50 protein-coding genes (2 of these 50 running past the window's edge) are annotated in these 57671 nt (G+C 69.3%); 27 read left to right on the top strand and 23 right to left on the bottom strand.

Going from position 1 to position 57671, the window contains the following annotated elements:
* From mftM to LY40_RS09375, 6 genes are all read right to left on the bottom strand, one after another.
* Positions 1-234, bottom strand: the 5' portion of a protein-coding gene (gene mftM, locus LY40_RS09400) for a mycofactocin oligosaccharide methyltransferase MftM (RefSeq protein ID WP_258936570.1). It extends 828 nt beyond the left edge of the window; 234 of the gene's 1062 nt are visible here — the first part of the coding sequence; the start codon lies at positions 232-234; its stop codon lies beyond the left edge, outside the window.
* Entirely contained in the window at positions 231-1727 is a 1497-nt protein-coding gene (locus LY40_RS09395; RefSeq protein WP_258936569.1) for a VWA domain-containing protein, read from the bottom strand. Before LY40_RS09395 ends, mftM begins: the two co-directional genes overlap by 4 nt.
* A 9-nt stretch (positions 1728-1736) precedes the next feature.
* Positions 1737-2930, bottom strand: a complete 1194-nt coding sequence (locus LY40_RS09390; protein ID WP_258936568.1) for an AAA family ATPase — start codon at positions 2928-2930, stop codon at positions 1737-1739.
* 87 nt (positions 2931-3017) lie between these two features.
* Positions 3018-4310, bottom strand: a complete 1293-nt coding sequence (gene mdo / locus LY40_RS09385; protein WP_183783537.1) for an NDMA-dependent methanol dehydrogenase — start codon at positions 4308-4310, stop codon at positions 3018-3020.
* Positions 4311-4558: 248 nt separating this feature from the next.
* Complete coding sequence (locus LY40_RS09380) at positions 4559-6061, bottom strand: FAD-dependent oxidoreductase (protein WP_258936567.1); 1503 nt, start codon at positions 6059-6061, stop codon at positions 4559-4561.
* Positions 6062-6077: 16 nt separating this feature from the next.
* Positions 6078-6992 (bottom strand): AurF N-oxygenase family protein, encoded by a 915-nt coding sequence (locus LY40_RS09375; RefSeq protein WP_183783533.1) that lies wholly within the window; start codon positions 6990-6992, stop codon positions 6078-6080.
* A 215-nt stretch (positions 6993-7207) separates the two neighbouring features.
* Here LY40_RS09375 and LY40_RS09370 point away from each other — a divergent pair, with 215 nt between their 5' ends.
* The 14 genes from LY40_RS09370 to LY40_RS09305 all read left to right on the top strand — a co-directional run bounded on the left by LY40_RS09370 (position 7208) and on the right by LY40_RS09305 (position 21050).
* Positions 7208-7882, top strand: coding sequence for a class I SAM-dependent methyltransferase (locus tag LY40_RS09370; RefSeq protein WP_258936566.1), 675 nt, complete (start codon positions 7208-7210; stop codon positions 7880-7882).
* Between the two features lie 291 nt (positions 7883-8173).
* Positions 8174-8662 (top strand): NUDIX domain-containing protein, encoded by a 489-nt coding sequence (locus tag LY40_RS09365; RefSeq protein WP_183783529.1) that lies wholly within the window; start codon positions 8174-8176, stop codon positions 8660-8662.
* 117 nt (positions 8663-8779) lie between these two features.
* Entirely contained in the window at positions 8780-10015 is a 1236-nt protein-coding gene (locus LY40_RS09360; RefSeq protein WP_258936565.1) for a Tm-1-like ATP-binding domain-containing protein, read from the top strand.
* Between the two features lies 1 nt (position 10016).
* Positions 10017-10865 (top strand): phosphoenolpyruvate hydrolase family protein, encoded by an 849-nt coding sequence (locus LY40_RS09355; RefSeq protein WP_258936564.1) that lies wholly within the window; start codon positions 10017-10019, stop codon positions 10863-10865.
* Positions 10866-11294 carry an SRPBCC family protein gene (locus LY40_RS09350; RefSeq protein WP_258936563.1) on the top strand — a complete coding sequence of 143 codons (429 nt, stop codon included), beginning with the start codon at positions 10866-10868 and terminating at the stop codon, positions 11292-11294.
* 405 nt (positions 11295-11699) lie between these two features.
* Positions 11700-12686 carry an LLM class flavin-dependent oxidoreductase gene (locus LY40_RS09345; protein WP_183783522.1) on the top strand — a complete coding sequence of 329 codons (987 nt, stop codon included), beginning with the start codon at positions 11700-11702 and terminating at the stop codon, positions 12684-12686.
* 172 nt (positions 12687-12858) lie between these two features.
* Positions 12859-13428, top strand: coding sequence for a DUF421 domain-containing protein (locus LY40_RS09340; protein WP_183783520.1), 570 nt, complete (start codon positions 12859-12861; stop codon positions 13426-13428).
* Between the two features lie 178 nt (positions 13429-13606).
* Entirely contained in the window at positions 13607-14518 is a 912-nt protein-coding gene (locus LY40_RS09335) for a bile acid:sodium symporter family protein (protein WP_258936562.1), read from the top strand.
* A 497-nt stretch (positions 14519-15015) separates the two neighbouring features.
* Positions 15016-16248: a YncE family protein gene (locus tag LY40_RS09330; RefSeq protein ID WP_183783518.1), complete on the top strand. Its 1233-nt coding sequence runs from the start codon at positions 15016-15018 to the stop codon at positions 16246-16248.
* A 279-nt stretch (positions 16249-16527) separates the two neighbouring features.
* Positions 16528-17121, top strand: a complete 594-nt coding sequence (locus LY40_RS09325) for a DUF998 domain-containing protein (RefSeq protein WP_258936561.1) — start codon at positions 16528-16530, stop codon at positions 17119-17121.
* Positions 17122-17445: 324 nt separating this feature from the next.
* Positions 17446-19533 (top strand): acyltransferase family protein, encoded by a 2088-nt coding sequence (locus LY40_RS09320; protein WP_258936560.1) that lies wholly within the window; start codon positions 17446-17448, stop codon positions 19531-19533.
* A gap of 100 nt (positions 19534-19633) precedes the next feature.
* A complete protein-coding gene (locus LY40_RS09315; protein WP_183783514.1) occupies positions 19634-19996 on the top strand; it encodes an ArsR/SmtB family transcription factor in 363 nt (120 codons plus the stop codon).
* Positions 19993-20481, top strand: coding sequence for an SRPBCC family protein (locus LY40_RS09310; protein ID WP_183783512.1), 489 nt, complete (start codon positions 19993-19995; stop codon positions 20479-20481). Before LY40_RS09315 ends, LY40_RS09310 begins: the two co-directional genes overlap by 4 nt.
* A 2-nt stretch (positions 20482-20483) precedes the next feature.
* The gene (locus LY40_RS09305) at positions 20484-21050 is read left to right on the top strand and encodes a TIGR03086 family metal-binding protein (RefSeq protein ID WP_258936757.1); all 567 of its coding nucleotides are present in this window, start codon (positions 20484-20486) and stop codon (positions 21048-21050) included.
* Between the two features lie 174 nt (positions 21051-21224).
* On the opposite strand, the gene LY40_RS09300 is transcribed toward LY40_RS09305, so the two are convergent.
* Positions 21225-23318 (bottom strand): BCCT family transporter, encoded by a 2094-nt coding sequence (locus tag LY40_RS09300; protein ID WP_258936559.1) that lies wholly within the window; start codon positions 23316-23318, stop codon positions 21225-21227.
* A 219-nt stretch (positions 23319-23537) separates the two neighbouring features.
* Between LY40_RS09300 and LY40_RS09295 the strand changes: the two genes are divergently transcribed.
* Positions 23538-24107 carry a TetR/AcrR family transcriptional regulator gene (locus LY40_RS09295; RefSeq protein ID WP_183783509.1) on the top strand — a complete coding sequence of 190 codons (570 nt, stop codon included), beginning with the start codon at positions 23538-23540 and terminating at the stop codon, positions 24105-24107.
* 3 nt (positions 24108-24110) lie between these two features.
* Here the strand turns inward: LY40_RS09295 and LY40_RS09290 are convergent, their stop codons facing one another.
* Positions 24111-25310 (bottom strand): acyl-CoA dehydrogenase family protein, encoded by a 1200-nt coding sequence (locus LY40_RS09290; RefSeq protein WP_372497750.1) that lies wholly within the window; start codon positions 25308-25310, stop codon positions 24111-24113.
* Positions 25311-25330: 20 nt separating this feature from the next.
* Positions 25331-26539 (bottom strand): CaiB/BaiF CoA transferase family protein, encoded by a 1209-nt coding sequence (locus tag LY40_RS09285; protein WP_183783507.1) that lies wholly within the window; start codon positions 26537-26539, stop codon positions 25331-25333.
* Positions 26540-26681: 142 nt separating this feature from the next.
* On the opposite strand from LY40_RS09285, the gene LY40_RS09280 reads away from it, so the two are divergent.
* Positions 26682-27590 (top strand): LysR family transcriptional regulator, encoded by a 909-nt coding sequence (locus tag LY40_RS09280; protein ID WP_183783506.1) that lies wholly within the window; start codon positions 26682-26684, stop codon positions 27588-27590.
* Positions 27591-27636: 46 nt separating this feature from the next.
* Here LY40_RS09280 and LY40_RS09275 read toward each other — a convergent pair whose 3' ends face one another.
* The 7 genes from LY40_RS09275 to LY40_RS09245 form a co-directional block, all read right to left on the bottom strand.
* Complete coding sequence (locus tag LY40_RS09275) at positions 27637-28488, bottom strand: CoA-transferase subunit beta (protein ID WP_183783505.1); 852 nt, start codon at positions 28486-28488, stop codon at positions 27637-27639.
* Positions 28485-29408 (bottom strand): CoA transferase subunit A, encoded by a 924-nt coding sequence (locus LY40_RS09270; protein WP_183783504.1) that lies wholly within the window; start codon positions 29406-29408, stop codon positions 28485-28487. Before LY40_RS09270 ends, LY40_RS09275 begins: the two co-directional genes overlap by 4 nt.
* Positions 29405-31558 carry a TRAP transporter permease gene (locus LY40_RS09265; RefSeq protein WP_258936558.1) on the bottom strand — a complete coding sequence of 718 codons (2154 nt, stop codon included), beginning with the start codon at positions 31556-31558 and terminating at the stop codon, positions 29405-29407. The genes LY40_RS09270 and LY40_RS09265 overlap by 4 nt, the downstream gene beginning before the upstream one ends.
* Entirely contained in the window at positions 31551-32681 is a 1131-nt protein-coding gene (locus LY40_RS09260; RefSeq protein WP_183783501.1) for a TAXI family TRAP transporter solute-binding subunit, read from the bottom strand. Before LY40_RS09260 ends, LY40_RS09265 begins: the two co-directional genes overlap by 8 nt.
* 467 nt (positions 32682-33148) lie before the next feature.
* Entirely contained in the window at positions 33149-34177 is a 1029-nt protein-coding gene (locus LY40_RS26375; RefSeq protein WP_258936557.1) for a Gfo/Idh/MocA family protein, read from the bottom strand.
* The gene (locus tag LY40_RS09250) at positions 34174-35805 is read right to left on the bottom strand and encodes a hydantoinase B/oxoprolinase family protein (protein WP_258936556.1); all 1632 of its coding nucleotides are present in this window, start codon (positions 35803-35805) and stop codon (positions 34174-34176) included. Before LY40_RS09250 ends, LY40_RS26375 begins: the two co-directional genes overlap by 4 nt.
* Entirely contained in the window at positions 35802-37868 is a 2067-nt protein-coding gene (locus LY40_RS09245; protein WP_258936555.1) for a hydantoinase/oxoprolinase family protein, read from the bottom strand. Before LY40_RS09245 ends, LY40_RS09250 begins: the two co-directional genes overlap by 4 nt.
* A gap of 132 nt (positions 37869-38000) precedes the next feature.
* On the opposite strand from LY40_RS09245, the gene LY40_RS09240 reads away from it, so the two are divergent.
* On the top strand, positions 38001-39062 hold the full coding sequence (locus LY40_RS09240) for a LacI family DNA-binding transcriptional regulator (RefSeq protein WP_258936554.1): 1062 nt from the start codon (positions 38001-38003) through the stop codon (positions 39060-39062).
* A 127-nt stretch (positions 39063-39189) separates the two neighbouring features.
* On the opposite strand, the gene LY40_RS09235 is transcribed toward LY40_RS09240, so the two are convergent.
* Positions 39190-39342, bottom strand: a complete 153-nt coding sequence (locus tag LY40_RS09235; protein WP_183780239.1) for a V-type proton ATPase subunit F family protein — start codon at positions 39340-39342, stop codon at positions 39190-39192.
* 289 nt (positions 39343-39631) lie between these two features.
* Between LY40_RS09235 and LY40_RS09230 the strand changes: the two genes are divergently transcribed.
* The 7 genes from LY40_RS09230 (at position 39632) to LY40_RS09200 (ending at position 46050) form a co-directional block, all read left to right on the top strand.
* A complete protein-coding gene (locus LY40_RS09230) occupies positions 39632-40615 on the top strand; it encodes an AraC family transcriptional regulator (protein WP_258936553.1) in 984 nt (327 codons plus the stop codon).
* A 106-nt stretch (positions 40616-40721) separates the two neighbouring features.
* Complete coding sequence (locus LY40_RS09225) at positions 40722-41531, top strand: nitrilase-related carbon-nitrogen hydrolase (protein WP_258936552.1); 810 nt, start codon at positions 40722-40724, stop codon at positions 41529-41531.
* Positions 41532-41588: 57 nt separating this feature from the next.
* Complete coding sequence (locus tag LY40_RS09220) at positions 41589-42266, top strand: DUF2848 family protein (RefSeq protein WP_258936551.1); 678 nt, start codon at positions 41589-41591, stop codon at positions 42264-42266.
* Positions 42266-43738, top strand: coding sequence for a 4-hydroxyphenylacetate 3-hydroxylase family protein (locus LY40_RS09215; protein WP_258936550.1), 1473 nt, complete (start codon positions 42266-42268; stop codon positions 43736-43738). The genes LY40_RS09220 and LY40_RS09215 overlap by 1 nt, the downstream gene beginning before the upstream one ends.
* The gene (locus tag LY40_RS09210) at positions 43735-44091 is read left to right on the top strand and encodes a cupin domain-containing protein (RefSeq protein ID WP_258936549.1); all 357 of its coding nucleotides are present in this window, start codon (positions 43735-43737) and stop codon (positions 44089-44091) included. Before LY40_RS09215 ends, LY40_RS09210 begins: the two co-directional genes overlap by 4 nt.
* A gap of 10 nt (positions 44092-44101) precedes the next feature.
* On the top strand, positions 44102-44614 hold the full coding sequence (locus LY40_RS09205) for a flavin reductase family protein (RefSeq protein ID WP_258936548.1): 513 nt from the start codon (positions 44102-44104) through the stop codon (positions 44612-44614).
* 161 nt (positions 44615-44775) lie between these two features.
* Positions 44776-46050, top strand: coding sequence for a benzoate/H(+) symporter BenE family transporter (locus LY40_RS09200; RefSeq protein ID WP_258936547.1), 1275 nt, complete (start codon positions 44776-44778; stop codon positions 46048-46050).
* A 201-nt stretch (positions 46051-46251) separates the two neighbouring features.
* Here the strand turns inward: LY40_RS09200 and LY40_RS09195 are convergent, their stop codons facing one another.
* The 5 genes from LY40_RS09195 to LY40_RS09175 all read right to left on the bottom strand — a co-directional run bounded on the left by LY40_RS09195 (position 46252) and on the right by LY40_RS09175 (position 52220).
* Entirely contained in the window at positions 46252-47775 is a 1524-nt protein-coding gene (locus tag LY40_RS09195) for a class I adenylate-forming enzyme family protein (protein ID WP_258936546.1), read from the bottom strand.
* Positions 47776-47914: 139 nt separating this feature from the next.
* Positions 47915-49138 carry an acyl-CoA dehydrogenase family protein gene (locus LY40_RS09190; protein WP_183780266.1) on the bottom strand — a complete coding sequence of 408 codons (1224 nt, stop codon included), beginning with the start codon at positions 49136-49138 and terminating at the stop codon, positions 47915-47917.
* A 165-nt stretch (positions 49139-49303) separates the two neighbouring features.
* Positions 49304-49933, bottom strand: a complete 630-nt coding sequence (locus tag LY40_RS09185) for an HAD family hydrolase (protein WP_258936545.1) — start codon at positions 49931-49933, stop codon at positions 49304-49306.
* A 534-nt stretch (positions 49934-50467) separates the two neighbouring features.
* Complete coding sequence (locus LY40_RS09180) at positions 50468-51139, bottom strand: TetR/AcrR family transcriptional regulator (RefSeq protein WP_183780272.1); 672 nt, start codon at positions 51137-51139, stop codon at positions 50468-50470.
* A gap of 130 nt (positions 51140-51269) precedes the next feature.
* Positions 51270-52220 carry an NADPH:quinone oxidoreductase family protein gene (locus LY40_RS09175; RefSeq protein ID WP_258936544.1) on the bottom strand — a complete coding sequence of 317 codons (951 nt, stop codon included), beginning with the start codon at positions 52218-52220 and terminating at the stop codon, positions 51270-51272.
* A 371-nt stretch (positions 52221-52591) separates the two neighbouring features.
* On the opposite strand from LY40_RS09175, the gene LY40_RS09170 reads away from it, so the two are divergent.
* Entirely contained in the window at positions 52592-52735 is a 144-nt protein-coding gene (locus LY40_RS09170) for a hypothetical protein (RefSeq protein WP_258936543.1), read from the top strand.
* 106 nt (positions 52736-52841) lie between these two features.
* Here LY40_RS09170 and LY40_RS09165 read toward each other — a convergent pair whose 3' ends face one another.
* The gene (locus tag LY40_RS09165; RefSeq protein WP_258936542.1) at positions 52842-55268 is read right to left on the bottom strand and encodes an FdhF/YdeP family oxidoreductase; all 2427 of its coding nucleotides are present in this window, start codon (positions 55266-55268) and stop codon (positions 52842-52844) included.
* Positions 55269-55516: 248 nt separating this feature from the next.
* On the opposite strand from LY40_RS09165, the gene LY40_RS09160 reads away from it, so the two are divergent.
* On the top strand, positions 55517-56746 hold the full coding sequence (locus LY40_RS09160) for a PucR family transcriptional regulator (protein WP_258936541.1): 1230 nt from the start codon (positions 55517-55519) through the stop codon (positions 56744-56746).
* 543 nt (positions 56747-57289) lie between these two features.
* A protein-coding gene (locus LY40_RS09155; protein WP_228725973.1) for a GntR family transcriptional regulator crosses the window boundary here: on the top strand, positions 57290-57671 show its 5' portion. Its footprint extends 242 nt past the window's final position; 382 of the gene's 624 nt are visible here — the first part of the coding sequence; its start codon is at positions 57290-57292; the stop codon falls past the right edge of the window.

Here is a 57671-nt window from a genome sequence, read left to right as displayed (position 1 = left end):
CCGCTCGTCGCGATACTCCCCCGGCCGGCACGGCGCCATCGCGTCGACCGGAGCGGCGTTGCCCGGCGGGGCGGAGTTGTCGACCGGGGCGGAGTTGCCCGGCGGGGCGGAGTTGTCGACAGGGGCGGAGTTGTCAACCAAAGCAGCGCGGTCCAGCGGAGCCGCGTTGTCGAGCGCCAGAGCGGCGTTGTCGAGCGGGGCGGCGTGGGCCCGGTCCCGCAACGGACTGGTCATCGGACGGCCACCGGCAGGTCGCGCGCGGCGTTCTCCAACCCGGCGACGTCACGCACGACGCGCACCCGGCTGCAGTGCTCGGCGTAGTCCGGCAGGTCGCACGCACCCAGGCCCCACGAATGGCGCGGCTCAGGAGTCAGCCACAGCACGTCCCTGGCCTTGCGCGCGATCTCCTCGAACGCGCCGAGGTTCGGATCGTTGCCGTTGCCCCGCCCGTCCCCCAGCACCAGCACGGTGGTCCTGCGGCTCACCGCAGTGCCGTGCTCGTCGAGGAACGCGCCGAACACCGAGCCGTAGTCGGAGTTGGCGTCGACGTCGATGACATCGCCCCGGAACAGCGTCTGGAGTGCCTGGTCGATCCGCTGCTCGGCGAACAGGCCGCTGATCTCCGCGATCTCGGCGACGAACGCGTAGGAGCGTACCGAGGAGAACAGGTCGTGCAGCCCGTACAGCAGGTGCAGCGTGAAGCCGGCGGTGGCGCGCACGGACAGGCTCACGTCGGCGAGTACGACGAGCCGCGGCTTGTCGTCCCGCTGGTCAACGGTGACCGGCCGGAACGGCACGCCGTCGTAGCGCAGGTTCCGGCGCATCGTGCGAGCCGGATCGACCCGGCCACGCGACGCGGGTCGTTTGCGGTGCGTCACGGCGCCGCGCAGCGAGGCCACGATCGTGCGCAGCGCGTCCTCCAACTCGTCGTGGCCCCGATCGGATCCTCGACCGGACCGGGAATCCTCCGCGACCGACTGTTCGAGCCGCATCAGATGTTCGAGGTGACGGCGCAGCGCCTCCGGCAGCCGGGCGAGGGCCTGCTCACCCATGTCCGACCGCAGGGCCACCGCATCGGTCTCGTCACCCTCGTCGTCCTCGCCGGACCCGCTGCCCTCCAACCAGTTGAGCAGGGCGTCCTGTTCGGCGAGGCTGAGCGTGGCCTCCACCGGCGTTCCCTGGGCCTTGCCGAGTTCGCCGGGTGCGACGCCGTGGCTTCGGTCGATCTCCAGCAGCACCTCGTTCGAACCGTCCATGGTGGACACGTCCTGCTGCGAGAACACGAGCTCGTCGTCGGTCTCGTTGTCGAGCACGATCGGGTTGAGCTCGGGGTGCGGGCTGTAACGCTCGATGAGGTCGTCCTCGTCGAACAGGTCGCCGAGGTCGGCGTCGGGGCTTTCCATGTCGGCCCGCGGCGGCCGCTGCCCCGCCTCCTCGGCGATCGTGAAGTCCTCGAGCAGTGAGACCGTGCCGGTGTCGTTTCGGCCGTCGCCGGGTTCGTCGCCGAAGCGGACGCAGGCGAAGAAGGCGTCGAAGAGCTCGTCGAACGTCGCGTTGTCACGGTGATCCTTGATCAGCGCGCAGCGCAGTCCCTCTCGGAACAGTTCGCGGTCTCCGAGCATCGCCGGGTCGGCCACGCAGCGGGCGGCATCGACGACCTCGATCGACGAGATCCGCAGGCAAGCACTGCGCAGCAGCCGCACGAACCGATGCAGTCCGGTCAGCATGTCCGCGGCCTACCGCTTGCCGCGGCCGTGGTTGGCCGCGAACGAGCGTTCACCCTGGCTGCTGCTCACCGGCCGCCGCGGCGCGGGGCCGTCGGCGTTCTCGCCGTGGTAACCGGCCCCGTGCCTGCCGGGGGTGTCCCGTGCGGCGCGCAACGCGGCACCCGTCCCCTCCTCGTCGGGATCGACACCCGGGACGGGCGCGCGCCGCTCCCCCTCGACCGGCGCCCCCCGGTCGTTGCCGGTCCGGCCCGGACCACCCTGCTCCCGCAGTTCAGCCGAATCACGCAGTACCCGCATGGCCCGTTCGACGTCACGGTCGTACTTGGCCACCACCGAGATCGTGTCCGTCAGCAGCTCGGTGTCCGGTTCGGACGCCCCGAGCACCGCGAGCGTCCGTGCCCAGTCGAGCGCCTCGGAGATGCCGGGCGGCTTTCGCATCCCCTGCTGCCGCAGCTCCCGCACCACATCGACCAGATGGGTCGCGACCGCATCCGGCAGTCCGGTGCCCTTCGACCGGATGATGTCCAGCTCCCGCTCGGCCGACGGGTAGTCCAGCGACAGGTGCAGGCAGCGCCGTTTCAGCGCCGCCGACAGATCGCGCGTGTTGTTGGACGTCAACACGACGTATGGCAGGTGCTCCGCGGTGAACGTTCCGAGTTCGGGAACCGACACCTGGTACTCGGCCAGCAGCTCGAGCAGCACCGCTTCGAGTGCCTCGTCGGCGCGGTCCACCTCGTCGATCAGCAGCACGACGGGTTCGGGGGAACGGACGGCGCGCAGCAACGGGCGCTCCGCGAGGAACCGCTCGGAGAAGAACACGTTGTCGTGCTGCCCGATCGCCGCGACGGCCGTCGGCAGATCGTCGGCGTCGGCGACCACCTGCCCGATCTTCTCCCGCAGGATCTGCGTGTACAGCATCTGCTTGCCGTAGTCCCACTCGTAGAGGGCCTTCGTCTCGTCCTGGCCCTCGTAGCACTGCAGCCGCAGCAGCCGTCTGCCCGTCGCGGCGGCGAGCGCCTTGGCGAGCTCGGTCTTGCCGACCCCGGCGGGACCTTCCAGCAGCAGCGGTTTGCCCAGCTGGTCCTGCAGGTAGACGGTGGTCGCGAGTGGACGGTCGGCGAGGTAACCGACGTCGGAGAGAAGCGAAGTGACCTCGCCGACGGACGAGAAGGAATGGGGGTGGTGACCGTTTCGTGAGCTCACGCGGACAAACACCTTTCGGCCGGGGCCATGGGTGTTCCGCGACGCGGCGGGCCACCGCGGAACACCCATGGCTGAACGACAAGCGGCTCAGGAGATCAGGTCGTCGAGGTCACCGTTGAAGCAGTGCTCGACCACCGGTCGCACGGTCTCGAACGTCGTCTCCTTCGGATTGCCCGGCGTACAGGCGTCGCCGAGGATGTGGTTGGACACTCGGTCCACATCGGCCGCGTCGCCTTTGATCGTCGAGGCCTTCTTGTAGAACTCGGTCGGACCGGCGCCGAGGCGGTTCTTCGGGTGCGTGTCCTGGGTGATGTCGGTGAACCGCTCCGTGATGCCCACGTCGCGCAGCAGCCGGATCGCCGCCGCCACGGCCGCGTCGGCCGCCTTCACGTCGTTCATGCCCGTGGTGTCCACACCCAGCGCCTCGGCCAGCCGGGCGTAGCGCTTGTAGGCCACCGGCAGGTTCCACGCCCACACGCGCGGCAGCGCGATGGCGTTGTTGAGGCCGTGGTGGGTGTCGTAGAACGCGCTCACCGCGTGGGAGATCGAGTGGATGACGCCGAGACCACCGGAGTTGAAGGCCTGTGCCGCGGTGTACTGGGCGTACATCATGCCTTCGCGAGCGGGCAGGTTGTCAGCGTGCCACGTCGCCGTGCGCAGGTGCTCACCGACCAGCTCGGCCGAGAACAGCGCGCTGCCGAGCGACGGTGTGAAGTCCAACCTGGACACATACGGCTCGGAAGCGTGCGCCAGCACGTCGAAGCCGCACTGCGCGGTGAAATGCGAAGGGCACTCGTAGTACAGCACCGGGTCGTCGACCGCGAGCGTGACGACCGAGTGGTCGTCGAACGCGACGTACTTGTGCGGGTTGGCCGGGTCCGTCGTGGTGTCGGTGATGACGTACGCCCACGACGTCTCCGAGCCCGTGCCCGCCGTGGTCGATACGGCGATGTGCGGCGGGTTCTTCGGGTTCTCCGACTTGTTGAAGCCCTCGAACTCGTTGACATTGCGCCCGTCGTGCGCCACCGAGATCCGCGCGCCCTTGCAGGCGTCGTGGGAGGAACCGCCGCCGATCGAGATGAAGCCGTCGCAACCGTCCTGCTGGTACATCGCGACGGAGTCCATCACGTTGTAGTCCTTGGGGTTGGACTCCACCTTGTCGTACACGGACGGTTCGAGCCCGTGGTACTTCAGCGACTCGACAAGCTTGTTCACGATCTCGGTGCCGCGCAGTCCGGAGGTCATCACCAGCGGCCTGCGCATCCCGATCTTCAGAGCTTCGGGGCCGATCATCTCGTGCGAGCCGGGGCCCAGCAGCGCTCGCGGAATCGGGTGGAATTCCTTGAGGGGAAACGGCTTGAGAAGTTCGTCGACCTGCATTGGCTGACCCTTTCCGTCGTGACACGTACCACGCCGAAGCTATGGCCCTGGTCACTCCGGCCCAAGGGGTCCGAGGCCGAAACCGCTCACCGGCGGAGGCAGAACGCACCCGTGGGAGAGGAGACCGCCCCGTCCGTTCGGTCAGGTTCCTGCACGGGGAGCGTGCGGCGACGCCGATACGATAACCGCACCGCCGCGGTCGTGCGGCGGTGCGGTTGGTCGTGCGACGGTGCGGTCGGCAGCGCGAGTCAGGACCGGCGGAGCAGCCCCGCGAGTTTCCGCGGCTGCCGCGGTTGCACCCGGTTGTTGCGGACGTCGTCCAGCAGGGCGGCGACGGTCTCCTGCGCACAGGTCTTGTTCGCACCGATTCCGCCGGACGGGCCGCGTTTGATCCACCCCACGACGTACGTGCCGTCCCGGCCCTGCACCCGGCCGGCCGTGTTCGGGATCGTGCCCGCCGCCTCGTCGTACGGCAGGCCCGGCACCCCGACGCCGCGATACCCGACGGCCCGCACCACCGAGCCGGCAGCGATGTCCACATCGGACTCAGATCCGCTCGTGCGCAGTCCGGTCACCCGGTCGCCGCCCAGCACTTCCAGCGGCGAGGAGTGGAACCGCAGCACGATCCGGCGCCGACCCCCCACGGGCGGCGCCGACCAGTCGATGTGTTCCTGGACGAGGCTCCGCAGCAGCTGTGCCTTCTCCCCGGGCTCAGCGGCGTCGATCGCCTTCGCCACGCGGTCGTCGTGGTTGTCGACGACGACGTCGAAGTCCGGATGCCGGGTCAGCGCCAGCAGTTCCGGCTCGGTGTAGGCGGCGTGTTCCGGCCCGCGACGTGCCAGCAGCACGACCTCCTGCACCGAACTCGACCGAAGCCGTGCCAACGCACTCTGCGAGATCGACGTGCTCGCCAACGTGCCCGGATCGCTGGACAGGATGCGCGCGACGTCGAGCGCCACGTTGCCGTTGCCGATCAGCACGGCCCGCTGCGACGACAGGTCGACCACATCGTCACTCGCGTCCGGGTGGCCGTTGTACCAGGACACGACGTCGGTCGCGGCCACGCTGCCGGGCAGCTGCTCCCCTTCGATGCCCAGCGACCGTGCCGACGACGCGCCCACGGCGTAGATGACGGCATCGTGCCGGGCGGCCAGTTCGTCGACCGTGACGTCCTTGCCGACCTCGACCCCGAGCCGCAGTGTCAGCCGCGGATGCTCGCGGTAGCGCGCGAACGTCTCGTCGATCCGCTTGGTCGACGGATGGTCCGGCGCGACACCGAAGCGGATCAGCCCACCCGCGACGTCGAGCCGGTCGATCAGCGTGACCCGTGCGCTCGTGTGCAGCAGCAGATCCTCGACGGCGTACATCCCCGCGGGCCCGCTTCCGACGACGGCGACGTCCAGCGCGGGGAAGTCACTGGAGATCGTCCGGTCGAAGGTGGGCGCGCCCCAGTTGTGGAATACCGGCGAGGACCCGAGCACGTCGGCCGAAACCGGCTTGCCGTCGTAGAACCGTGCGTTCACGTCGGCGTACGGCTTGAGGGACTCGCTCAGCATGTCCACCGGGAAGATGGCGTCCACCGGGCACGCATCGGCGCACGCGCCGCAGTCGATACAGCTGCGCGGGTCGATGTAGAGCATGTCGGTGGTGCCGAAGTCCGGTTCGTCCGGCGTCGGGTGGATGCAGTTGACCGGGCACACCGCGACGCACGAGGCGTCGTTGCAGCAGGTCTGCGTGATCGCGTAGGCCATGGTTACCGAGCCGGGTTCAGAGCAGGTTGGCGCGCTTGTAGATGCGCTTCGACGCCGGGGTCAGCAGTCCCGCCGAGTTGAGGAACTCCATCAGGCCCGAGCAGCTGGAACGCAGCATCGCCTTGTGGTTCTCGTTGTTCTTGGCCTCCCGGAGAGCACGCTTCGGGTCGAGTCCGGCGTTGGCGTACACCTTCGGGTTCCACATGGCGTCGACGATGAAGTAGGCGACGATCGCGATGTTGACGGCGTTGATGTGGCGGCGCAGCTTGCCCGCGCTCTTCATCCGCTCCTTGGTCTCCTCGCGGGCGAACTTCATGTGCCGCGATTCCTCGACCACGTGGATGTTATTGATGGTGCGCACGAAGGGCACGACGCGCTCGTCGCGCATCCAGTCGCGCTGCATCACGTCGAGGACCTCTTCGGCCACGAGGATCGCCGCGTAGGCGGCCTCACCGCGCGCGGTGGCCGCGTAGACCCGGCCGCCGTGCACCGCGTACCACTTCGGGCGGTAGGCGGGCGCGTTCAGCTTCTCCGCACCGCGGGCGAACATGATCGAGTGGCGGCACTCGTCGGCGATCTCCGTCAGGGCCCACTGGAACTCGGGCGAGGTCGGGTCCTTGGCGTAGAAGTCGCGCAGCACCATCTGCTGCAGGATCATCTCGAACCAGATGCCGGTGCTGGCCACCGACGCGGCTTCCTGCCGCGTCAGCTCGCGCCGCTGGTCCTCGGTCATCTCGTCCCAGTAGGGCGTGCCGTAGAGCGTGCTCCACTCGGGGCTCGTCCCCCAGTACGAGGTGTCGAGCGGGGTTTCCCAGTCGACTTCGGTCGCGGGGTCGTACGACAACATTTCCGACGAGTCCAGCAGCCGCTGCGCGACCGAGTCGTGGCCGTGCTGCGCGTCCGCGTCACTGCGGTTGTCGACGCTGGTCATAGGAAGCTCCCTGACGACGAGAATGCCTGTTACCGAGATTTACTGTTACTCAAGGTAACACGACCTCCGGGCCAGGGCCAGCCTGGTACGTTTTCCCAGCTCAGAAGGCGAATTGAGGGTTTCGGACGGCCAAGATCGTGCGGATCCGGCATGCTGTTCGGGCACCGGACCTGCCCGTCCGCACCGCCGGGACGGGATCGACGTCTCGAGGGACCATGGCCGACCGACACCGCGACGACGCCGACCGGCGGCCTCCGGGTAGCGCACGGGGTTCCACCGCTCGCATGCGGCAGGACTACGACGCCTACGCCGCACGGTACGACCAGGAGACGAGCATCTACGAACAGGTGATGCTCGGAGACGGCCGCGCCTGGGCCTGCTCACAGGCTCGCGCCGAGGTGCTGGAAGTCGCGATCGGCACGGGCCGCAACCTGCCCTTCTACCCGCGGGACTCGCGGCTGTCCGGGGTCGAGCTCAGTCCGGCCATGCTCGCGCGGGCCCGTGCGCGCGCCGGCGAACTCGGCCGTGACGTTCAGCTGGTCGAAGGGGACGCTCAAGCGCTGCCGTTCCGCGACGCCGCGTTCGACACCGTGGTGTGCACTCTGGGGCTGAGCAGCATTCCCGACGACCGGGTCGCTGTCGCGGAGATGCATCGGGTCCTGCGCCCGGGCGGACACGTCGTGCTGCTCGGACATGTCGCGAGCCCCCACCGGCCGCTGCGGGGGTTGCAACGTCTCCTGGAACGGTTCCCTGCCGTCGTCGGTGCGCGGCGACCCGCTGACCGGCAGACCCGGCAGGTCGTTCCGCTCCTGTGCGCGGCGGGCTTCACCGTCCTGTACCGCGGTCGCACCCGCGGCGGGATCATCGAACGCGTGACGGCGACCAAGTAGGCACGGACACGGCCTCCCAACCGGCACAGCGGCGCGCTCGTCGGCGACCAGCGCGCAACCCTGTCGACGAGAACGGCGCACCACGCTCCGTTGCTACACAGGCGCGCGATGGTCGTCTCTGACGCGCTTGAAGGAGATCAGTGTCGCGTCGACAAGGAGCGTGTCACGCAACGCACTCCCACGCCCGAGCGTCCGAGCTGGACGGACACACCACACCGGCCCGCGTCGTCATCGACGCCCACTCCGAACAGCCGACAACAGCCCACACCGCACGCGCGTAGCCTGCGGGGTGTGGAGCTGCTGCCGTTCGACGAGTACGTGCGTTCGCTGCCCCGGCGGCGCATGGCCGCAGGAGTACTGTTCCGCGACGCCACCGGCAGGGTGCTGCTCGTCGAGCCGAGTTACAAGCGGTTCTGGGACATCCCCGGTGGCGTGGTGGAGGCGGGCGAACCTCCGTGGGAGGCGGCCGCCCGTGAGGTGCGCGAGGAGGTCGGCCTCGACCGGCGCCTCGGGCGACTCCTGGTGATCGACAACCTCTCCGCGTCCGGCCGCATGCCCGAGGGCCTCATGTTCGTCTGGGACGGCGGGCCGATCACCGAGACCGAGGTCGACACCCTCACACTCACCGACCCGGAGATCGTCTCTGCCTCGCTCCACACGCCGGAACAAGCCTCGGCGAAGGTGCCGCCCTCACTGGCCGCCCGCCTCGACTCCGCGGCCCACGCCGCCGACACCGGCACCCTCGCGTTGTGCCAGGACGGCCACCGCACCGCGGCCTGACCCCACAGCCCGGCCCCTCAGCCTGCCCCCTGGCATCGAACCGGCGGTCGTGGTCAGATGGACGGTGATCACCGGTACCACCGCACGGAAAACGACCATGCGCCAAAGGAGGCGTCCGTGGGCAGTGCGTACGTTGTCGGCACGTTCGACACCAAGGGCGACGAGTTGCGCTACGTCGCCGGGCTGATCCGCGAGGCCGGCGTGCCCGTGCGCACCGTCGACCTGGCCACCGGCGGGCAGCACAGCGACACCGGCAGCAGCACCGGGAGCGGCAGCACCGGCCCTTCCGACGCCGACGTTCCCGCGCGCGAGGTCGCCGCCTGGCACCCCGACGGGGCCGACGCGGTGTTCACCGGCGACCGCGGCAGCGCCGTCGCCGCCATGACCGAGGCGTTCGCCCGGTTCCTGCCCGCCCAGCGCGACCTCGACGGCATCGTGGGGCTTGGCGGCTCCGGCGGCACGGCGCTGATCACGCCCGCCCTGCAGGCACTGCCCGTCGGCGTCCCGAAGATCATGGTCTCGACCATGGCCGCGGGCGACGTCGGCGCGTACGTCGGTGCGAGCGACATCGCCATGCTGCATTCGGTCACCGACGTCGCCGGGCTCAACCGCATCTCCCGGCAGGTGCTCGGCAACGCCGCCCACGCTCTGGCCGGCGCCTGTGCGCACCCCATCCCCGCGGGCGACACCCGTCCGGCCGTCGGCCTCACCATGTTCGGCGTCACCACCCCGTGCGTCGACGCCGTCGCCCACCGGCTCGGCGACACCTACGACTGCCTCGTCTTCCACGCCACCGGCACCGGCGGCGCCGCGATGGAGAAACTGGCCGGCGACGGTCACCTCGCAGGCGTGCTCGACATCTCCACCACCGAGATCTGCGACCTCGTCGCGGGAGGCATCCTCGCCGCCGGCGAGCACCGGCTCGACGCGATCGCCCGCACCGGAATCCCCTACGTCGGCTCGTGCGGCGCCCTCGACATGGTCAACTTCGGCGCGCCCGACACCGTGCCCGACCGTTACGCCGGCCGCCTGTTCTACCCGCACAATCCGCAGATCACACTGATGCGCACCACCGCGGAGGAGGTCCGCGCGATCGGCGAGTTCCTGGCGCGCAAACTCAACGCCTGCGACGGCCCCGTCCGCTTCCTGCTGCCCGAGGGCGGCGTGTCCGCATTGGACGCACCCGGCCAGGCGTTCCACGACCCGGAGGTGGACGCCGTGCTGTTCGAGACCCTCGAACGCGAGGTCCACCAGACCGGCAACCGGCAACTGATCCGCTCGCCACGGCACCTGAACGACCCGGAGTTCGCCGAGGAGCTCGTGGCCGCATTCACCGACGCAGCAAGGAGTTAGCGTGCCCCGGATCGACAGGCAGGAACTGCTCGCGAAGTTCACGGCGATGGCCGCACGCGGCGAGCCCATCGTCGGAGGCGGCGCGGGAACGGGCCTGTCCGCCAAGTGCGAAGAGGCGGGCGGGATCGACCTCATCGTCATCTACAACTCCGGCCGCTTCCGCATGGCAGGCCGCGGTTCGCTCGCCGGCCTGCTCGCCTACGGCAACGCCAACGACATCGTCGTCGACATGGCCGACGAGGTGCTGCCCGTCGTCCGCCACACCCCCGTGCTCGCCGGGGTCAACGCCACCGACCCGTTCCTCGACACCGATCGGTTCCTGCGCCGCCTGAGCGACCTCGGTTTCTCCGGCGTGCAGAACTTCCCCACCGTCGGCCTCATCGACGGCACGTTCCGCGCCAACCTCGAAGAGACCGGCATGGGATACGCCCACGAAGTGGACCTGGTCGCCGCCGCCCGTCGCGCCGACCTGCTGACGACGCCGTATGTGTTCTCCTCCGACGACGCGCGGGCGATGACAGAGGCCGGCGCCGACATCCTCGTCTGCCACATGGGACTGACCACCAGCGGATCGATCGGCGCGGTCACCGCGAAGACCCGCGACGACTGCGTCACCGCGATCGACGAGTGGTCGGCCGCAGCCCGGGAAATCCGCGAGGACGTACTCGTGCTGTGCCACGGCGGCCCCATCGCCGCTCCCGAAGACGCGGCCTACGTCCTGTCGCGGACCGAACGCTGCCACGGGTTCTACGGCGCCAGCAGCATGGAACGGCTGCCCGTCGAAGAGGCGCTCACCGCGCGCACCCGCGAGTTCAAGGCACTGCACACGCCGACCACGGAGGAGAAGTAGATGCCACGGCCCTACGCGAGCGGAATCGTGCCAGGCGACGTCGACGAGGTGTGGCGGCGCGTCCGCGACTTCAACGGCCTGCCCGCCTTCCACCCCGGCATCGCCAGCAGCGAGATCGAACCCGGCCACAGCGCCACCGAGGTCGGTGCCGTGCGCAAGCTGACCCTCGCCGACGGCGGCGTCGTGCGGGAACAGCTGCTGTGCCTCGACGACCCCGGCCGCAGCTACACCTACAACATTCTCGACGGCCCGTTCCCCATCCGCCGCTACATCAGCACCATCCGCCTCGCCCCGGTCACCGCCACCGGCGACACGTTCGTCGAATGGTGGACCGAGTACGACGCCGATGCCGCCGACGAGCCCACCCTCAACAAGACGTTCAGCCAAGGCGTCTTCGCGGCAGGTATCGCCGGCCTCGCAGGCGGCTGAACACCGGCCCCACAGGCACCCTGCGTACCGGTGCACGAATTTCGCGCGCACCGGTACGCGGCGGCGGCGACACCGACGTCGTCAACGCCCGATGCGTCGCCGGCGACCTCGTACTTCGCGCCGGGGGGCATCTGCGGCGATTGGTTAACGGACAGTCCTCGGTACTTCCTGTCGCCGGTGTGAACTGTGCCCGCCCCCCGTTTGAGTGAGTCGCGTTGCTACGCGGTCGCCGTATGGAGCCGTTGTGGTGGAAGCGTGGTACCTGGGTTGTCCGATCGAGGGAGAAGATCACCTGGGTCACAACTGTGAGCTGCGCCCGACGTCGAAATATCGGATCCACCGCCGTGGTTGTTCCTGACGAGACACTCCGTCTCCCCGTGGACCACCGACGAAAGGCGCACGACCATGACTCTGCCGCTGTCCATCCTCGATCTCGCCACGATCGGCAGCGGAGAGTCCGTGGGCGACGGCCTCCGCAACAGCGTCGCCCTGGCACAGCACGCCGAGAAGCTCGGTTACCGGCGGATCTGGTATGCCGAGCACCACAACATGCCGACGATCGCATCGTCGGCCACCAGCGTGCTCATCGCGCACGTGGCCGCGCAGACCGAGTCGATCCGCCTCGGTTCCGGCGGCGTCATGCTGCCCAACCACTCCCCGCTGACGATCGCCGAGCAGTTCGGGACGCTGGAGACACTGCACCCCGGCCGCATCGACCTCGGCCTGGGGCGGGCCCCCGGTACGGACCAGAACACCCTGCGCGCGCTGCGCCGCGACCCGAGCTCGGCGGAAAGCTTCCCGCGCGACGTGCAGGAGCTGCAGGGCTACCTGGGTGAGCGCTCCCTCGTCTCCGGCGTCAACGCGACACCGGGCAAAGGCACCGGCGTCCCGCTCTACGTCCTCGGCTCGTCACTGTTCGGGGCGAGGCTGGCCGCGGCGCTGGGACTCCCGTACTCGTTCGCCTCGCACTTCGCACCGGACGCGCTGCAGGACGCCGTCGCGGCCTACCGGAGCGAGTTCCAGCCGTCCGAACAGCTCGACGAGCCGCATGTGATCGCGGGTGCCAACGTCATCGCCGCCGACACCGCGGACGAGGCGCAGCAGGACTTCCAGTTCGTCAAACGCGCACGGCTGCGGCTGCTCGCCGGCAGGGGACGCACCTTCACCGATGCCGAGGCCGACACCCTGCTCGACTCCCCGCAGGGGACGTCGATCAAGAACATGGTCCGTTACACCGCGGTGGGAACGGCCGACGAGGTCGCCGACTACCTCGACTGGTTCGGCAAGCACGCCGACGCGGACGAGCTGATCGTCACCCACCCGTCGTCGCGACTGGACAACCGGCTCCACTCGGCCGAACTCACCGCCAAGGCCACCGGAATCGGGAGCTGACGCCGGCCGGACCTTCGTGCGGTAGTTCAGAACGGCGTCTCGCCCCTGCGTCGACCACGACGACAGCCGTCCGGCGCCGGGCAGCCGCCGGAAGCGAGGTGACACCTGCGCGGCGAGCGCGCACCCCGTCGACGAAGCTGCCCCGACCCGTCGGGCGGCCTATCCTGCCTCCATGTTCGTAGCGCAGCTCGGCTCTCCGTGGGGAACGCTCGCACTCGTCGCACTCAGCACCACCGCGATCTACCTGGCACTCATCGTGTACTCACGGCTGGCCGGCTTGCGGTCGTTCGCACAGATGACGAACTTCGACGTCGCCGCGACGGTGGCACTCGGGTCCATCACGGCGACGACCGCCGTGAGCACGGAGGTGTCACTCCTGCAGGGAGCCGCCGCTCTCGGCGTGCTGTTCGCGCTGCAGTGGCTCATCGCGCGCGTGCGCAAGTGGGACGGGGTCCAGGACGTCATCGACAACCGGCCGCTGCTGCTGATGGTCGGCACCACCGTCATCGAGGAGAACCTCGTCCAGGGCCAGATGACCCGCGACGACGTGCGCGCCAAGATTCGCCTCGCGGGCGTGACCCGGATGGACCGCGTTCGCGCCGTCGTGCTCGAAAGCACCGGTGAGGTCTCGGTACTCACGGACGACCCCGGCGGAGAACCCCTCGATCCGGACCTGTTCACCAGCGTCCGCGGTTACGAATGGCTCATCGGCGACCGGACGCCACCGGGGAAACCGTTGTGAACCACGCCCTGCCGGCTACGGAAACGAGCACAGCGGGTGCCCGAGACCGCAGGGGCGGCTTGCACATCGACAGCTCGCTCGGACACACGTTTCTCGGCTTCGGCATCACCTCCGGCCGCGCAACGGCGCGCGCACTCGCGGTGAAGCTGGGATGATCGCTGGCAGCCGGGAGGTGACCGTGAACGAGAATCACCCACTGCTCGACAACCCGCTGCTCGACACAGGGCTTCCGATCGCCCTGTTCGTCATCATGATCGGGATCGGACTCAGCCTCAGCGGCGGGGACTTCAACCAGCTGCTCCGCACTCCCCGGGGCGCCATCGCCGGGACTCTGGGCCAGGTGGTCCTGATGCCCTTGCTCGGCCTGGCGCTGGCATGGCTGCTGGCGTTGCCGCCGCTCGTCGCGGCCGGCCTGGTGATCATCGCGGCGTGCCCTGGCGGGACGACGTCGAATCTCATCGCGTACTTGGCCAGGGCGAACGTCGCGCTGTCGATCGTGCTGACGGTGATCGCCAGCCTCATCACGATCGTGACCCTTCCCATCTTCGCCAACCTGGCGCTCGGCATCTGGCCGGTAGCCGGTGTCGGCGAGATCCACGTGCCCGTGCTGCGAACCATCGCGCTGCTACTCGTGCTCGTCCTGGTTCCGGTCCTGATCGGGATGGCGGTTCGGGCCCTCAGGCCCGCGATCGCCGATGCCCTGGAGCGAGCCGTGTCGGTGTTCGGCGGGCTCGTCCTCGCCGCGCTGATCGTGGTGATCTCGGTATCGCTGGGCGATGAGTTCTGGGAGTACCTGCGCAGCGCCGGCCTCCCGGTGATCCTGCTCAACCTGGGCGGACTGGCGGTCGGTTTCGGAGTGATGGCGTTGGCACGGACCTCGTGGGCCGACCGGGTCGCCGGGGCCGTCGAACTCGGTATCAAGAACGCCACGATCGGCATCCTGATCGCCGTCACCGTCATCGGACAGCCCGAGATGGCGGTTCCGCCCGGAGTGTACGGCCTGCTCATGTACGCCTCGGCGGCCGCCGTCATCTGGTACGGACGCCGACACGCACGAGGACTCGAGAACCGGGCCGACGAGCCCACCTGACACTGGACCGGGCAGGGAGCCCACCGCACGCGACGAACTCCGATGATCGCTATCCACATCGGATAGTGACGAACCGGCAGGCTCGTTCGTTCGACGATGACGTGCGACCGGCCACGATCAGCTCCGATGCGTACTCGCCGGGGTGCGATGGCACAGCGCAGGAACACCACTCCCCGACACGGAACCGCGGCACTGCGTCTCGTGGCGCTGCGTCTCATAGAACCGCTTCTCATGGCACCGCGTCGCATGTCACCGCGTCACGGGGCACAGCGTCACGGGGCACCGCGTCTCATGTCACAGCGTCACGGGGCACGGCGTCACGGCACCGCGTCTCATGGCGCGGGCGTCGCGGGACGGCGCCACGGCACCGAGCTAGACACGGAGTCGCAGCACAGGTCGGGAAGCGTTGCCTTGTCGTCAAACCGGAAACATGTTCTACTTCTGGCGCTCCGTGTCCACTGTCGCCGGTGTCCTAGAACACTCCCGGAAGGAGCCCCATGCGACGCCACCTCGCCCGGACGGTCACCGTGCTGAGCGCCGTGAGTGCACTCCTCACGACCTCCGTCGCGGTAGCCGACGACACCTCCGCCGCAGGACTGCGTGAGGTCCTGTTCGTCGGGAACAACTGGGAAGGAACAGTCGACGTCATCGAGCCCACCGAGCCCTACGCCAAGCTCGGCCGGATCGACATGGTCCCGGACAAGCGGGAGCGGCTCCGCGAGATCTACACCGATCCCGTGCGGCTGGCCTACTTCCTCGGGATCCGGGAGACCGTCGGCGAGGGCAACGACCAGCTCGTCGACGACATGTACTCGACTCCCGACGGGTCGGCGGTGGTGGCCTCACGTCCGAGCTTCGCCGACGTCGTCTCGGTGGACTCACGCAGCGGCGAGGTCAACTGGCGGTTTCCGGTGTCGGGCAACCGCGCGGACCACATGGCGGTCTCCCCGGATGGCGAACGCGTCGCGGTGTCGGCGTCGACGAGCAACACCGTGCACGTCCTGGACATCCGGACCGGCGACGAGGTGGGCTCCTTCGGAACCGGTGACAAGCCGCACGAGAACGTCTACACCGACGGCGGCCGATACCTGTGGAACATGTCGATCGGGGAAGTCCACACCCCGCTGGACGACCCGGCGATGGACTTCACCAAAGGCGACCGCAGGATCACGGTGGTCGACACCAGGACCTTCGACGTGATCCGGGTGATCGACATGCGCGAGCGGCTCGACGCTGCGGGGCTGGAGAAGTTCTCGGACGCGGTACGCCCCGCCGTGTTCAGCCCCGACGAGTCGAAACTGTACTTCCAGGTCTCGTTCTTCAACGGGTTCCTCGAGTACGACGTGGCCGAGGACCGGATCACCCGCGTCAAGACGCTGCCGAAGAACCCGGACACCACCGAGGACCGCACGAAGTGGGTCAACGACTCCCGGCACCACGGGATATCGATGAGTCCGTCCGGTGACGAGCTGTGCGTCGCGGGGACCATGGACGACTACGCCACCATCGTGGACCGGGAAACCCTGCAGGAAGGTCCGCTCATCACGGCAGGGAAGCCGTACTGGGCCACCGTCAACGGCGACGGCAGCCACTGCGTGATCTCCGAGAGCGCCAACGACAGGATGAGCGCGATCGACTTCACCACCGGGGAGAAGGTCGCCTCCGTACCGGTCGGCGACCACCCGCAGCGGATCCGGATCGGCCACGTCCCCCGAACCTGGGCGAACTGAACCCCGGCCGGTGAGCCGAGGCTCGAACTGCGGTGTCGGCCGATCGGCGGGCAACGCGGGCGCAGCGATCTGAGTCGACGAAACCGGGATCGCAGGATCTCAGGGGAGCCGGCCCACCCCCGGAGGCCCTGCGGCATCCACCCGGGAGCATGTAGCGAGCGCCGCGGCCCACCGGAACAACGGACGTCACCGGAGGCATGACCTTCGGCACTGGCGGCACCGGAGCGCTCCGGGGTGCACTGGTTCCACAATGGAATCGCCGGTGGGAGGACGGGCGCGGTGTTGTGGGTCGGAGCGGTCGGGACGGTGCTGTTCGTCATGGCCTTCATCGTCGACGGCTGGAGCCGCCCCGGTTACTCGCCCGTGCGGCATCCCGTCAGCGCACTCGCACTGGGCAGCCGCGGCGCGGTGCAGACGGTCAACTTCCTCCAGTGCGGCTGCGCCGTCGCCGTCGGAGCGACCGGCCTGCTGATCGCCGGTGCGCACCCCGCGCTCGCCGCGGTGCTGGCGGTCTTCGGTGCGGCTCTCGTGGCATCCGGCGTTTTCCCGATGGACCCGATGCTCGGTTATCCGCCCGGCGCGCCCGACGGGGTCCCCGACGAGAGCAGTCACCGTCACCGGCTCCACGACATCGCGGGCGCGGTCGTCTTCCTGTCCCTGCCGACCGCCATGGTGATCGCCGCGCTGACGCTCCCCGGAACCGGGTGGCGGATCGGCTCGGGCGTCGCCGCCGTCGCCCTGTTCGCCACGTCTGTCCGCTTCGCCCGATGTTGGGAGGAGGAGTCCGCACACCTCGGACTCGTCCAGCGCGGCGTCATCGTTCCCGGCTGGAGCTGGCTCGCCGCGCTGTTCGTACTGCACGTTCCCGCCTGATCGGAATCTCACCGCCGTGAACCGCGCGTGAGATCTCGCGTAAAACCCTTGTTAGTCAAGGGGAAACGTGGTCGACACCATTGACACCCGCAACGAAGGGCGGCAACTTTGCGGTGTCCCGCACCCGCGCGGCCGAGCACGTTCCCTTCCGCGACGACACCGACGTCGCCTCGCCTCTCCTCGCCCGCGACCCGACGCGGGCCAGCACGTCGATCGAGAGGTTGCACCACTGTGCGTTCGCTGCCGCCGCCGGAGCCTTCGCCGTCACGCCACGGACATTCGCCGTCGAACCACGGGGATGCACCGTCGCACCCGCGCCCGACGGTGACAACCGCCCCGGACGCCGCAGCGAGCACCAGCGGCCCGAATTCACCCGCACCGGAAACCGGCGCGGCGCGCCGGTTCCGGCCCGACATCGAAGGCCTGCGCGCGGTCGCGATCCTCGCCGTACTGCTCTACCACGCCGGTCTGCCGCTCACCGGCGGCTACGTCGGCGTGGACGTGTTCTTCGTGCTGTCCGGGTTCCTCATGACCCGGCTGATCCTCGACGAGATCGAACGCACCGGAACACTGTCGATAGGCCGGTTCTACGCGCGCCGTGCGCGGCGACTGCTGCCCGCCGTCGCCGTCGTGCTCGCGGCCGTGGCGCTGCTGTCCTGGGTGCTGCTCTCGCCCGTCGACCGCGACTCGGTGGCTACCGACCTCGTCGCCTCCGCCCTGTATGCGATCAACTGGTGGCTGTCGGGCCAGGCGGTCGACTACTTCGCGGCCGGACTGCAGGCCAGCCCCGTGCAGCACTTCTGGTCGCTGGCCGTCGAGGAACAGTTCTACCTCGTGTGGCCGCTGCTACTGCTCGGTGCCGCGTGGCTGGTGAAGCGGGTCACCGGTACCGGTGCTCCGCGGCGGGCACTGCTCGCGGTGGTCCTCGGCACGGGCGCGGTGTCGCTGGTGTACTCGTTGTTCGGCACGCTCACCGCCGCCGACACCGCCTACTTCGACACGTTCGGCCGCGGCTGGGAGTTCGCCGTCGGCGGCGCGGTCGCCCTCGTCCCGATCACCCGGCTCACGCCGAGGGCCGCGACGCTGCTGGCATTGGCAGGTCTCGCTGCGATCGGCTGGTCGGTGGTGTCGTTCGACGAGACGACGCTGTTCCCCACACCGTGGGCGCTGCTGCCGGTCCTGGGCACGGCGGCCGTCATCGCTGCGGGCACCGCGGTGCCGTCGGTCCGGCCACTGCAGCTCCTCGCGGTGCCGGTCATGCGGCACGTCGGGCGGATCTCGTACTCGTGGTACCTGTGGCACTGGCCGGCGTTGGTGTTCGCCGCGGCCGTCTTCGGCGAGTTGTCGGCGACGGAGGGCCTGGTGGCCGTCGCGGCCGCCTACGTGCCCGCCGTCGCGACCTACCACCTCGTCGAGCAGCCCTTTCGGCGGCCGGCGGCGTTCCAGCGGCCGCGACCGGCGCTGACACTCGGTGCGGCATGCACGGCGATCGCCGTGACCGCCGGGCTGGTGCTGTCGCTCACCATCCCGTCGCTTCCGACCAAGGCTCCGAACGAGGCCGCCGGCGCACCCGCGCTCGGCCACGGCGAGGCCGTCCAACGCTCCGTCGACGCGGTGCGCCCCGAACCGCGCCAGGCACCGCAGGACTGGCCCCGCAACTACGACGACGGCTGCCACGCCGACCAACCGGAGACCACCTCACCCGCGTGTGTCTACGGGGATCCGGAGTCCGACCGCACCGTCGTGTTGTTCGGCGACTCACATGCGATGCAGTACTTCCCCGCCCTCGAACGCCTCGCGAAGGACAGGGGCTGGCGACTGGTGTCGCTGACCAAGTCCGGCTGCCCACCCCCGCAGGTCAACCTGTTCAACGACGCATTGCGGCGGTACTACACCGAATGCGACACGTGGCGCGCGGACATGCTGCGCCGCATCAAGGAGAAGGAGCAGCCCGATCTGGTCCTCACCGGCGGCCGCGACACGTACACGGTGATGGACGACCAGCGGCGGCTCGATCCGGCAGACAGTGCCGAGGCGCTTCGCGATGGGTACACCGAGACGCTGACCGAGCTGCGCAGCACCGGCGCACGGGTCGTGACGATCAAGGACAACCCGCATCCGGACAAGGACGTGCCCAGCTGCGTCTCCCGCGCGCCACAGCAGCTGGACGAGTGCGCCATTTCGCAGGACACCGCCTTCGCCTACCCGCAGGTCGCCGACCACGCCGCGGACCGGGTCGAGGGTGCCCGGCTGCTCGACGCGACACCGGCGTTCTGCCGCGACGGCACGTGTCCGGCGGTCATCGGTGACGTCGTGGTCTACGGCGTGACGACCCACCTGACCGCGACCTACGCGCGCACGCTCGCACCCTGGCTCGACGAGCAGCTCTCATCGCTGAACGCCCTGGTCTGACCCGCCCGACCGTCACCGACCTCGTTATTCAACCGACGGGTTGACATCACTGCGCGCGCGGTCGTAGCGTTTATTCAACCAACAAGTTGAGGACAGAACGGTGGACGAACGTACGGAACAGCTCAACCGCGCTTTCGCCGCGCTGGCCGACCCCACCCGCCGCGACCTGGTCGCCAGGCTGGCCTGCGACGACGCGACCGTGGGTGAGCTCGCCGAGCACTACGACATGAGCCTCCAAGCGGTCTCCAAGCACGTGAAGGTGCTGGGAGAGGCCGGACTGGTAACCCGCAGCAGGGAGGCTCAGCGCCGCCCGGTCCACCTGGACGCGGACGTGTTCGACCTGATGTCGAAATGGATCGAGCGCTACCGCAGGCAAGCCGAAGAGCGATACCGCCGGCTCGACGCACTCCTGGCCGAGACGAGCGGCGACCGCGAGCAGCACACCGAGACGGAGGCATCATGACCACCACCACGCACGAGACCGAGATCAAGGCCGACGACCGGGTCCCGACGATCGAGATCGTCCGCGAGTTCGACGCCGAACCGGAGCACGTGTTCCGCGCCCACGTCGACCCCGAGCTGTACGCCCGGTGGGTGGGGCCGCGCTCGGTGAGCACACGGATCACCCGGTGGGACGCCCGCACGGGCGGCGAGTGGGCGTTCGCCAACGACCGCGACGGCGAGGAGATCGCGACCTTCTACGGCAGCTTCCACGAGGTCAGGGCCGACGAGCGGATCGTGTGGACGTTCACCTACGAGGGTGTGCCCGACGGCGTCGCACTCGAGACCCTGACGTTCGAACGACTCGACGGCGGACGTACCCGCCTGCGGGTACTGAGCCTGGTCGAGGACTTCGAATCCCGCGACGGCATCCTGGCGAGCGGCATGGACGTCGGGGTCCGCGAGGGCTACGAGAAGCTCGACGAGCTGCTGACGAAGGACGCGTGACGATGGTTGCCGAACTCGACGGCCCGGCCCGGCGGCACGCCGAGGACGCAGCACGGTTCACGGCACTGGTCGAGTCGGCCGGACCCGGCGACTGGGCACGGCCGACACCGGTCGCTGAGTGGAAGGCACTCGACGTCGTCGAGCATCTCGTCCGGTGGCCACGCGGCTTCCTCACCGGTGCCGGAATCACGTTGCCGGACCTGGACGTGGCGGCGGACCCGGCCGCCGCCTGGAAGCAGCAGGTCACCGACATCCAGGCGATCCTCGACGCGCCCGCCGGACGGGTGCTCAGCAATCCGCACACCGGTGACAAACCCGTCGCCGAGGCGATCGACCAGTTCTACACCGCGGACGTCTGGATGCACTCCTGGGATCTGGCCAAGGCGCTCGGCCACGAGCCCGACCTCGGCCAGGAGCGGTGCGCCTCGGCGCTGGAAGGCATGCGGGCCATCGAAGGGCTCCTGCGCGACAGCGGACAGTTCGGCTCGGCCGTCCCCGTACCCGACGACGCGCCCGCGCAGGACCGGCTGATGGGGTTCCTCGGCCGTGACCCGACCTGGCGTCCCTGACGCCGGGCCGGCCCGCCGAGTCGCCCGGCCCCGGCCCCGCGACACCGGTATCTCTCGGGCCGCCGGGAGCCGGAGTCCGCAACGGTGGCGGAGTCTGCAAGGTGACGGCCACGGCCTCGACGGCCTTCGACGGCCGTTCCGGGCGCCGGCCGGTGGCCGGCGCCCGGAACGGGGTCAGTGCGAGGGGACCCGATCGCCGTCCTGGCCGTCGGCCCGCTCGCCACCCTGACTGTCGGTCCGGTCGCCGCCCTGGCCGTCGACGTAGCGTTCCAGCAGTTCCTGTGAGTGATGCTCGGCTCCCACGGCGGAGTCGGTGAACTCCGGCGTGTCGAACACCTCTCCCGCGGTCGGGTCGGTGTGCACGCCGTCGTCGTCGAGCCCGATCGCACCGGTTTCCGGGTCGACGGTCGTGGCGTGCGCGGGCACCTCGTGGACCGCGAGGATCGTGTTGTCGGGTGTCAGCCTCCGTGCGGGCGAGGCCGAGGGCCGCATGTCGAGCCCGCCCAGGGTGGCCGACACCCGCTTCAGCGCACCGCGGCTGCTCCCGTTGCCGTTCCCGTTGCCGTGGCCGTTGCTCGACCGCAGCAACTCGCGCAGGCTCCGCTCCATCTCACGGTCGGTGTCGGAGTTCTCGCGAGCCGCCTCGACCAGTGCCGATGGGGTGGCTTGGGACCGGATGCGGACGTAGCGGGGCATGGTGGCGACCTCGAGGCGGAACATCCGCCACATCGCGACCATCGCGAGCACGTAGACGATCGACAGCGGAGCCGCACCGGCCAGGGAACTGACCTGCAGCACCGTCAGCGCCGCCTCACCACCCGCCATGAGCAGCAGTGCACCGGCCACGCCGACGAGGACCGCCCAGAACACGCGCGTGACCCACGGGGTCTCGCTCCGCCCGTTGTGGGACAGCACGTCGACCACCAGCGAACACGAGTCGGCGCTGGTGACGAAGAACAGCGTGATCACCACGATCGCGATGACCGACAGTACGGTGACGATGCCCTCGGTGACGGGAAGCTCGCCGAACAGCAGGAACAACGCGGTGTCCTGGTCGACCGCGCCGTCGCCGCCGACCAGGTTGCCGTCGGTGAGCTGGCTCAGCACGCCCGTGCTGCCGAAGATCGTGAACCAGACCAGCGACACCAGGGTCGGAGCCAGCAGCGCACCGAGGATGAACTCACGAATCGTGCGGCCGCGCGAGATACGCGCGATGAACATGCCGACGAACGGCGCCCACGCGAGGAACCACGCCTGGTTGAACAGGGTCCAGTCCAGCGTCCACGTGTCACCCGCGCCGGCCCCGGTGACGAACGCCAGCTGCGGAATGGTCTGCAGGTACTCGCCGAAGTTCTGCACCAGCGAACGCAGCAGGAACACCGTCGGCCCGACCAGCAGCACCACGACGGCCAGCACCGTGGCGAGCGCCATGTTGGCGTTCGAGAGCCACCGCAACCCCTTGTGGAGTCCCGTGACGACCGAGATGGTGCCGAGAGCCGTGATACCGAGCACCAGGACCACCAGCAGCGTGTCCGAGGGCTCGAACCAGCCCTGGTACGACAGCCCGGCCTGGATCTGCAGCACACCCATACCGAGCGAGGTGGCCACGCCGAAGACGGTGCCGACGATGGCGACGACGTCGATCACGTGCCCGACCCACGATTCGATGAGCCTGCGGCCGAAGATCGGCTCCAGCAGCCAGCGGATCGACAGTGGACGACCACGGCGGAACGTCATGTAGGCGAGGCCGAGCCCGACGATCGCGTAGATGCCCCAGGCGTGCAGTCCCCAGTGGAACATCGACTGTCCGATCGCGGCGCGCCCCGCCTCCTCGGAACCTGCCTCGACGCCTGCCACCTCGGGCGGGCTGAACATGTGGTTCAGCGGCTCCGAGACACCGGAGAAGACCAGGCCGATGCCCATGCCGGCGGAGAACAGCATCGCGAACCAGGAGTACAGCGAGAACTCCGGCCGCTCATCGTCCCTGCCGAGCCGAATGTTGCCCACTTTGGACAACGCGGCCCACAGGCAGAACAACAGCATCGCGGTGACGACGATGATGTACCACCAGCCGATGTTGGTGCCGATGACGTTGCGCAGCTCAGTGAACGCGTCGGCCGCGCCGTCGCCGTAGCGCGCGCCGTACCACGTGGCGAAGCCCAGCGCGGCGACGATCACGATGACGGCCGGCACGAACACCGGTTTCGACAAGCGCGCCTTCGGCGGCGCCTGCGACGCCTCCGGTCTCACCTCTTCCTGCGAAGCCACGAATACTCTCCTGTTCGACCATGTCTCGAAGGCCCGCTTTGGCGCCGGCCCGCTCACACCCTGCACCGGAGGGCCCGGCCCGCGAACACGGGGCATGAGCGGGCAGCGTCGGCTGCCCTTCCGGTCGGGGTGTCACAATTCCCGAAAACCCGGTATACAGATCGGTAACCAGGCGGCGGTCAGGCTATGTATACAGATTTGTAAAGTCAAGGAGCGGGCGTGGACGACCAGCGCATCGACCTCGATCGCCTCACGCCGGGCGCACGCAGGATTCTCGAGGTCGCATCGGCGTTGTTCTACGAACAGGGCATCCATCCGGTCGGCGTCGACACCATCGCGGCCGAGTCGAAGGTCACAAAGCCGATCCTCTACAAGAACTTCGGCAACAAGGACGGCCTGGTCGCCGCCTACCTCCGGAATCGGCACGACACGTGGTGGCCCGTCCTCGAGGCCGCCATCGCCGCCACGGAGAAGCCGCGCGCGCTGGCGTTCTTCGACGTCTACGCCGAGGACGCCAAGACCATCACCCGCGGCTGCGCCTACCTCAACGCGGCGGCCGAGCTCACCGAGGAACACCCCGCCTACGCGGTCATCCGCAGGCACAAACACCTGGTGTGGAAGCGACTGGCCGAACTGATCGCCGAGGACCTGCCGGACACGACGGAACCGGAGCGCCTCGCCGACCACCTGTTCCTGCTCCTGGAGGGCGCGTTCGCCCACCACCGCATCTACGGCGCCGGCCTGCTCGCCGAGGGCCGCGAGATCGCCGAGGGATTGCTGCGAGGGTGAATCTCACCGGCCCCGCTGTGCCTCCTTGACCAGCCCACCGCCGATGATCAACCGCTGGATCTCGCTGGTTCCCTCGTACAGGCGCAGCAGCCGGACCTCACGGTAGATCCGCTCGACCGGCACCTCGCGCATGTACCCGGTGCCGCCGTGCACCTGGACGGCGAGATCCGCGACCCTGCCGACCATCTCCGTGCAGTGCAGCTTCGCCACCGACGGGGCGATCCTGCGGTCCTCGCCGGTGTGGTATTTCCGCGCCGCGTCCCGCACCAGCGCCTCGCCGGACATCACCCCGGTCTGCATGTCGGCCAGCATCGCCTGCACCAGCTGGAAATCGCCGATCGGCGTGCCGGCCTGGGTGGCGCCCGCCGCGTAGGCCACGGACTCGTCCAGCGCGCGCCGCGCCGCACCGACCGCGAGCGCGGCGATGTGCACCCGGCCGCGGGCCAGCGACATCATCGCCGCCCTGTACCCGACCTCCTCGGAACCACCGACCAATGCGTCGGCGGGCACACGCACGCCGTCGAACGTGACATCGGCCGTCCAGGCACCCTCCTGTCCCATCTTGCGGTCCTTCGGTCCCACGTGGACACCCGGCGCGTCTGCCGGGACCAGGAACACGGCGATGCCCGGATCCTTGCCCTCCGCCTCACGCGTGCGTGCGAACGTGACGAACAGGTCCGCGATCGGCGCGTTGGTGATGAACCGTTTGCCGCCACTGATCACCCAGTCGTCACCGTCCGCCTCGGCCTTCGTGCGCAGGCCCGCAGGGCTCGATCCGGCACCCGGCTCGGTCAGCGCGAACGAGGCGACCACCTCTCCCGAGGCGATCCGCTCCAGCCACGCGGCCTTCTGCGTGTCCGTGCCGTAGTTCACCAGCACCTGGCCCGCGATGCCGTTGTTGGTGCCGAACAGCGATCGCAGCGCCAACGACGTGTAGCCCAACTCCATCGCCAACTCGACGTCCTGCGTCAGGTTCAGCCCGAGCCCGCCCCATTCCTGCGGGATCGCGTAGCCGAACAGCCCCATGTCCGCGACCTGCGCGTGCAGGTCGTCGGGGATCGCGTCGGCCTCCATGATCTCGTTCTCCCGCGGCACCACCCGGCTGCGCACGAAATCGCGGGTGGCGGCGAGGATCGCGGCGAAGTCCTCGTCGCCGACCTGTTCGAGACCGGGCTTCGACATCGGATCGGGCGTCGTGGTCATGGCGGTCGCCTTCCTGTCGGTCACTGGATCACGCCGTCGGCGCGCAGGTTCTCGAGTTCCCCGGCTGGCACGCCGAGGGCGGTGAGCGTCTCGTCGGTGTGCGCGCCGAGCGCGGGCACGTCCCCCATGACGAGTTCGACGTCGCGGAACGTCATCGGCGGCAACAGCGCCCGCACGGGGCCGTTCTCGGTATGCACCTCGCGCCAGCGGTCGCGTTCGGACAGTTGCGGGTGGGCGATGAGACCCGCCATGTCGTTGACCTGAGCGGCGGCCACGCCGGCCTCGACGAGGCGCGCTTCGAGGGTCGCCGTGTCGAACCTCGCGGTGCGTACGCCGACCTCCGCGTCGCACGCCCCGCGATGCTGAACGCGCAGCACGTTCGTCGCGAACCGCGGGTCGGCCGCGAGCTCGTCGTCGGACAGCACCTCGCGGCACAGCGCGTCCCATCCGCGGTCGTTCTGCACGCCGATCAGCACCTGGCCGTCCCGGGTCGGATAGGCGTCGTACGGCGCGATCGCGGCGTGGCTCAGCCCGAGCCTGGGCAGCTGCCGGCCGGCGTACATCGCCACGTACATGGGGTGTCCCAGCCATTCGGCGGTGGCGTCGAACATCGACACGTCCACGCTCGCGCCCTCACCCGTGCGCTCGCGCCGCAACAGCGCGCCGAGCACCCCCGTCAGGACGTACATCCCGGCGGCGATGTCTGACGTGGGGATGCCGGTCTTGGTGGCCTGTTCGGGCGTCCCGGTGATCGACACCAGCCCGCTCTCCGCCTGCACGAGCATGTCGTAGGCCTTGCGGCCCGCCTGCGGCCCGCCGTCGCCGTAGCCGCTCAGGTCGACGGTCACCAGCCGCGGATTCCGGCTGCGCAGCACGGCTGCCTCGAGGCCGAGGCGGGCGGCGGCACCGGGCGCCAGGTTCTGCACGAAGACGTCGGCGGTGTCCAGCAGGTCCGCCAGCAGCCTGCCGCCCCGCTCGGATTTGACGTCGAGTGCGAGTGACTTCTTCCCGCGGCCCAGCCACACGAAGTGAGAGGCGACGCCGCCGACCGTGTCGTCGTAGGCCCTGGCGAAGTCGCCCTCGCCGACCCGCTCGACCTTGATCACCTCGGCACCCAGGTCGGCGAGATGCCGCGTGGCCAGCGGCGCCGCGACGGCCTGCTCCAGCGCGACCACACGGATTCCCTCGAGCGGCAGCGCCGGCGGCGAGTCGGCGTCGGTGTCGACCATGCCTCGATCCTGCCAACACGACCAATACCCGGCAATGGCGTAATCGGTATGGTATCCATCATGCGCACGCATCAATCGCCTGTGCCCACGCAGGCCGACGGTCGCCCGTGACCGCCGGTACGCCCGAGCCGGGAGACGCCGGATGGACCTCCACCACGTCAAGGCCTTCCTCGCCGTCGCCGAGGAACTGCACTTCGGCAGGGCCGCCGCACGACTGCACGTCGCCCAGCCACCGCTGAGCCGCACGATCCAGCAGCTCGAACGCCACCTCGGCGCGGCGCTGTTCGACCGCACCACCCGCCGCGTCAGCCTGACCCCGCAGGGCGAGGCGCTCGTGCCGGCGGCCTACGGCATCGTGGGCGCCTTCGACGCCGCCGAGCGGGCGGTCGCGCACGCGGGCGAAGGAGCGGTCGGCAAGGTGTCCATCGGCTTCGCCGGCCCGTCGTCGCACCCGCTGATCAGCGCGCTCGCCCAGCGCGTCCGCCAGGACCAGCCGGGCATCGAACTGGCGCTGAGCAGCACGACCTACGGCTCCGACGCCATCGGCCAGCTCACCGACGGCACCCTCGACATGGCGATCGTGCGCTGGGACGCCACACCATCGGGAATGCGCTCCCGGGTGGTCCGCGTCGACCACTACGTGATCGTCGTTCCCGAGTCGCACCCGCTCGCGGGACGCGACTCGGTCGGCATGGACGAACTCGCCGAAGAGCCGTGGGTCTTCCTCGAGGCCGCGACCGGCTCGTCCCTCCGCGACACCGCGATCCGCAAGGCCGAGCAGGCGGGGTTCACACCACGCATCGCCCAGCAGGGGCCCGACACGTGGACGCTCATGGCACTCGTCGCCGCCGGCGTGGGGCTGACGCTGACCGTGGACACGGCGTTCCGGAACGTCATCACCACCGGCCTGTCGGTCATCCCCCTCGAAGGGGGCAGGGAGGAGGCGCTGGCCCGCCTGATCTGGCGCGCCGAGACCACGCCCGCCGTCGACCGGGTCCTCGAACTGTCCGAACGTGCGCTGCCCACGCCCGAGGACTACGGCGGCCTGTGACCCGTCGCGGCCGGTGGCGGTCGACACGTCGTCGCCACCGACCGGCTCACCGCAGATACAGCCGCACCGTGTCGATCTCCTCCCGCAGCAGGCGGACGTCCTCGGCGCGGGGCCGCGGCGTCTCGGCCACGTCCGCGCGTACGCGCAGGTCCCAGCCGGTGTTCTCGGCCGCCTCGGCCACCGTTACACCCGGATGAACCGCCGCGAGCTCGAGTTCGCCGTAGCGGTCGGGCCTGCGCAGAATGCCGAGCGGCGTGATGACCGTGGTGACGCCCGCACCTTCCGGCTGGTGGAACCCCTCCTGCCGCCGCGCCCTGACCGGACTCGGCGAGGTGCAGAAGTCCACGTCCGCGGGCAGCGCGTGCGGATCGTGGCGGCGCAGCACGACCACGATCTCGCGGGCGGAAGCCATGATGTCGCTCGCACCGCCCGATCCGGGCAGCCGCACCTCAGGCCGCCTCCAGTCGCCGATGACGGAGGTGTTGATGTTGCCGACCCGGTCGACCTGTGCAGCGCCGAGGAACCCGACGTCGACGTACCCGCCCTGCAGCACATAGCCGAACAGCGCGTCCATGCTCAGCATCGCCTCGGACCCCGACACCAGCACCGAGTCGGCGATCCCCTCGGCCATCGCCTCCGGATGCGCACCGACGACGCCGGACTCGTAGACGAGTTCCACTCCCGGGTTGACGGTGCGTTTGGCCAGGTCGACGGCCAGCGTCGGGAGGCCCACCCCGGCGAACACCCGGTGGCGACCGGCGAGTTCGCGCGCGGCGACCGTGGCGAGGAACTCCGCGCTGTGCGGCGGAACATCGGCCACGTCCGCAACGGGTCGCCCGGCCGACGACCGTTCCGCAGTGGACGGTCCACTGCCGTGCCGGGAAGAGTCTGCCGTCATTCCTTCCTCCGTCCGTAGGAGACCGAACCGGAAGGGGCCGGCGCGACCCGCAGCCCGTCCCAGCGCTGCTGCCCGAGCTTGGCGAGATAGCCCGCGTGATCGGCGGTGCCGTGAATCCACTCGTCGATCCACGCGAGCGCCGCCTCCCTGTCCCGACTGATCGGCGTCCACTCCCGGTAGAAGGCGCTGTCCCGGTCGTAGCAGCCCTGTGCGTACGAGGGGTGCGCCCCGCCCGGCACCTCGACGACCGCGTCCACCGCGTGTGCGGGGATCAGAGTGCGGTTCGGATCGGCGCGGACCACCTCCGGCGCGACGATCTCCTCGACCGTCACGATCACGGCGGAGGCGGCGTACGCCGCGGGCGCCTGCGCTCCGGTGATGCCCCACAGCTGCGTGTTGCCGCTCGCATCGGCCCGCTGGGCGTGCACGATCGTCACGTCGGGGTTGAGCGGCGGCACGACGTACACCCTGCCCTCGCCGTACGGACTCTCCACCGACCGGATGCGGGGATTGAGCGCGGGCAGGTCACTGCCCACATAGGACAGCAGCGGCTGGAACGGCAGTCGTTTCGCACCGGCCTCGTACCGGCAGTACATGCCGTAGTGCGAGTACTCCTCCGTCTCCAACGGCGCCGGATCGTGCTGTTCGACCCGGCGCCGGATCTCGTACAGCGAGCCCGCCGAACCGCTGGCGAAGAACGACGCCACGAGCCTGCTCACGCAACCGGCGACCAGGAGCTGGTCGGTGAGGATGTCCGGCGTCATCCGGCACATCGTCAGGTCACGCCTGCGCTGCCGGATGATCTCGTGCCCCGCCGCGAACGGGATCAAATGGCCGAAGCCCTCCAGCGCCACGGTCATGCCGTCCCGCACGTGTGCGGCGACCGCCTCGGTCAGCGTCGTCACCTTCGAGCCGGTCACGTGCGCACCTCCGGATCACCCTCACGCCGCTCGCCTGACCCGGCGCCGTCCGGCAGTGACTCGTCCCGCAGTGACTCACCCTGCAGGGCCTCGCCGGACCCCGCCGCGGCAGCGGCGACCGCGTCAGCGGCAGCCGCGTCATCGCCGCGACGCTCCGGCGGCCCGGCGTGGTGGCCGAACAACCGGAGCCCCGCCAGCAGTGCGACCACCACGACCAGGCCCGCCATCGACGACACCGTCTCCGGCAGCAGCAGTGCGACGCCCCCGGCGAGCGCGACCGCGCGCGCCCACCCCGGCATCCGGACCTCCACCAGCGGTGCGTATCCCTCGAACGCGGCACCCATCGCGAAGACACCGACGATCGCCAGCCCGACGGCCTGCAGCACGGATCCGACGTCGTCCTGCGCGACCAGTGCCGGGTTGAGCGCGAAGCAGAACGGCACGATGTACTTCGCGGCGCCCAATCGCATCGCCGTGACCGCCGTGGCCATCGGCGAGCTGCGGGCGATGCCCGCCGCCGCGAACGCGGCGAGCGCGACCGGTGGCGTGATGTAGGAGGCCGCCGCCCAGTAGATGACGAACAGATGCGCGGCGACCGGGTTCACCCCGAGTTCGATGAGCGCGGGCGCCATCACGATCGCAAGGAAGACGTACACCGCCGACACCGTCATCCCCATGCCCAGCACGAAACACGTGACCGCACCGGCGATGAGGATCAGCAGCACGTTGTCGCCGACGGCCGCGACGAGTTCGCGGGCCAGCGACAGCGACGCCCCGGACATCGACAGCGCGCCGACGATCAGTCCGACACCGGCGATGATGCCGACGATCTCGGCGATCGACCGTCCCGAATCGACGACGACGGCGAGCAGACCGCGGGCCCCGAGCCGGTGCCGCGGCCGCACCACAGCGATCGCCAGCAGCAGCGCCGCCGCCATGAACGGGGCCTGCGCCTCGTCGCGCTGCCACACCAGCAGCAGGATGAGCGCGCCCAGCGCCAGCAGATACGGCCAGCCCGTCCGCAGCGTCGCCAGAGCCTTCGGCAGGCGTGACCGCGGTTCGCCGCGCATGCCGGTGCGGGCGGCGTAGGCGTCGACCTGGGTGAAGACGCCGACGTAGTAGAGCAACGCCGGCGCTGCCGCCGCCAGTGCCACCTCGGAGTACGGGATGCCGAGGAACGAGACCATCAGGAAGGCCGCCGTGCCCATGATGGGCGGGGTGATCGATCCGCCGGTGGCTGCGGTCGCTTCGATACCGGCAGCGTACGTGCCGGGATAGCCCGCCCGCTTCATCGCGGGAATCGTCATCGGACCCGTGGTGAGCACATTGGACACCGCCGACCCGCTCATCATGCCCATGGACGCCGAGCTCGTCACCGCGACCTTGGCGGAACCGCCCCGAGCGTGACCGAACACGCTGCGCGCGAGGTCGATGAAGAACTCCGCACCGCCGGTGCGCTGCAGCACGACCCCGAACACCAGGAAGCCGATCAGGATCGCTCCCGCGGTCTGCAGCGGCAGTCCGAGGATCGAGTCCGGCCCCAGCGCGTGAACCGTGGCCGCACGTTCGATGGGGAACGGCACGCCCTGCAGGAACCCGATCGGCATCTGCTCCGCGATCAGCGGGTACAGCGAGAACGCGCCCGCGATGATCGTCACGACGAGTCCCGCAGTGCGCCGCAACGCCTCCAGTACCAGCAACCACAGCACGAACGACCCGGCGACCGCGAGCGGCGGCGCGGCGTAGTCCCAGCCTTCCAGCGAGATGTCCTCGGCGTGCACCGCGAAGTACAGGTTGGTCACGACACAGACCACGGCGAGGACGGCGTCGTACCAGGGCACCGAGAACCGGGACCGGTCGGCGGACTTGCGCGCCCTGACGAGAATGAAGACCTGCGACAGGAAGCACGCCAGTACGACGTACAGGAAAGCGTTCAGCAGCAGCGTGAAACCGCCGGGGTTCCAGAAGAAGACCTGGTTCAGAACGATCAGCACCCCGGCGATGGTCAGCGTCACGGCCGCCCCCGCCCAGAACCGTTGCCCGCCGGTGAGCCGCGCCGTCTCCGCGGCCGTCACCACCGGGCCGTGCTGCCCGTCGGCCGGGCCGTCCCGGTGGTCGTCGGCCGAACGTTCGTCGATCACGTCATTCATCGCCGGCCTCCTCGAGGTGCTGCTTCTTCCAGGCCGCCCAGTCCCGGCGGAGGTTCTCCGACTCCTTCACCTGCTGCCAGCCGCGGCGGAGCTGCTTCTCCTGTGCCAGCAGTTCGTCCTGCCGCTGCTGGGCCTCGGCGGTCCACACGCCCTCCTGCTCGAGGACCTCGACCAGGCCAGGGTGGAACGGCACCTCCACCGGCGCGATCATCGCGTCGTCGGTCGACCACAGATCCGTGGTCGAGGTCGCGTCCCGGTACTTGTCGTAGCTATCCACAATGGATCGCGCCAGCTGGGAGGCGACCACGTCGGAGGTGTCGGCATACGTGATGACCGGCACCGCGTACCAGAAGCCGGTGTTCGAGCCGCCCTCCTCCTGGCCCGGCGCCCCGGTGAACGAACGCAGCTCCACCGACGGCACGTTCTCTTCGATGGCCCGCTGCGTACGCGGATCGTTCTCGTCGAACTCGAGCCAGTGCACCGGGGTGGTCGATTCGAGTTCCGCCAGCGAGGAGCCGTACACCTGCTGGAACAACACGTCCAGCTTGCCTGCCTTGAGCGCGTCGGGCTGCTCGCCGTACCCGATGTCGACCGGACGGACGTCGTCCCAGGTCAGCCCGGCGCTGGCGAGCATCGCCTTCGTCTTCTGGTTGACCGAGGGGTTGGCCGTGACCCGCGGGACCCGCTTGCCTTCGAGGTCGGCGGCCTCCTCGATACCGGAGCCGTCCCTGGCCATCCAGCTGTGCGGGGCGGTCGGGGCCCAGACCACCCGGGTCCGCTGTGGCCCCCAGTCCTCGTCGGCGAACTCGTGCTCGGCCCGGAACCCGAAGATGTACTCGTCGCCGACGCGCGCGAACTGGGTCTGGCCGTCCTTGAGCGGCAGCATCCGGCCGATAGCCGTGCCGGAGGTGATGATTCGGAACCGGGTCCCCTCCGCGGCGGTCACGGCGTCCGCGACGGCTGCCACGTCGGCGAACGTCGCGGTCCCCGTGCCGTAGGTGGACAGCGCCACCACGTCGATCGGGGTCTCACTGCGCGCCGGATCCTCACCCCCTCCACAGCCGGAAAGCAGGAGCAGGGCAGCGGCCACGAGCGCGGCCGGCGTGTGACGTCGTGTGTCCATCCATTCGTCCCGTCGTTGGGAGAAGCGCCACCCGCAACGGTGATGGACGGCACACGTTCGACGCCAATACTTCTTGTCGACCCGATTGATACCCGCACAGTGTCAGTGCTGTGGTCGATTTTTCCGGCAGTGGCCGTAATCAGGCTCGTTCCCCACTTCACCGCCGGCCGCAACCGCCAACGCCCCCAGGGCACCCTGGGGCGTTGATCGAGCGCTGCCGCGCGGGACGCATCCGTCTGGGTGGTGGGAGACGGTCGGGAGCCACGAGTCTTCCGCTCGCGGAGCGACTCCGACCACGTATCGCACCGGTCCCCCGGGGTCCTGACCCGACGGCATAGCCAGGGCAGCGCTTCCCGGCGGCAGACTCGCCTCCCACAGCACGAACGGCTCAATCCCGGCCACGACGCCGGTCGGCCCCGCACATGTGCGGGGCCGACCGGCGTGGCTGCAGAGGCGGCTACGCCGCTTCAGTGCTGGGTGGTGAGGGTGTGGGCGCGTTCGACGAGTTCGAGGACCTCGACCGCCTCATGCGGGTCGACCGGCACCTCGCCCGTGCCGGCAATGGCCTCGGCGAGCCGGCGGTAGAACTCGCCGTAGTCCCCACGCCGCGGCTCGACCCGCCGCGACTCGTCCCGCGTACCGACCGTGGCCCACTGCCCCTCGGCGCGAACCCCAAGCCCGGCATCGCCCGGCCTGGCACCCCCACGCAGCGCATCCTCCTGCGGATCCAACCCCCAGATCGTGAACCCGGCCCGCGACCCCGACACGTGAAACCGCGGCCCCGGCAACGGCGCAACCCCCGACATGATCAACCGCGACCGCGTCCCATTCGCGTGCCGCAACACCACCACCGAATCGTCATCAGCGGCATCCGATCCCCGCGTGGTCACATCAGCCCACAGATCCTCGACCGGCCCGAACAGCCGCACCGCCTGATCGATCAAATGCGTACCCAGGTCGAACAGAATCCCGCCGCCCTCGGTAACACCCGCGCTCGCCTTCCAACCGCGGCCGCCCTCGGGCTTCCACCACTCGAACCGCGACTCGAAGCTGTAGACCTCGCCCAGCTCACCGGAGGCGACCAGCTCCCGCAACGTCAGGAAATCCCCATCCCACCGGCGGTTCTGATACACCGTCAGGATCCGCCCGGCGCGGCGCGCACGGTCGATCAACGCCCGGCCCTGCTCGCTCGTCGTCGCGAACGGCTTGTCGACGACGACGTGCAAGCCCGCGTCCAACGCCTGCCCAGCGATGTCCGCATGCGACGCAGGCGGCGTCCCGACCACCACCAAATCCACATCCGAGGCTCGCTCCAGCAACGCAGCCACATCCGGCAACACCGTCACCCCCGGATACGACTCCCGCGCCTCCCGCGCCCGCTCCCCATTCCCGGTCACAACGAAATCCAACGAAAACGCATCGTCATGATCCACAAACGGCGCATGAAAGATGCGGCCTGCGGTGCCGAAACCGATGACGGCCGTACGTACTGTCACTGCTCCACCCCGTAACTCTCCTGCGCGGTCCGGGCCGAGACGCGGCCCTCCGCGACATCGCGTTCCACTGCCGCGCGACCCCGTTCCCCCGGTGGTCCGTACCCGCCCGCACCCGCGGTGCGCACGGAGACCACGTCGCCGGTTTGCAGGCGGGTGTATCCGGCGATGACCGGCCGGGCTCCCTCGGAAAGCTCCACCTCCGCGCTCGCCCCGGGGCCGCCGCCCGCGAGTCCCCACGGTTGTGACGTCTGCCGGGACGTGTCGAGCCAGAAGTGCACGTCGTCGGCCTCGACACGCACCGTGCGCCGGATCCCCATTCCGCCGCGGGTCCGGCCGACCCCGCCGGAGTCGTCGATGAGCGCGTACTCCGACACCAGCAACGGGTATTCGGTCTCCAACGCCTCGACGGGCAGGTTGCTGGTGTTCGTCATGTGGACCTGGACCCCGTCGAGGCCGTCCTTGCCGAGCCGGGCGCCGCAGCCGCCGCCGATCGTCTCGAGGTAGACGAAGTAGCGCCCGGTGCGCGTGTCGACGCCCGAGAAGTGCACGCCGGTGTTGGCTCCGTTGCTCGCTGCCGTGACAGCTTCGGGCACGGCGTCGGCCAGCGCGCCGTGGATGAGGTCGACGACCCGCTGGCACGTCTCGCTCCTGCCGTTGACGGCCGCGGGCTCCACGCAGTTCAGCACCGACCCACGCGGTGCATCGATGCGCACGGGCCGGTGCAGGCCCGCGTTCGGCACGATGTCCGGATCGACGAGCGTCTTCAGGGCGTAGTACACGGCGGCGTACAGGCCGGTCCACACGACGTTCACGCTCGCCCGCACCTGATCCGGTGCGGTGAAGGCGAAATCCACCTCGTCGCCGCGCACGGTGACGTGAACACCGAGGTCGAGTTCCTCATCCAGTTCGGGACAGTCGAACACGTCGGCGAACGTGTACTCCCCGTCGGGAACCCGGGAGATCGCCGTTCTGGTGCGCCGCTCGGTGTAGTCGAGCAGCGCTTCCGACGCCCGCACGAGCGTGTCCGGTCCGTAGCGTGTGGACAGTTCGGAGAACCGGGTCACCGCCAGCCGGTTGGCCGCGATCTGAGCGCGCAGATCGGCCTTCCGTTCGTGTGGGACCTGGCAGTTGAGCAGGATCAGGTCGAACAGGTCCTGCTGCATCGTGCCCTCGCGCATCAGCCGCACCGGCGGGATGCGCAGCCCTTCCTGGAAGATGTGCGCGTGGCCGCGGTCGCCGAAGTCGGCGTGGTGGGCCAGATTCGCGACCCACCCGATGATCTCGCCGGCGACGAACACGGGTGAGACCAGCACGATGTCCGGCAGATGCGAGCCGCCGCCGTGGAACGGGTCGTTGCCGATGAACGTGTCGCCCTCGGCGATCGTGTCGGCCGGGTACCGTCGCGTGATCTCGTCGACGATGCCCATCAGGGAACCGAGATGCAGCGGCGATCCGCCCTCGTCCTGGGCGAGCATCCGGCCGCGGGCGTCGAACACCGACGCCGTGCAGTCGCGGCGCTCCTTGATGTTCGTGGAGTAGGCGGCACGCACCAGCGTCTCGCTCATCTCCTCCACAACGGACGAGAGCGCCGACCCGATCACCTCGATCAGCACGGGATCCTTGATCACTGTCCCACCTCCACGACGATGTTGCGCAGCGCATCGACTTCAGCCACGTCGCCGGGCAACAGCAGCGTCGTGGTGTCCATCTGTTCGATCACGGCGGGGCCGTCGAACCGGTTTCCCGCCTCGAGCCGCGACCGGTCGTACACCGGGCAGGAGACGAAACCGCCGGCCTCCGGCACATAGACCTCGCGGGTGGTGCGGATCGCCGCCGACGCGTCGGTCCCGGCCCGCTCCGCACGCTGCAGCTCCGCCCTGGCGACCTCGCCGATCGCACGCAGCCGCACCGTGACGATCTGCAGCTGTTCGTCCGGCGCCGCGTAGCCGTAGAGCCGTTCGTGCTCGGCGGCGAACCGCTTGGCCAGCTGGTCGATGGTCGCCGCCGTGACGTCGCCGTCGGGAATGCGGACGGGCAGTTCGTAGTTCTGCCCCGCGTACCGCAGTTCGGCCCAGCGTTCGAGGTTCCTCCGCCCCTCGGGGACGTTCTCCTCGGCGAGCCACGCCGACGCCTGCTCCCCGAGCCCGTCCAGCACCTCGGCCAGCCGTTCCGCCGCGTCCGTCTCGCGACCTTCCTCGACCCGCATGATGTTCGTGCGCAGGAAGTCGGCGCGGATATCGGTCATCAGCAAGCCGGCCGCGCACTGCGCACCCGGCGTCTCCGGGATCACGATCGCGGGCATGTCGAGTTCGCGGGCGAGCCTGCTCGCGTGGAGCGGGCCTGCGCCGCCGAACGGGACGAGGGCGTAGTCGCGCGGGTCGTAGCCGCGCTGGACGGAGATGACGCGGATCGCCCTCGCCATGTTCGCCGTGATCACCCGTACGATCCCGGCCGCCGCGTCGAGCACGTCGAGCCCGAGCGGCTCGGCCACGGACTCGACGGCCCGCCGGGCGGCGTCGGCGTCGATGTCCAACCCGCCGTCGAGCAGGTGCTCCGGATTCAGCACGCGCAGGACCACGTTCGCGTCTGTGACGGTCGGCTCGGTGCCGCTTCCGTAGCAGGCGGGCCCGGGATCGGCTCCCGCGCTGGCAGGGCCGACCTTCAGCGCGCCGCCCGCATCGATCCACGCGATCGACCCGCCACCGGCACCGACCGTGTGGATGTCCAACATGGGTGCCCGCACGGGCCTGCCGTCGATCTCGGTGCCGTTGGTGACCTTCGGGACCCCGTCCTGCACCAGCGACACGTCGGAGGACGTACCGCCGACGTCGAAGGTGATGATGTCCGGATACCCCGCTGCTCCCGCGAGCTCGGCCGCACCCACGACCCCGGTGCTCGGGCCGGACAGGACCATGCGCGACGGCGTGCGCTCCGCGGTCTCGAACGGGATGATGCCGCCGTTGGACTGCGTGACGTGCGGCGTCGCCGTGAGGCCGAGCTCGCGCAGTTTCCCGCGAAGGCGGGCCAGATATCGGGACACGACCGGTCCGATATAGGCGTTTATCACCACAGTGGACAGTCGCTCGTACTCGCGGAACTCGGGCAGCACCGCCGATGAGATGGACACGTACACCCCTGGCAGCTCCTCGGCCAGGATCCGCTCGACCTCTCGTTCGTGCTCGGGATGCACGAAGCTGTAGAGGAAGCAGACGGCGACGGCCTCGACTCCCTGCCCGCCGAGTTCCCGCGCGAGCTGCCGGACCTGCTCCGGATCGAGGTCACGTTCGATGCGCCCGTCGTGGCGGACGCGCTCGGAGACCTCGAGCCGCCGGTCCCTGCCGACGAGTGCGCCGGGCTTGTCGGCCTGCGGGTCGTACATCGCGGGCCTGCGGCCGCGCCCGAGTTCGAGCAGGTCGCGGAACCCCTCCGTGGTCAGCAACCCGGTGCGCGCGCCACCCTCGGTGAGCAGGGCGTTGGTGCCGACCGTCGTACCGTGCGCGAAGTAGCCGACCTCGGCCAGCTGCCGGCCACCCAGCTCGTCGAGCAGGCCGGACACCCCGTCGACGATCGCGCGGCCGGGGTCGTCAGGGGTACTGGGAACCTTGCGTACGGAGATGCGACCGGTGCGTTCGTCCAACGCGCACACGTCGGTGAACGTGCCTCCGGTATCGACGCCGATGCGAAGTGTCATCTACTGAGCCTGTCGTGTCGGGATTGAGTGAGAACCTTCTCAGTGGGTGTTGGGTGAGAACCTTCTCAATGCGGGTACGATGCGTCAAGACACCCGGGGAAATTCGCGGTGAACGACGGGAGGTGCCACGGGATGACGGAACGTGGTGCGCCCTCGCTGATCGACGTGGCACGCGAAGCGGGCGTGTCGACGGCGACCGCGGGCCGCGCACTCGGCGGCTACGGCAAGGTGAGCCAGCGCAGCCGTGATCGCGTCGCCGACGCCGCCGCGCGGCTCGGGTACCGCACCAACGGACTCGCCCGCAGCATGATCACCGGGAGCACACAGACCCTGGGCGTGCTCGTCAGCGACGTGTCGAACCCGTTCTTCGCCACCGCCCTGCGCGGCATCACGGACGTCACGCAACCGGCGGGATTCGAAGTCCTGCTGTCGAACACCGGCGGCGACGTCGAAGCCGAACGCCGTGCCATGGCGGTGATGTCGGAGAAGCGGGTCGACGGAGTCATCGTCGCGCCCGCACTCCCGTCCGAGGGTGCGCATCTGGCGCGCGCCATCGACGTCGGCGTGCCCGTCGTCTTACTGGACCGGCTGGCCAGCGGCGTTCCGAATGCCGACAGCGTGACGATCGACAACGAGCACGCGGTCGCCGAGGCCGTGGGACATCTCGTCGAGCTGGGACACCGGCGCATCGGCGTGATCACCGAGGCCGGCGGCGATCTCGCACACCTGAGGAAGGGCAACCGCAAACGAGGGCTGCTGCCGAGCGCGGTGCGGTTGCGGGGCTATTTCTCGGCTCTCGCCGACGCGGGCATCACCGCGGACGAGACACTCGTCGGCGCCGCGCGCTACGACCGCGAGTCGGCCTACGACGCCACGACCGGCCTGCTCGACCTGGCAGAACCGCCGACGGCCCTGTTGTGCACCGACAACGTTCTCGCGTCGGGCGCGTACCGGGCTGCCCAGGACCGCGGGCTGCGCATGCCGCGAGAACTGTCCCTGATCGGCTTCGACGACGAGCCGTGGACGACCCTCGTGCGGCCGGGGCTGACCGTCGTCGAACAGCCGACCTACGATCTCGGCGTACGCGCAGGCAAGCAACTGCTCGACCGGATCGACGGCGGCCCCGGACGGGCGCGCCACGCCCAGTTGCAGGCCAAGCTCGTCGCACGAGACTCCACGGCGTCGCCGCGCTGAGCGCCTCGGCACGGCAGCGGTCTCTCCCACGCCGCGATCTCAGCCGACGTGAGGCGCTGTCCCCGGTGCCAGCTCAACTCCGCTGTCGGGGGCGGCGACACCTGGCCCGGGCGGCGCCGAGTTCTCCTCACGCGGCGTTGTACTGGATCAGGACCCATGCGAGGAACACGTTGCTGGAAAGCTGGATGTCCACTACCTCGACGGCGGGATCATTCAGGAATTCGTTGACCTTCTTGTCCAGCTTCTCGGGGTTGCTCGAATAAAACGTCTTGATCTTCATTGGCTGAACGTAACAGCGGGTGCCACCGGATAGCGCAGCGCCGACTCGGCCACCAGAAGCTCGATCGAGCGGCCCGGACAGTGGCGAACGTTCCGTTGCTACCCCACCGCGATCAACCCCGACCGCACTCGGTCCGACACCGAGGGTCACGGCCCCGGACGTCGCGCGGCCGGAAGCCCCCTATCCGTCGTCGCCGACCGTTGACGCAGCGCACGACATCGCACAGGATGAAGCTCCCGATCGGGGAAGCACCCGAACTCAGACGGCTCACCTGTCATGGGGTGATGAGATGAGTGCCCCATCGCTGGCGCGACTCGCGGAACATCGCGGCCACGCCATCCTGGACGACACCGGCGATGCCGGGCAGACGGTCGACGTCTGCACCGGCACGCTGCGTCCTCATTCCCTCACCGTGAAAAGCGCGGGCTCGCACCTCGCCACCAGGTTGGTGCATGTCCGGCTGCAGGACACGTCGGTCAACCGGCTTCGCTACGGCACCGAGGTCACCGTCAGTTCCGGCGACGGCGCACTCGACGACTACCTGCTCACGCTTCCCCTGTCCGGCCACGGCACGTTCCGATACGGCAACGAGGTCGCCACCGCTTCGCCCGACCGCGGCGTCATCATCGGCCCGCACCGGGAGTTCGCCTTCGACTTCGGCCCGACCTGGGACCAACTGGTCATCCGGCTCGACCGCGAGCGCGTCGAGTCGGCCGCGGCCGCGTTGACCGGCGACGTCGGCCCCGTCGACTTCGACCTCGCCCTCGCACCGGGAGTGGCCACGCTCGACGGCCTGTTGGAATCGGCCGTGAACCTGGCCGGTTCCGAGATCACCGACCAGCGGCCGCGCCTGATGTGGCAGTTCGAGCAGCTGATTCTCGAAACGCTGCTCGCCGCGCAGCCGAACAACCGGACGTCCAGGACCGGCGCCGGTCAGGGCCGGCCGAACTCGCCACGCGTCCACCAGGCCATGGAGTTCATGCTGGACCGGCTGAGCGAACCACTGACCGTCACCGCCGTCGCCGAGGCCTGCGGCACGAGCGTCCGAACCCTGCAGCAGACGTTCCGGCGCGAGGTCGGTTCCTCACCGCTGCAATGGCTCCGCGAGCAGCGCCTGGAACGCGCACACGCGCTGTTGACCACCGGAGCACCCGGGCTGTCGGTCACCGACGTCGCCTATCGCTGCGGCTTCTTCCACCTCGGCGAGTTCGGCACCGCGTTCCGCCGCCGCTACGGCACCACACCTTCGAAACTGCTGGCGACACGCCGCTGACCCGCGGCGGGCGTCCCTTCCCACGGAGCGGCCGCCTGCGCGATTCCGAGCACGGCCCGGCGTCCATCCGATATCGGTGTGCCTTGCATCACGCGATGGTGAGGCCATGCGAATCGCCCTCCTTCAACTCGCCAGTCCGGGCGAGGAATCCGTAGAGGACCGGATCGCCCGGGTGACCGGCATGGTCGACGCCGAGCACGAGTTGGCCGACACCGACCTGCTCGTCCTCCCGGAGATGTGGACCGCCGGATACTTCTCGTTCGAGCAGTACGCGGCCCGCGCCGAGCCGTTCGAAGGCCCCACGCTGGCGGCCGCACGCACGTGGGCCCGCACGTTCGACCTGCTGGTCCATCTCGGCAGCTTCGTGGAGGCCGGCGCCGACGGGCGGCTCCACAACACCTCGGCCGTCGTCGCCCCCGACGGGACTGTCGTCACGGCCTACCGCAAGGTGCACCTGTTCGGCTACGGATCGCGGGAATCCGAGCTGCTCACCCCCGGCGATCAGCTCGGTGTGGGACACGTCGGCGGCCCCACCGCCGGCATCACCACGTGCTACGACCTGCGATTCCCCGAGTTGTTCCGCAGCCTCGTCGACGAGGGCGCCGAGCAGCTGCTCGTCTGCGCGGCCTGGCCTGCCGCGCGGCTGTCGCACTGGCGACTGTTCACCTCCGTCCGCGCCGTCGAACAGCAGGCCATCCTGATCGCCTGCAACGCCGTCGGCGAGCAGCACGGCGTCGTCCTCGGCGGTCACAGCCGAGTGGTCACGCCGACCGGCGAAGTCCTGGTGGAGGCAGGCACGGAGGAAGGCTTCACCTACGCCGACGTCGACCCCGCCCTCCCGCGGCAGGCGCGCGCCGAGTTCTCCGCACTCGCGGACCGGCGCTGGCCCGTGCCGGCCCCGGTGCCCACGTCGTAGCGCCCCACCGGCGCCATCCCCCATTCAGCACGGAATCCCCAACAGTCAAGGAGAGTCATGGCCCGCACCGCCACCTCGCTCCGGCTGCGAACCGTCGACGGCCAGCCGGTCGACGTGACGCCCGGCCGTCTCGTCGTCGCCGGCTACACCGGCCGGAACCAGGACGCAGTCCGGCACCACATCGAGGAGCTCGCAGCCATCGGTGTCCCCGAGCCGGACAGCATCCCGGCCTTCTACGAGCTGGACACCGGCCTGCTGACCGTGGACGAGACCGTCGAGGTCGGCGGCAGGCAGACCTCGGGCGAAGTCGAGCCCGTCCTCGTCCGCACCGACGGCCGCTACTACCTGACGGTGGGCAGCGACCACACCGACCGGGCGCTCGAGCGTCACGACATCAAGGCTTCCAAGGGCGCGTGCCCGAAGCCCGTGGCCGGCACCGTGATCGACCTGGGCACACAACCCGAATCGCTGCCGTGGGACGAGATCACGGCGGCCTGCTGGCTGGACGGCGAGCTCTACCAGGACGGCACCCTCGCCCAGCTGCTCCCGATCACCCAGGTCCTCGCCGAATGGGACTCGTTCGGCTCCGGCGACGTCCCGCTGGTCCTTTTCGGAGGGACGATGCCGCTCCTCGACGGCGAGTTCCGGTTCGGCCGGGAATGGCGGATGCGCCTCCACGTTCCCGGACAGCCCGCCGTCGAATTCACCTACACCACTTCTGTGAGGGAAAACTGATGCGCACCAGCACCGACTACCCGGCCGCACTCGACGACGGCCGCCGCGTCGTCGTCGACGGTGAGCCGGTCAAGAACGTCGCCGAACACCCGGCCTTCGCGCCGATCGCCCACACGATCGGACGTCTCTTCGATCTGGCGGCCGACCCCGTCAACAACATGCGGACCGATGACCCCGCCACCGGACGGGCCGTCAATCGGCTCTTCCTCCCGCCGCGTGACGCCGGGGAGCTGACGGCCTTTCGAGAGGCCGCTCAGGTGTGGGCCACCGAGACCCACGGCTTCGTGGGACGTTCGCCCGACCACGTCGGCGCGTTCCTGGCAGCGTTCTCCAGCCACCCCGAGGCATTCGCCGAGAACCGGGGTCCCGGCAAGAACCTGGCCGAGAACGTCCGTGCGTTCCATCGCCGCGTGGTCGCCGACGACCTCTACGTCTCCTACGCGATCATCCCGCCGCAGGTCTCCCGTGCCACCACGGCGCATGCCTGGGAGGGCGACTTCATCCAGGTCGGTGTGAAGGAGGAACGGCCCGACGGGATCGTCGTGCAGGGCGCGCAGATGCTCGCCACCGGCGGCGCCGTGGCCGACGAGATCCTGGTCTCCTGCATCAAACCCCTGCAGGCCGAGGACGAGGACTTCGCGGTCAGTTTCACCGTGCCGGTCGCCGCCGAAGGGCTGACGCTGTACTGCCGGCGCCCCTATGCTCCCGGAGCCAGCAGCGAGTACGACTACCCGCTCACGTCGCGCTACGACGAGACCGACGCTCTCCTGGTGTTCGACGAGGTCTTCATCCCCTGGGAGAACGTCTTCGTCTACAAGGACGTGCCCGGTCTCCGCCGGCAGTTCTTCGACACCGGAGCCCATGTTCTCGGGAACTGGCAGGCCCAGATCCGCTTCGCCACCAAGCTGCGCTTCCTGGCCGGGCTGGCTCGCAAGGTCGCCGAGGTCAACGGTGTCGACAAGTTCCCCGGTGTCGTGGAGAAGCTGGGCGAGCTGGCCAGCCTGGTGTCCATCGTGGAATCGGGGGTGCTCGCCGCCGAACACACCGCCGACAACGACGAGCAGGGGCTGTGCCGTCCCGGAGCCCGTGCGCTGTACGGGGCCATGGGGCTGCAGTCCGAGATCCACCCGCGGGTGATCGGCATCCTGCGTGACCTCGCAGGCGGTGGCGTCCTGCAACTGCCCGCGAGTGTCGAGGAGCTGCGGGGTGAGACGACCCGCGCCCACATGGATCGTTACGTCAGCAGCCCCGGCACCCCGGCCGAGGAGCGGATCAAGTTGTTCAAGCTGGTCTGGGACGCCATCGGTTCGGAGTTCGCCGGCCGGCACCAGCAGTACGAACTCTTCTACGCAGGCGCGCCTTTCGTCGTGAAGGGCTACGCCTACCGCAACTACGGCTACGACCAGCCGCTCGCCGAGGTCAACGACTTCCTCGCGAGCTACAGCACCACCGGCACGGAGGCAACACGATGAGCAAGCCCGCGATCGAGTTCACCGACATCACCGACATCGAGTACACGCTGTGTCCCGGTGACGATCCGCTGATCAAGGAGCGCATCCTCGCCACCGACCCGGCGACCGGCGTCGCCACCAGGATCCTGCGGTACGAGCCGGGTGCCGACTCGACTGCGTTGGGGGCGCAGAAACACGAGTTCTGGGAGGAGGTCTACATCATCGAAGGGTCCTTCACCGATCTGACGCTGGGTCAGACCTTCCACGCCGGCCAGTTCGCCTGCCGTCCGCCGGGCATGCCGCACGGGCCGTGGCGCTCCGAGGAGGGCGTGACGACCTACGAGGTCCGGTACCCGGCGCCGGCGGAGCGGTGAGATGCCCGCCATGACCCCGCAACTGGTCGATCCCACCACGATGCGGCAAACCATGGGGCGGTTCGCGACCGGTGTCGCGGTCATCACCACCGAGTCCGACGGCGTGCCGCACGGCATGACCATGAACTCGTTGACCTCGGTGTCGCTGGATCCGCCGCTGCTGCTGGTGTGCTTCAACCACGGTGCGCGCAGTGCCACCGCGGTCACCGACTCGGGACGCTTCGTCGTCAACCTGCTCTCGCAACGGCAACAACCGATCGCCATGCGGTTCGCGAAGCGCGGCGAGGACCATTTCGGCGGCCTCGGCCTCGAATACGGCGACCACCGTGTTCCGGTGGTGCCGAATGCCTTGGCACACCTCGATTGCGAGGTCGACCGGATCGTCGAAGCCGGTGACCACACGGTGGTCTTCGGCAGGGTCACCGACGTGTGCACCCGGGACGGCGACCCGCTCGGCTTCTATCAGGGTCGATTCAGCGACATCACGCCCCACGGCGCCGAACCCGAGCACTGGTTCTTCTGATCGTCCTCGCCCCGAGCCGGGAACTCCCCGGCTCGGGGCCCAGGGGGCCAACTCGGCGCCCCTCTCCGATCCGCCGCACCGACGCCACTGGGACAGGCGCGTCGGTGCTGTCGAATCAGCCGACCTGCACCACGGGATGCAGCCTGACGAATGGATCACGTATGTCCCAGAGCATCGAAGACCACGAGATCGGCGGCTCCGACGAGTCCGACCGGCTCATCGAGTCCGGCCCCGGCTACCGTGCCGGGTTGCGGGGCCTGCCACGTTCCCTCGACATCTCGACAATCGGCGCCGGCGTCGTCGCCGCGGTCTTCGGCTGCACCGGCCCCGCACTGATCGTCGTCAACGGCGCCACCGACGCCGGACTGACCACCGCGCAAACGGTCTCGTGGGTCAGCACGGTCTACCTGGTCGGCGGGTTCATCTCGCTGATCATGGCGCTGTACTACAAGCAGCCCATCGTCGGCGCGTGGAGCATTCCCGCGGCGGCGCTGGTCGTCTCCAGCCTGGCCGACCATTCCCTCCCGGAGATGATCGGCGCCTACTTCACCGCCAGCGTCCTGGTGTTACTCCTCGGACTGTCCGGCTTCGTCCGCACCCTGGTGCGATGGCTACCCATTCCGATCCTGATGGCCATGATCGGCGGTGTCCTGTTCAAGTACGCCCTCAACATCGTCGGCGCCGCCGAAACGCGACCGTTCCTGGTCGGTGCCGCCGTCGTCGGGTTCCTGCTGCTGAGCCGGTTCGTCAAGGCAGTCCCGGGAGTGATCGGTGCCCTCGTCTTCGGCATCGTCGCGGCCGTTCTCACCGACTCGTTCGCCTCGGCCAACGTCGGCACCGAGTTCACTCTGCCGACCTGGGTCGGCGTGGACTTCAACCCGCTGACCATGTTGGGCGTGGGAATCCCGCTCGCACTGGTGATCCAGGCGGAGAACATCCAGTCCATGGGTGTGCTCATCGCCGAGAAGTACCGTCCGCCGGTCAACAACATCACCGTGGTCAGCGGAGCGGCCAGCCTCCTCGTCTCCGGGTTCGGCGGCCACAACGCCAGCATCGCCGGGCCGATGACCGCCATCTGCGGTTCCGACCAGGCCGGTCCGCACCACGACCGCCGCTACGCCGCGGCCGTCGTGAACGGCATCATCTTCGTCACGTTCGGCTTCTTCGCCAGCATCGCCGTGGGCCTGGTCAGCGCGCTCCCCGGCGAACTGATCTCCACCGTGGCCGGACTGGCGATGTTCGGCGTCCTCATCATCGCCTTCCGGGGCGCGTTCACCGAGGGCCGCTACAAACTCGGCGCGCTGGTCGCTCTCGTCGTCGCCATGGGGGACGTCACCATCCTCGGCATCTCCAGCCCCTTCTGGGCGCTGCTCGCCGGACTCGGTGTCTCCCTCCTGCTCGAGTTCGACGACTTCAAGACCCGCTCGCACAGCTGAGCGGTGGGCAGTCAGCCCATCACGTGTACGGCCCACCGGCACGGCGCGTTCACTGCTCGATCGGTCCGGGGTACCGGTCCTCCGCTCCGGTGGGCCGAGGCCCCGGACCGACCCGTGTGGGCGGTGAGCTTCGCGCCGAGGTCCGGGGCCGTCCGGCCGCAGCCGAACTCGCCGGCCCTGCCGCCTTCCGCCGACGGCCGGTCAGCGCGCGGGCGCGGTCCGGCTCGGCCGGGTGCCCGTGGCGAGAACGTCGTCCCGATCGATCTCGCGTTTCAGGATCTTTCCGGTGGTTCCCTTCGGCAGCGCGTCGACGACCTGGTAGATGCGCGGGACCTTGTAGGCCGACAACCGCTGCCCCAGCCATTCACGCAGGTCGGCGGCGTCGATCGCCCGCCCCTCGTGCGGTGCGATGACAGCGCCGATCTCCTCCCCCAGCCGTTCGTCGGGGATGCCGATCACCGCAGCCTCGAGGATGTCGGGGTGACCGTAGAGCACCTCCTCGACCTCGCGCGGGTAGACGTTGTAGCCGCCGCGGATCACGAGGTCCTTCTTGCGGTCGACGATGAAGAGGTCGCCGTCGGAATCCATTCGGCCGAGGTCGCCGGTGAGGAACCACGAGCCATGACGGACCGTCGCGGTCGCATCGGGCCGGTTCCAGTACTCCCGCATGACGACCGGGCCCTGGATCGCGACCTCGCCGACCTCCCCGACCGGAAGCGGCTCCCGTGACTCGTCGAGGATCGCCAACCTGCACCCCGGCAGCGCACGACCGACGCTGCCCTCCTTGCGGGGCATGTCCAGGGAACTGAACGTCGCGGCGCCGGTCGTCTCACTCAGCCCGTAACCGTCGAGCACCCACGCACCGAAGCGGCGGTGGAACGCCTTGGACACCTCGACGGGCAGCGCCGCGCCGCCCGAACAGGCCAGCCGGAGGTCGGTGAAATCCTCGGCCGTCAGCTCGGTCTCGGCGTGCAGCATCTCGTTCCACATCGTCGGAACGCCCGCCAGCCCGGTCAGCCGATGCTCCGCAGCCATCTCGAGCATCGCCCGGCCGCTGAACGGCCGCAGCAAGGACAGCGAAGCCCCGACGGTGAAGACAGCGGCCATCACGGAGGCCTGGCCGAACACGTGGAACAGTGGCAGCGCCGTACCCATCCGGTCGTCGGAGGTGGTGTCGAGCGCCTCGGAGAGCATCCGCCCGCAGGACAGCAGGTTCTCGTGCGTCAGCACGGCGCCCTTGGGCTTGCCGGTGGTACCGGAGGTGTAGAGCAGGACGGCGGTCCCGTTCCCTCCGACGTCGGCGATGTCGGAGGGAACGCGCCCCGGGGCGATCGTGTCAGGAGCGAGCGGCCACCGCGGTACACCGGCCGCGTCGCTCGCCTCGACCAGCGCCTCGGCCGCTCCGTCCCACCCGATGGCCAGGCTGCACTCGGCGTCGGCGAGGAAGTACTCCAGCTCCCGCGGGGCGGAGACCGGGTTGACGGTCACGGCCGTGGCGCCCAGGGCCAGTACCCCGTGGTAGACGAAGACGAACTCGGCGCTCGTCGGCACCGCCATCAGCACCCGGTCGCCGGCTGCGACGCCTCGGTCCCTGAGGACGGCGGCAGCGCCGGACACCTGCGCCCGCAACTCCTCCCAGGTCCAGCTCCGGTCACCCTCCCGCAACGCGACGGCGTCAGGGCGCTGGTCGGCGTGTTTCCAGATGTTCGCTACAACGTTCGTCACGGGGCCGCTCCTCGTGGTCGTGTTGCGGTTGGCCGGTCGGCACGAGCGGTGTCTGCGCGCCGGAGTCGGGCGTACGGCCGGTGCGCCACGTGCCGAGACGCGTCGGGTCGAGCACGACGCGGGCGGGGACCGATCTCGGTCACGCCTTCTTCTTCCACGCCGGGTCCCGACGACGCAGCTCGGTCATGGCGATGGTGCGCTTGTGGACCTCGTCCGGCCCGTCCGCGAGACGCAGCGTGCGCAGATGGGCGTACAGCCAGGCCAGCGGGAAGTCGTCCGAGACGCCACCGCCGCCGTGGACCTGGATCGCCCGATCCACGACTTTCAGCGCGACCTCGGGTGCGGCGATCTTGATGCCGGCGATCTCGACTCGGGCCCGCTGGTTGCCGACGGTGTCCATCAGCCAGGCCGTCTTGAGCGTCAGCAGACGGGCCATCTCGATCTCGATGCGCGCCTCGGCGATCCAGTCCTGGATGTTCGCCCGGTCGGCGACCGGAGCACCGAAGGTGACCCTGGACTGTGCCCGGTCGATCATCATGTCTAGGGCGCGCTCGGCCATGCCGATCGAACGCATGCAGTGATGGATGCGGCCGGGCCCCAGCCGTGCCTGGCTAATCATGAAGCCGTCGCCCTCGTCGGCGAGCAGAGCCGTGGCCGGCACTCGCACGTTCTCGAATACGACCTCGGCGTGCCCCTCACGGTCCGCATAACCGAAGACCGGCAAGTTCCGCAGGACCGTGACGCCAGGGGTGCCCAACGGGACCACCATCATGCTCTGCTGGCGGTGTTTCGGCGCGTCCGGATCGGTCTTGCCCATGACGATGAGCACCTTGCAGTTCTTGTGCAGGGCGTTCGACGTCCACCACTTTCGCCCGTTGAGCACGTACTCGTCGCCGTCCCGGACCATGCGCAGCTCGACGTTCGTAGCATCGGAGCTCGCCACGGCCGGCTCGGTCATCGCGAACGCCGAGGCGATCTGGCCGTCCAGCAACGGCTTGAGCCACTTCTCCTTGTGCTCGTCGGTGCCGAAATGGGTCAGCACCTCCATGTTCCCGGTATCGGGAGCGTTGCAGTTCGTCGCCTCGGGTGCCAGCTCCGGGCTGCGGCCCATGATCTCGGCGAGGTGGGCGTACTCGAGGTTGGTCAGGCCCGATCCCCACTCCTCGTCCGGGTGGAAGAGGTTCCACAGGCCGCGCTGCTTCGCCTTTGCCTTGAGTTCCTCGAGGATCGGGGGCTGGAAGTGCGGGTCGCGCGCCTCCTCCATCTGCGTCCGGTAGGTCGCCTCGGCCGGATAGATGTGCTCGTCCATGAAATCGAGCAGCTTCTCGCGATACTCGCGGCCCCGCTCGGTCAGCTCCAGCATGGCCGCTCCTCCATCGGTGACCGAACGGCCACTGTGGTCGATTGTCTCCGTGGTTTGTTGTCTCTGGAGTTTGTTGTCTCTGGAGTAGTTGTCTCGTGGCTTGTCGTCTGTTCTTGGCGGGGCAGGTGTCTCCGGGTTGGTTCGTGCCCGCCGGCGCGTCCGGACTCAGTGGCCGAGCAGCGCCGTGAGCTCGGCCTCGGTGGTGACCGCGTCGGTGTGGACGACTCCCGCCATGCCCAACCGGCCCGCGGCAGCGATGTTCTGTTCGAGGTCGTCGACCATCACCGTCTCCTCGGGACGTACGCCCAGCCGCCTGCACGCGATCCGGTAGGCCTCGCGCGAAGGCTTGCGCACGCCGATCTCGGCGGAGATCGTCACGGCGTCGAACATCTCGGGCAGGTCGAAACCGGCGTAGCAGTCGTCCCCCAACGAGTTCGAGAGGAGCCCCACGGGCCATCCCTGGGAACGAAGCCGCCTCACCAGGTCGATCGTCGCGCTGTCGGGGCGAAGCCCGGCTTGCATCCGCCGGAGGAGTCCACTCGCCGGCACCGCAGCGCCGTGTGCTGCGAACCGATCGGCCAGGCCACGCTCGAAGACCGCCTGGTCGATGCGGCCCTCCTCATGAGCCTTCAGCAGGTTCTTGCCTTGCTCGTCCGATGCCACCACCCGGAGGGGCAGCCGGGAGTCGCCGAGCTCACGGCCGAACTCGGCGAACGCCGCCAGAACTCCGGTGGTGAGGACGCCGCCGAAGTCGAACAAGACCGCCCGGCGAGCAGGGAGCGACGGGTTCGCCATACGCGACTCCTCGGTCTCGACTGGTGTCGCACGCTACTTGAATCCGGATTCGTATTCAAGCTTGCGAAGGTGGCGCGACTGTGGGCACCGAGCCTGCCGCCGGCGCCACCGAACAGTCCTCGCCGGCCCGCACGACGTGCTTCGCGGGCCGGCACTCCGGCACGGCGACGGCAACGGCGTGCCGGCCGAAACTGCAGGCCATCGCGCGGTCGAACCCGGCGGCGGCACCCCGCCGGCCGGCAATGAGCAGGGTGCTCGGCCGACTTGGGCCAGGCACGTCAACCGGCCGAACGGACGAACGGGCAACCGTCGGCCGCCTACTTGAACCCGCCGTCAATTTCATCGAGATTCCCGGCTGAGCGGGACGAGTCGATCGTGGCCGCAGCGCCCATCGGCCGCGTCAGCGAAGCATGGTTCCCTTCGATACCGGAAGCGACCGGACAGACCATGTCGTACTTCCGCAGCGGCCGCCGCGCAGACGCCAACGCCTCAGGCGCCGGTCACTCAGGCGCCGGTCACTCAGGCGCCGGCCACTCAGCTCTCGTCGAGCTTGAGCGCGTTGACCCAAAGCCGGGTCGTGGTGTCGACCAGCTGTTTCATGCTCGCCTTGTCACCGAGACAGAAGACGTTGTAGGCGAGGCGCGAGACCATGCCGGACAAGGCCATCGCGGCCATCTTGGGGTCGATGCCGGGGTCGACGAGACCCTGTTCCTGAAGCCTCGCGATGGCGCGCGCATTCCGCCCGGCGAACGTCCGGCTGCGGGCGCGGCGCACCTCTCGGAACTTCGGGTCGACCACGGCAACCTGCTCAAGGATCAGCATCAACTTGGCGTTGCGCTTGTAGGCCTCGAGATAGGCACGGTTCGACGCTTCGATGACCGCGGCAGGCGAGGCCTCGTCCTCGTCCAGGTGCGGGGCGCCGGGGTGCAGCATGTCGTGCTGAGCTTCCTCCACGACCGCAAGGAAGACCTCTTCCTTGCTGGAGAAGTAGGTGTAGAAGCTCCCCGTGGAGCACTTCGCCTCGGAGGTGATGTCCGTCAGCCTGGCATCGAGGAAGCCGTCACGTTCGAAGACCACACGTGCGGCCGCAACGAGAGCGGCACGAGTGCGGGCACCTCGCGCCGTCACCGGCGGAGCACGGAACGCAGAGGTGTCGGCGAGCGGAGGCACGGCCGAGTCGCCGCGCGCGCTGCTCTTGCTGCTCATCTGCCCTCCTTGGATGCAGATGCATGGTGCCACACGCCGGCGGCCGACCCTGCTCACCCACGCCAACGCTGCTCACGCCGGCGCGCGATCCGACATGGGCCGCCACCAACGCGGGCGGCACGATCTCCGCTCACACCGTGAGGACCACCTTCCCCGTGGCAGCTCGCCGCTCGAGGCACTGCAGGGCGTCCGCGGCCTGCTCGAGCGGGAAGGACGGTCCGAGCACGGGTTTCAGCGCCCCGCTGCGCAGGTGCGGTTCCATGGCTGCCCACTGGGTGGCGACGTGCCCGGGCCGCGGCATCGAGTAGGCACCCCAGCCCACGCCGGTCACGGATATGTTGTTGAGCAGCAGCCGGTTGACCTTGACCGTGGGGATGTCGCCCGCGGCGAAGCCGACCACGAGGAGGCGGCCGTGCTCGCGCAGCGTCCGGAGCGAGTCGGTGAACCGGTCACCGCCCACCGGGTCGAGGACGACGTCGACAGCCCGGCCGACCTCGTCCTTGAAGTTCTCGGCGAGGACGAACTCGTCCGCCCCGGCTGCCATGGCCACGTCGCCCTTTTCGCTGGCCGAGACCACCGCGATCACGCGCCCGGCCCCGAACGCCTTGGCCACCTGAATCGCACTGGTGCCGATGCCTCCGGCGCCACCGTGCACGAGGACGGTCTCCCCCTCGGCGAGATGCCCGCGTTCGAGGAGGGCGAAGTAGGACGTGCAGTAGTTGAACAGGAAGGAGGCGCCCTCCTCGAAGGACACGCCGTCGGGCAGGCGAAAGGTCAGGTCCGGGCTGGCCAGCACCCGGTCGGCGAAACCGCCCAGCAACGGCAGAGAGGCGACCCGGTCTCCCACGGCCAGCCCGGACGACGCGGGCGCCGCGGCCACCACCCCTGCCACCTCCGCACCCGGAACGAACGGGAGCTCCGGCTTGACCTGGTAGAGGCCCCGCGTCTGCAGCAACTCGGGGAACGCCACCCCTGCGGCCCTCACATCGACGGTGACCTGCTCCTCATCGGCCGGGGCCGGGACGTCGACCACTTCGACCGCGGAAGGGCCGTCGAGACTGCTGATGTGGATGGCGCGCATTGATGGGTCACACCCTTCGACGATGATTCCGTGTGCCACGACGTGTTCACGCCCCGAGTCAGGCAGCGCAGATCTTCAATACGAGCTCGCCTCTTCCGTCCACGATCGCAGACCCCGGGAGTGGGTTGTGCACGCTACGCGAACTTGAATCAGGATTCAAGATTTGTCGAATCCGACATCAGGTTTACCCTGGCACGGCGGGTGCCACCACTCTCGCACGGCCACTGCCGGTGAAAGTCCGGCCTCAACGGCCTGTCGACCGAGCCGAGAAACGTGGCCTCGTCGCCCGGACCCGCAGCAGCGACCGGCGCGCCTGTCAGGTCTCGCTGACCGCGGACGGACCACAGGCGGGCACTGCCACTCACGACGGCGTGATCGCCCGACTCGGCGAGCTTCGCTGCGACACCGACGAGCCCCAGCGCGACCTGCTGACCGCCCGGACCGTGGGGATGGTCACCGTGGGGATGACCGCAGCCCCGAGAGGACGACCGTCGCTGACCACCGTCCGCGACTGACGCGGACAGCTCAGTCCGGCGCCGTACCTGACCGATGCCGTGGCTGACCGGCGCCGTGGCTGACTGGTGCCGTGGCTACCTGGTGCCGCGCCTGCCCACAGCTGAGCTACGAGCTGACCGAAGTGGACGGTGTGACACGGACACGAACGCTCTTCATCAGCGGCTGGTCGCTCTGGGTGCTGTAGTCGGCCGCACCGATGAGTCCGTTCATCTCCGGCATGTAACCCGCGGCGCTGCCGCGCGGCAGGTCGTAGGAGATGGCGCGGTACTCGTGCAGCGAGCGCTGCGATCCGTCCTTGGAGGTGGCGACGATGTCGACCGGAGTTCCCTCTTCGATGCCCCGCGCACGCATGTCGTCGACGTTCATGAAGATCAGCTCGCGCAGGTTGCGCACGCCGCGGTATCGGTCGTTGTTCGAGTAGATGGTGGTGTTCCACTGATCGTGCGAGCGCATCGTCTGCAGTACGAGCACGTCGGCGGAGTCCGGGATGACGTCCGGCAACTCCGCGTGGCAGAACTCGGCCCTGCCGGAGCGGGTGTGGAAGGTGCGCTCACGGGCCGGCTGCGGAATCCGGAACCCCGAGGGCTGTCGGACACGCGTGTTGAAGTCCTCGAATCCGGGCAGGACGCGCGCCATGACGTCGCGGATGCGGTCGTAGTCCTCGACGTACCACTCCCACGGTGTTGCGCTGCCGGGCAGCGTCGCCCGTGCCATGCCGGCGATGATGGCCGGCTCGGACAGCAGATGGGGCGAGGCCGGCCGCTTCCTGCCGGTGGACAGGTGGACCATGCTCATCGCGTCCTCGACGCTCGTGCTCTGCAGGCCGCCGGGTTGCTCGTCCAGCTCGGTACGGCCCAAGCACGGCAGGATCAAGGCCTGCTTACCGTGGACCAGGTGGCTGCGGTTCAGCTTGGTGCTGATCTGCACGGTCAGTTCACACCGTCGCAACCCTTCGGCGGTGTGTTCGGTGTCCGGGGCGGCCCGCACGAAGTTCCCGCCCATGCCGACGAACACCTTGAGCTCACCCGCATGCATCGCTTCGATCGAACGGACGGTGTCGAGGCCGTGCGCGCGAGGCGGGTCGATCCGGCACACCTCGGCCAGCCGGTCCAGGAACTCGGCACCCGGCCGGTGGTCGATGCCGCAGGTGCGGTTGCCCTGCACGTTGCTGTGCCCACGCACCGGTGACGGCCCTGCGCCCTCACGTCCGATGTTTCCGCGGAGCAACAGGAGGTTCACGATCTCCCTGACCGTGTCCACGCCGTGTTCGTGCTGACTGACGCCGAGGCACCAGCTGATCAACGCGCGTTCGGCGCGCAGGTAGATGTCGGCGGCGCGCCGGATGTCGGTCTCGCCGAGCCCGGACTGGACCGCGAGTTCGTCCCAGCTCGTGGCCTCGACCAGCTCGCGGTACTCCTCGAAGCCGCGGGTGGACGATTCGAGGAATTCGCGGTCGAGGACGTCGGGGTTCTCGCGTGCCCGTTCGAGCACGACCTTGGCGATGCCGCGGATGAGGGCCAGGTCGCCGCCGGGGCGGACCTGCAGGTTCAGGGTGCTGGTCGGGGTCGACTTGAGCCGCGCCATGTCGGTGAACTCGTGGGGCACGATCGTGCGGGTGGCACCCGCCTCGACGAGCGGGTTGACGTGGACGACCTCGGCGCCGCGGTCGTACGCCTCGGCCAGCGCCGTCAGCATCCGCGGTGCGTTCGACGCGGCGTTGACCCCGAGGACGAACAGCGCGTCGCACTGCTCCCAGTCGTGCAGGTCGACGGTGCCCTTGCCCGTCCCGATCGAGGCCCGCAGCGCCCGGCCGGAGGCCTCGTGGCACATGTTGGAACAGTCCGGCAGGTTGTTCGTGCCGTATTCGCGAACCATCAGCTGGTAGAGGAAGGTCGCCTCGTTACCGAGCCTGCCCGAGGTGTAGAACGTCGCCTGGTCAGGGTTGTCCAGCGCGCGCAGCTGCCCGCCGACGAGCTCGAACGCGTCGGCCCAGCTGATCGGCACGTAGTGGTCCGTCGCAGCGTCGTAGACCATCGGCTCGGTGAGCCGGCCCTGATTCTCGAGGTCGAAGTCGGTCCACTCGGCCAGTTCGGAGACCGAGTGGGCGGCGAAGAACTCCCGATCGACCCGCTTTCCGGTCATCTCCCACGTGACGTGCTTGATGCCGTTCTCGCAGATGTCGAGTTTGAGGCCCTTGGTGTCATCGGGCCAGGCACACCCGGGGCAGTCGTAGCTCCGCTCGGCATGGTTCATGTCGAACATGGCGCGGGTGCCCTTCACCGGCACACGCTCACGAGCCAGTACCCGCATGACCGAAGCCGCCGCGCCCCACCCGGCAGCGGGGTGGTCGTACGGCCGCTGCGACCAGCGTCCGTCGGTCGACGGGCCCGTACCGCCCTGCCGCGGCGTGTCCGACATGAGCCCCGGGACGGCCCGTCGCTCCGACGTCGGGTCGCTCTGCGCGGACGCCGCCTCGGCAGGACCGTGTTCGACGGCCTTGTCGACGCCTTCAGCCGTGTCGTCGCTGCCCATGCCGGCTCCTGTTTCGTCGAGGTCATCAGCGTGCCGGGTCCGTATTCGACCGCTCCGTGACGGCCGGCGTCTGACGTCGGTGGGATCGGGCCGTGACGGGGACGGACGGGACGCGGGAACGAGGTCGACGGTACTGTTGCCGCGGTTGTCGACGCAGACAAAGCTCGTTGTGACGCAGGACGTCCGATGCGGGCCCCGTCCGCTACGACAATCGCCCCTGACGTCGGGCCGGAACGAAACGATGATCGATGAACCACGGTGAGGGCTCGCTCGCGGAGCTGGCCGACCTGGCAGACGCCCGGCTGGCTGAGCTGGCCGACGACGTCGTCGCCGACTGCGTCGACCGGATGGACGTGTACCGCACGGTCGTACCGCGCGAGGACCTGCGCCGTTCGATCGAGCACAACCTGCGGTACATCGTCGCCGCGCTCCGGGACCCCGGCGATGCCCGCGACCTCAGCGCGCCTCGGGAGACGGGACGGCGCCGCGCGCACCAGGGCGCGCCGCTGCCGGAGGTGCTGCGCGCCTACCGGCTGGCCTTCACCGCGGTATGGGACGTGCTCATCCGCCGCGCTGGCGAACGCCACGAACCCACCCGCACCACACTTCTCGGCGCGGCCACCCTGCTCTGGCAGCTCGCGGACGAACACGCCATCGAGCTCACCGAGGCCTACCGGGCCGCCACCGCGGAGCTGCTCGACGAACAACACCAGCGCCGCGCCGCCCTCCTCGAGGCGCTGTTCACCGGGCAGGTGGGGCCGGACGCAAGCCCGTGGGAGATCGCCAAACTCCTCGATCTGCAGCCGAACGCGGACCTGGTCGTGGTCGCCGCCGAGAACGGCGCACTGGCCGACGCCGGCCTTCCCCGCGTCGAACGACGACTCGCGGAACGCGGCATCGTCTCCGCCTGGCGCCTCACTCCGACGCTGCACACCGGGGTCGTCTCGCTGCGTCCCGGGCAGCGAGACGAGCTGTTCGCCGTCCTGCGCGAGGCCGTGACCACCCGCACCGGTGTCAGCCCTCCGTACCAAGCACTCCGGGACACGCCGAGGGCGCTGCATCTCGCCGGCGTCGCACTCGCGGGGATCCCCACGGGGCAGTCGGACGTCCACGCGTTCGGCACGAGCCCGCTCGCCGCGCTGGTCGCCTGCGAGCCGGACGAGAGTGAGCGGGTCGCGTACCAGGTCCTGGGCTCAGTGCTCGAGCTTCCCGCCGACGACCGCACCAGCCTGTTGGACACCCTGCACGCCTGGTTCGACCACGGCGGCTCCGCCGAACAGGCCGCCAAGCAGCTCTACTGCCATCCGAACACCGTCCGCTACAGGCTGCGGCGCATCAACGAGCTCACCGGCCGGTCGCTGACCCAGCCGTTCGATGTCGCCGAACTCGCGACCGCGCTTCACTCACTCAGCCTCGGCAAGGACCCGACACCGGGCCGGGGCCAGCAGGGCGGCCCCGACCGCCCGAACCGGCACTGATTCGCGCCCTCCGGCTGCGTTGCGTTCGGCGCTGCCGAGGCCGGTTCCGTACGGGGTCGGTTCCGTACGGGGTCGCCCGGCACCCGCCCGCCTCGCGACCTGGGAGGCCGCGCACCGGGAACCGCGCCGCGTTCGGTGGACCGCGTGACGTGCACGACCTCGACCGCCAGCACCGGAGCGGCCCCGCCGAGCCCTCAGTGGTTCGAATATGAGTTCGAAATACCACGCGACAGTCGAGTGAATCGGCAGTGACACTCGGAAGAACTCGCAGGCTCGACCCGGGCCGCGACCGGCACTTCGCCGACCACTACCCGCGAACCACTCGCCGATAATTCTCCCCGGTCCGGGATTGCCACCCCGGAGCTGAATCTCCGCCGAGTTCGCAGGTCACGATGGCACAACACGACGGTGACGACCAACACTCATCGGCACCGCAAAGGGAATCTGCTATACTAGTCTTGTATCAAAATTCGAGGAGTTCTGAGGTTCGGCGATGCAGTCGGGGTTACAATGAGTGCTACAACCGAGGATCAACCGATTTCCATGGCGGAGAAGGCCTACCAGGCGATCCGCGATCGGCTGATCATGCTGGACATCCCGCCGATGGAGCCGATCGACGACGCGGCACTGGCCCAGTCGCTCGACATCGGCAGGACCCCGGTACGGGAAGCACTCAAGCGCCTCGAGATCGACCGCTTGGTCGTGTCGTACCCGCGCCGGGGAACCTTCGCCACCGCCGTGGACATCACCGATCTGGCCTACATCTCCGATCTGCGCGTACACCTGGAACCGCTCGCAGCGCGCCGCGCGGCCGAGACCATCGGCGACGCGGAGGCCGAGGAGTTCGCCGAACTCGCCGATTTCCTCGACGACATGGACCTCCGCTCCCTCACCCGCGACGAGGTCATGCGGTGGGACCTGCACG

The sequence above is a fragment of the Prauserella salsuginis genome (assembly GCF_024648885.1).
GTDB classification, from domain to species: domain Bacteria; phylum Actinomycetota; class Actinomycetes; order Mycobacteriales; family Pseudonocardiaceae; genus Prauserella; species Prauserella salsuginis.
The sequence above is the reverse complement of the archived record's forward strand: the minus strand, read 5'-3'. Positions and strand labels throughout refer to the sequence as shown.

Bases quoted from the DNA above. Each gene is read 5' to 3' on its own strand.
- LY40_RS09395 (WP_258936569.1), bottom strand. From the start codon at position 1,727: ATGCTGACCGGACTGCATCGGTTCGTGCGGCTGCTGCGCAGTGCTTGC.
- mdo (WP_183783537.1), bottom strand. From the start codon at position 4,310: ATGCAGGTCGACGAACTTCTCAAGCCGTTTCCCCTCAAGGAATTCCAC.
- LY40_RS09380 (WP_258936567.1), bottom strand. From the start codon at position 6,061: ATGGCCTACGCGATCACGCAGACCTGCTGCAACGACGCCTCGTGCGTC.
- LY40_RS09375 (WP_183783533.1), bottom strand. From the start codon at position 6,992: ATGACCAGCGTCGACAACCGCAGTGACGCGGACGCGCAGCACGGCCAC.
- LY40_RS09370 (WP_258936566.1), top strand. From the start codon at position 7,208: ATGGCCGACCGACACCGCGACGACGCCGACCGGCGGCCTCCGGGTAGC.
- LY40_RS09350 (WP_258936563.1), top strand. From the start codon at position 10,866: ATGCCACGGCCCTACGCGAGCGGAATCGTGCCAGGCGACGTCGACGAG.
- LY40_RS09345 (WP_183783522.1), top strand. From the start codon at position 11,700: ATGACTCTGCCGCTGTCCATCCTCGATCTCGCCACGATCGGCAGCGGA.
- LY40_RS09340 (WP_183783520.1), top strand. From the start codon at position 12,859: ATGTTCGTAGCGCAGCTCGGCTCTCCGTGGGGAACGCTCGCACTCGTC.
- LY40_RS09330 (WP_183783518.1), top strand. From the start codon at position 15,016: ATGCGACGCCACCTCGCCCGGACGGTCACCGTGCTGAGCGCCGTGAGT.
- LY40_RS09310 (WP_183783512.1), top strand. From the start codon at position 19,993: ATGACCACCACCACGCACGAGACCGAGATCAAGGCCGACGACCGGGTC.
- LY40_RS09305 (WP_258936757.1), top strand. From the start codon at position 20,484: ATGGTTGCCGAACTCGACGGCCCGGCCCGGCGGCACGCCGAGGACGCA.
- LY40_RS09290 (WP_372497750.1), bottom strand. From the start codon at position 25,310: ATGACCACGACGCCCGATCCGATGTCGAAGCCCGGTCTCGAACAGGTC.
- LY40_RS09285 (WP_183783507.1), bottom strand. From the start codon at position 26,539: ATGGTCGACACCGACGCCGACTCGCCGCCGGCGCTGCCGCTCGAGGGA.
- LY40_RS09280 (WP_183783506.1), top strand. From the start codon at position 26,682: ATGGACCTCCACCACGTCAAGGCCTTCCTCGCCGTCGCCGAGGAACTG.
- LY40_RS09275 (WP_183783505.1), bottom strand. From the start codon at position 28,488: ATGACGGCAGACTCTTCCCGGCACGGCAGTGGACCGTCCACTGCGGAA.
- LY40_RS09265 (WP_258936558.1), bottom strand. From the start codon at position 31,558: ATGAATGACGTGATCGACGAACGTTCGGCCGACGACCACCGGGACGGC.
- LY40_RS09260 (WP_183783501.1), bottom strand. From the start codon at position 32,681: ATGGACACACGACGTCACACGCCGGCCGCGCTCGTGGCCGCTGCCCTG.
- LY40_RS09245 (WP_258936555.1), bottom strand. From the start codon at position 37,868: ATGACACTTCGCATCGGCGTCGATACCGGAGGCACGTTCACCGACGTG.
- LY40_RS09240 (WP_258936554.1), top strand. From the start codon at position 38,001: ATGACGGAACGTGGTGCGCCCTCGCTGATCGACGTGGCACGCGAAGCG.
- LY40_RS09235 (WP_183780239.1), bottom strand. From the start codon at position 39,342: ATGAAGATCAAGACGTTTTATTCGAGCAACCCCGAGAAGCTGGACAAG.
- LY40_RS09230 (WP_258936553.1), top strand. From the start codon at position 39,632: ATGAGTGCCCCATCGCTGGCGCGACTCGCGGAACATCGCGGCCACGCC.
- LY40_RS09225 (WP_258936552.1), top strand. From the start codon at position 40,722: ATGCGAATCGCCCTCCTTCAACTCGCCAGTCCGGGCGAGGAATCCGTA.
- LY40_RS09220 (WP_258936551.1), top strand. From the start codon at position 41,589: ATGGCCCGCACCGCCACCTCGCTCCGGCTGCGAACCGTCGACGGCCAG.
- LY40_RS09215 (WP_258936550.1), top strand. From the start codon at position 42,266: ATGCGCACCAGCACCGACTACCCGGCCGCACTCGACGACGGCCGCCGC.
- LY40_RS09210 (WP_258936549.1), top strand. From the start codon at position 43,735: ATGAGCAAGCCCGCGATCGAGTTCACCGACATCACCGACATCGAGTAC.
- LY40_RS09205 (WP_258936548.1), top strand. From the start codon at position 44,102: ATGACCCCGCAACTGGTCGATCCCACCACGATGCGGCAAACCATGGGG.
- LY40_RS09200 (WP_258936547.1), top strand. From the start codon at position 44,776: ATGTCCCAGAGCATCGAAGACCACGAGATCGGCGGCTCCGACGAGTCC.
- LY40_RS09190 (WP_183780266.1), bottom strand. From the start codon at position 49,138: ATGCTGGAGCTGACCGAGCGGGGCCGCGAGTATCGCGAGAAGCTGCTC.
- LY40_RS09185 (WP_258936545.1), bottom strand. From the start codon at position 49,933: ATGGCGAACCCGTCGCTCCCTGCTCGCCGGGCGGTCTTGTTCGACTTC.
- LY40_RS09180 (WP_183780272.1), bottom strand. From the start codon at position 51,139: ATGAGCAGCAAGAGCAGCGCGCGCGGCGACTCGGCCGTGCCTCCGCTC.
- LY40_RS09175 (WP_258936544.1), bottom strand. From the start codon at position 52,220: ATGCGCGCCATCCACATCAGCAGTCTCGACGGCCCTTCCGCGGTCGAA.
- LY40_RS09165 (WP_258936542.1), bottom strand. From the start codon at position 55,268: ATGGGCAGCGACGACACGGCTGAAGGCGTCGACAAGGCCGTCGAACAC.
- LY40_RS09160 (WP_258936541.1), top strand. From the start codon at position 55,517: ATGAACCACGGTGAGGGCTCGCTCGCGGAGCTGGCCGACCTGGCAGAC.